We start from the raw sequence: 57671 nt of genomic DNA, 5'->3' as shown, positions 1-57671 counted from the left end.
GTGCTGCCCCAGGCCCCGCGCGCGCACGGCCATCACGTTGACGAAGTACCCAATCGCCGTCGCCAGTTCCGCCCGGGGCCGCCCCATGGTGGGGATGCCGACCACCACGTCGTCCTGGCGCGTGTGCCGATGAAGCAAGGCGTAGTAGAGCCCGAGCAGGACGGTCGGCAGGCTCACTTGCTGTGCCCGAGCGAACTCGCGCAGTCGCAATGCTTGCTCGGTGGGCACCCTCTGCGAGTGCGTTGCTCCCTCCGCGTCCAGCCCCGTGGCGGAGCGAGGCCGGTCCGTTGGAAGATTCAACGGCGGAGGAACGGGCGTGGCCAACACGTGCCGCCAGTAGTCGAGGTGGCGCCGTCCCTCATCGCCTCCAATGGCGAGCTGCTCCCACTCCACGGCGGCGCGGTAAGGAGCGACGATCGGAACCTCGAGCAGCCCCGCCTTCGCCTCGGTCCCGGCGTAACGCTCCCGGAGGGCGTCGAGCAAGGGCGCCACGGATGCCCCATCGAGCACCAGGTGGTGGAAGCACAGCAGCAGGACATGCTCGTGCTCCGACCGCGAGTACAGGTGCAGCCGAGCGAGCGGTCCACAGGCGAGATCGAATGGCACCTTCGCGGAGGCGCGCAGGGTCGCCACCAGTGCTGAATCGGAGACCGATGGAACCTCGTGGACCTCGGCGGAGACCTGCCCACTGGGGACGATGACCGGCTCCGTGCCTTCGACGCGAATCGCGCCAGCGAGCAGCGGATACCGTTCGAGCAGTCCTTCCCAGGCCCGGGTCAGCCTCGCCGGGTCGACCTTGCCGCGCAGGCGGTAGGCGAGCGGCACGTTGTAGGCCGGCGATTCGGGACGGGCCCGCTGCATCGCCCAGAGGCCTTTCTGGCCTTCGCTGAGCGGCAACCGGATGCTCGCCGCCCGCAGCGCGGCAAGCCGCCGCCGTGCCTCGACCTTGGACAGCCTGCCTTCCGCGAAGGCGGCCAGAACCTCACGCGTTGTCATGAGCGTCGTTCTCCAGCCGGGCCGCGACGTCCTCGATGGACAGAAGCCCTTCCTTGAGCATGTCCAGGGCGTCCTGCTCAGGCACCGCCACGGGCACCGTGTCTTCCACTCTCGGCTCGCGCCCGCGCACCAACGTCGCGACATGGGATGCAATCGCCGCGATGGTCGACCGGTCAACCAGGTCACGGAGCCGCACGTCGACGCCCAGGGTTCGTGCCAGCACCTGCGCCAGCCGCATCATCGTGATGGAGTCCGCCCCCAGGTCTCTCGCGTTGACGTGGTCGCCCAGCTGCGCCCGAGGCACGCTCAGCGCCAAGGAGAGCTGCTCGCGAATCGCCTCCGAGATGGCCTCCACGCCGCGGCCCTTCGGCGACAGCGGGACCTCATGGGCACTCGCCTGCGAATCGGCGCAGCCAGACGCGAGCCAATACCGCTCCCTGGCAAAGGGATACGTCGGCAGCGGGATGCGTTTGACGTCCGCTCCCTCATGCAGCCGCGCCCACGGGACGTGGCCCCCCAGCACCCAGTACTCAGCGAGCCGCTCCAGCCCCTGCTCAGCGAGCAGTGACTCCACCAGTGACGCTCCCGCGGCCTCCGACAGGAACTTCCCCAGTCGAGTCGAGCCATCCACCTCGCCCACATGGATGGGGGTACCGGCCCACGACGTCCGCTCCGGCGAGGCCAGGTACGTGCTCAGTGCGGCGGCCAACTCGTTCCGGTCGCGAGCGACCACGGCCAACCGGCAGTTGAAGGCGTGACGTCCGGTCTGCAGGGTGTAGGCGAGGTCTGCCATGACGATGTCGCTGTTGGACGCCAGGAAGGACGAGAGCCGCCGCGCCACCTCCTGCAATCGGTCCGCTGTCCGGGCCGAGAACACGAACAACCGCGGCCCCTCGCGGCCCCCCGCCAGCCGCGTGTCCGCAGCGAACGACTCCAAGAGGACGTGCGCATTCACCCCGCCGAACCCGAAGCTGTTGACGCCGGCGCGACGCGGGGACGGCTCAGCGCCTGCCGGCGTCCGCCACGGCTGGCTGTCCGACGACACCTTCAAGGGCGAGTCCGCCACTGAGATGTCCTCGTGCCACTGCGTGAAACCCGGCAGGCCCGGGAGCACTGCATGGCGGAGTGCCATGAGCGCTTTGATCAACGCCGCCATGCCCGAGACCAGCTCTCCATGACCGATGCAGGGCTTCAGGCTGCTCAAATGGCAGACGTGAGGCTCGCCGTCGCGCGCACGCTCATCCACCTCGCGAAACGCAGCCTTGATGGCTTCCACTTCCGCGCCATCCGCTAGAGGCGATCCGACGCCGTGCGCCTCCACGTAGGAGACAGTCCGCGCGCTCACGCCCGCGGCGCGGTACGCGGAGACAATCGCGTCCTTCATGCCCAGAGGGTTGACCGCCGTCAGCGAAAGTCCCCGGCCGCCATGCGCAACGCCACTGCCACGCACCAGGCCGTAGATGATGTCTCCGTCAGCCACCGCCCGCGACAGAGGCTTGAGGACGAGCGTCCCTACCCCTTCACTGCGAACGAAGCCGCGAGCCTCGGGCTGGAAGGGGCGGCATGAACCGTCGACGCTCAGGTACTCCATGGCCTCGAAGCCGGTGAAGGTCGTCGGCGACAGGAGCAGGTTGATGGCGCTCACCACGGCCTGCTCGCACTCACCGGAACGAATCGCCTGGCATGCCCGGTGGACCGCCGTCAGCGCCGACGAACAGGCGGTGTCGCAGTACTCGCTGGGCCCCTTGAAGTTGAAGACGTGGGAGATGCGGTTGGGAGCAATGGACGCCGTGACGGCGGTCGTGCCCAACGGATGGCTCACGGGAATGGAGACGACGCGCGGGTACTCCCCTGGCGCGGCGGCCACGAAGACACCCGTGGAGGTCCGGGCGAACTGCTCCGGGATGAGGCCCCCGTTCTCCAAGGCCGACCAGACAGAGGCCAGCAGCAGGCGCTGCTGGGGGTCCATCAGCTCGGCCTCTTGCGGCGAGATGGAGAAGAATCGTGGGTCGAACTCGTCGACCCCCTCGATGAAGCCTCCCCACCGAGGCCGCGTCACATCCGAGCCGTCTCCTGCCAGTGCCAGGAGCGCCTCCTGCCGCGACGCGGGTACCTCGGAGAGGCAGCGCTTGCCCTCGACGATGTTGCGCCAGAACGCATCGACATCCTCGGCGCCTGGGAAGCGCGCATGGATGCCCACGACCGCGATGGGCTCGGTGCGCTCGTGAGGGGCCGCACGGGTGCGTGACTCCGGCGCAGCGACTTGAGCGTGAGCAGGCGACGCACGCTTCGACAATTCCTGGGCGACGAAGTCCCGGAGTTGCGATGGCGTCGTGTACTGGAAGAAGCGCGCGGGCTGCACCCGGATGCCGTGCCGCCGATGGAGGGCCAGACCCAACTCCACGATGGCCAGGGAGGTCACGCCCAGGGCCGACAGCTCCGCCTCCATGTCCAGCGCATGCGCGGGCTGGCCCAGGTAGCTTCCCACGACGTCCCTGACCGTCTGCTCCGCCTTCGCCCGAGCGTCAGCATCGACCGCCTGGGCCGGAACAACCGCCTCCTTCCGAGGCTGCTCCGACAGGCGATACTGGATGGCGACATGGCGCATGCCACCGCGGACGACCTCGCGCAGTGCCGTGAACCCCACCTGGTTGGGCATGGGGATGAGGCCTTGCGAAGAGGCGAGCAACTCCGAGAGTTCGCGGGAGAGACGCATGCCGCCATCGCGCCACTGAGGCCAGCTCAGCGAGATCACGGACAGGGGCTCGCCCAGGCGATTCGTGAACCGCGGCGCCCCTTCCGCCCCGAAGCCGTCCGCCAGCCCGTTCAGGAAGCCATTCGCGGCGGCGTAGTCACTGTGCTGGTACTCCCCCCTGCTCGCCTGGGACGAGAACAGCGCGACGAACCGGCACGGGAGACGGTGACACTGTTCGAGCAGGTTGAGCGCGCCCAGGCACTTGGGTGCCAGCGTGCGGCGAAGCTCGCGGTCCGTCTTCGCCAGCGCGGGCCCTGGCTCGACATGCCCCACTGTGAAGAAGAGTCCTTCCAGCCGTGCTTCCCGCGCCCACTCCCCCACCGCCTGCTCGACGTCGCGAGGGTCCGTCACATCGAGCTTGCACCAGCGCAGCCGGGACGATGCCTGCGGGCCTGCACTGAGCGGCCGTCCAGAGCGGCTGGCGATGATGACGTCGGCATCACACTGCTCGACCAACCAGTGCGCCAGCGCGAGTCCCAGCGCGCCACCACCCACGACACCGTAGGTCTTCCGGCCCTGGGCCAGTAGCTCCTGCCGGGAAGCAGGCACGGGCCAGGGAACGCGAACCGCGGCACGGACGAACCGCTTCCGACCACGATAGGTCACGGCGGAATCGCCCCGGCCCTGCCGCCGCTCCCGCTCAACGACTTCCTCGACCCAGTGCCGCCCACCGACATCGTCGAGCCGCACCACCTGCCCCTCAACGTTGCGGTGCTCCAACTGCAGCGACTGGAGAAAGCTCCAGAGGCCTTCACAGACCGCGGCAGGACTCCCGCGGTCACACCAGATTTCGACCCGGCAAGGCGCCCGGGGTCCCGAGTGCTCCAGCGCACGCAGCCGCTGAAGGACGGCGTCCATGGCACTCAGCATGACCTCCGCCGGATTCAAGCCCTCGACGGGAAGCGTTTCGCTCCCTGGGATGTCGAGGTCACGACCGAGCCGCAGGGAGATGCGGTGAACCGGAGCCAGGGCGCCATTCGCAGTGGCATCCACTTCGCGTTCACGCCACACATACTGCTCGGCCTCAATGCGTCCGGCCTCTTTCGCGGCCTGGGGGCTGGGGCGGAAGCAAACTCCCTGGAGGGTCGCGAGGGCTTCGCCGTCATCAGTAAGCAGCACCGTGTCGAACGAGGGTGCCGACTCCGATCCGGCAGGAACGAACCGGCTATGGACGACCATCACGCGAGGAAGCGCGCGGTGGACCGTGACGCGGCTCAGTGAGAAGGGAACGATTGCTGGCGCGGAAGCGACCTCTGGCATGCGCTCATCACGCCGCCGGCGCGCGAGCTGCAACAGGACGCAGGTCTGCAGCGCGGAGTCCAGCAACGACGGATGCAGGACAGCGTCGTTCCCAGCGTCGGCGCCAGCCGGCAACACCACTGTCGCGACGACCTCTCCCTCTCCGAACCGGCAGTGCTGGATGCCCCGGAAGCCAGGGCCGTACTCCAGCCCTGCCTGTGTCAGCCACTGGTACGCGGCATCCCCGTCCAGGCGCTCCGGGCATCGCCCCTCCAGTTCGGGCAACCGTCGGGGCGCCTCGCGAGGATGGGATGAGGACGCCAGCTGACCACGGACATGGACCGTCTCCCCGCCCACGGTTCCGTGGCTTTGGGACACGACCTGGAAGCTGACCTGCCCCGTCCCTGCCTCGGAGAACACGACGCGCACGTCCCCGCGCGCGTCTTCGCGGAGCGGATGCTGCCAGACGACGTCCGTGAGTTCAGAAGGATGGGTGAAGTCGCACGCCACCGCCGCCGCGCGAGCCAGCTCCAGGTATGCAGCACCTGGAAGTATCGGTGTCGTCGCGACCTGGTGGTCCCGGAACAAGAACTCGCCACCGTCGAACGACACACGCACCTGGTGCCGATCGCCGTTCACGCGCTTCAGCTGGAACAGGACGCCCGTGGACGCATGGACCGGTGCCGCGGTATCGCGGCCTTCAACCCAGCAGCGCCGGAGCGCGAAGGGATAGCCGGGGAGACGCATCCGCTCGAACGCGTCTGCTCCGCCCGAACGGCTCCACCGCACCGCCCCGCCCTGCACCCATCGTTGCGCCGCGCTGCGCGGTTCGGTGTCGCCTTCCCCATTCGGACGGTCCTCTACCCCGGGCTCCGCGACACCTTCCAAGGCCGTGGAGGAGCGTCGGCCTTCTTCATATGCCTGGAGTTGAGCCTGGAGGTCCGCGACCGACTCAGCCACGAAGGCCACTCGGAATCGGAGGGCATCGCGTCCCTGCTGGAGAGTCCGAGCCACGGCGTGCACCGAGCCCGAAGGCTGCGCATCCAGCGCCTGTCGCAGGCTCCGGGCCATCCCGGGGAGCAGGTCCGGCGCTCCCGCCGACAGCGGCACCACCTGCGGTCCATGGCCATCTGGTGGTCGCGCGTCACGCCGAGGCAGATACTCCTCGATGAGCAGGTGGGCGTTGACGCCTCCGGACCCGTACGAATGCACACCAGCCAATCGAGGCTGACCCTTCCGTCGCCACGCGGAACTCTCACGCGCCAGGCGGCAGGGCTGCACATCCTGGTCAAGGAACCGATTCGGCTGATCGAACCCGATGATTCCGTGAACCGTGTCGGTCTCCAGGCTGCGGATGACCTTGAACAACGCCCCCAGCGCAGATGCCGAGTGCATGTGCCCCATCATCGGCTTGAGCGTGCTGATGCGACATTGCCCCGCCTCCAACGAGACACCCTGCCGCTGCGCGAGTTCCCGCAGCGCCCTGTTGCAGGCATCCCACTCGGCGATGTCCGCCACGGGGGTGCCCATCCCCTGCGCCTCGATGTACTCCACGGCGCGCGCGTCAACGCCCGCCGTCTGGTAGCACTCCTGGATCAGCGCCGCATGGCTGGCCGCGCTGGGAGACGCGATGGACGTGCCGCCCCGCCCGTTGAAAGCGACCGCGCTGTTCCGGATGACGGCGTAGATGGCGTCGCCATCCCGTTCGGCGCGGTCAAGCGGCTTGAGCAGGACGCTGGCCACGCCTTCCGCGCGCAGATAGCCGGAGGCACGCTCACCAAAGGACCAGACCTCCTTGCCTCGACTCAACTGTCCCAGCCGGGACAGCGACACGAAGAGCTCCGGACGCAAAAGCAGGTTCGCCGCACCGACCAACGCCTGCTCGACCTCGCCGTTGCGCAGCGCCACCACGGCGCGGTGGAGAGCCACCGCCGCGCCGGAGCACATCGTGTTGATGACCTCGCTCGGGCCTCGGAGATCGAAGAAGTACGACAGGCGGCTGGCGACCATGCTCGGGGAATGGCCGAAGGGGTCCGCCATCTCCACTCCAGCCGACTGGAGATGCGCCAGGTACTCGTTGTCCTCGACGGCGACGAAGACGCCGGTGCGGCTCTCCCGCAGCGTCTCCGGGGCGTACCCCGCGTTCTCGAAGGTGTTGTACGCCGACATCAGCAGCAGGCGCTGCCGGGGGTCCATGCGAGCGGCCTCGCCGTGCGAGACGCCGAAGAACTCCGGGTCGAAGTCCTCGATGCGCGGGATCAAGCCACCCCATCGGCTGTGGCTCTTGCTCGGGTCGCTGCCATCCGGGTCAAAGTGGGCGTCGATGTCGAACCGCGCGCGAGGAATCTCTTGAAGCAGCGGCTGGTCGCGGTCCAAGGCCCGCCAGAACGCCTCGACGGACATGCAGCCAGGCAGGTAGCCAGACAACCCCACGATGGCCACGGGCTGCACCCCCGTCGCGGGCTCCACGCGGACCGCGGGAGGCGCCTGCCGCCGATGTGCCTCCACTGCCGCGAGCAACTGTCGACGTTTCACGTCCATGGCTCAGCAGTAATCCGCCACGAGTTTTTCCAGGTACGGCAGCGACTCCATGACCAGCGGGTAGTCGACGCCGAAGTCCACGAGGCACGCGATGTCGTTCACGCCCGCGGCGATGGTCTTCTCCACCATCCGCCGCGCGTCGCCGACGTCACCGAACAAGGCCCCGGTGGAGAAGTAGCGCTCATAGGCGTACTCCAGGATTTTGTTCTTCTCCGCTTCGCCAATCTCCTTCAGGCTCACCTTCCCCGCCGAGCCCAGCCCCGCGGCGAGATGGGCATCCAAGGAGCTTCGGATGTACTCCTTGAATGGCGCCTCCACCGCCCGGCGGACCAACGCCATGTCGCGATGGACCAGCGTGTGGAGCATCAAGGAGACGATGCCGGTCTCCGGGTCATGGCCCGCTTCCTTCCGAGCCTGGCGGTAGAGGGCGATCCGGTCACGAAGGACGTCCAGGTCACAGCCATACAGCATGGTGAAGACGTTGAAGCCGAGCCGCCCCGCTTGCGCGAAGGCATCCGCGTTCTGGGTGATGAGCAACCAGACATTCAGTTCCTTCTGCACCGGCCGGGGATAGACGGTGATGGGGATGTCCACACCGCCCGGCCCTGGAAAGGGCACCGTCTCCCCGCGCCAGAGCCGCCGCACGATGTCGATGCGCTCCGCGCAGATGGCCCGCCGTTTCTCGTAGGCGTCGGGGGCATAGATGAAGTCCGGCTTGGCCCAACCGGAGCCGAAGCCCAGGTCCACGCGTCCACCGGACAGGTTGTCGTTCATGGCCCACCACTCGACGACCTCGGCCGGATGGTGCAGCGGCAGGCTGATGCCCGCCGTCCGGAACCGGATGCGCTTCGTCTGGGCAATCAGGTACGAGGCCATCACCGCCGAGTTCGCGTAGATGGAGCCGAACTCACTGAAATGCCGCTCGGGGATGTAGACGGCGGTGAAGCCCTTCGCGTCCCCGAACAAGGTGACGTCGCGCATGAAGCGGTACTTCTCCGCGCTGGAGATGTCCTTGCGCACGTCCGAGAAGAACAAGAAGCTGAAGCTCACCTGCGAGCGCCGCTGGCTGGGAGGCCGAACGCCCAGGAGCTCTTCGAGCGACATCGTCATGATTGCCTCTGGGGAGATTGAGCGGCCAGGTGGCGAATCAGCGCCCGGGCCGTGGAGAACTCCAGGAACCACCGAGGCAGGATGGGCATCGCCAGCTTCTTCTCCAGCCGCGTGGCCAACTGGGTCGCGGAGATGGAGTCCATCCCGAAGCTCTGGAACGTCTGGTCGTCCGAGTAGTCACCGCGCAGCTTCAGCACTTCCGTGAGCGCATCCCGGACCGCGCGTTCGAGCGCTTCGCCACCGGTCGCCAGGCGACGAGGAGCCCGCTCCACGGGCGCGGAGAACATCAGCCCGTGCGCTCGCTCAACCAACGCTGTCGGCACCTGCTCCAGGTCGTAGTCCGCCAGGAACGCCGCCACGGCCGCAGGCGCGGGAGCGCCACCCGCTTCGAAACGCCGCAGCCCCTCTTCCAGCCCGGCCCACGGGGATGAGGCGCTCGGTTGTGTGTCGTTGCTTCGCGCCAGGCCGAAGACACGTCGAGCCAGCTCCAACGAGGGAGTCCTGACCAGCGCCACCACCGGCTCGGAGAGCTGAAGGCTCTGGTCAATGGCCTCCAGCGCCTGCGACGGCTCAATCAGGCCCCAGCCCATGGCCGCGAACCGTTCATCGCGCCGCTCCGGCATGTAGCTGTCCACCGTCCAAGGCCCCCAACACTGGGAGACCGTCCGGCCAGAGCGCTCCCCACGCTTCACCTGCTCGTTCCGATGGCGCGCGAAGGCGTTCTGATAGGCCGTCGCGTAGCCATAGTCGGACGAGCCTCGGATGCCGAAGGCGGCCACGGACGAGAACAGCAGGAAGAGTTCCAGCGGTTCGTTCGCGGAGACTTCGTCGAGCAGCACCGTTCCCCGGGCCTTGGCTGCGACCACCCGTTCGAAGGACGCCCAGCGCTTGGAGTAGATGGGGCTGTCCTCGACCAGCCGAGCCAGGTGGAGGATGCCGTGGAAGACGCCCACCCGCGCCTTGGCCTCCGCCCACGCGCCTCGCAAGGCGGCCGGGTCGGTGATGTCGACCGGGAGGTACTCGACCTTCGCCCCAAGGGAGCGAAGCGTCTCCAGCTGCGCCTCCCGGACCGGGTCCAGGGAGCTTCGGGAGAAGAACACCAGCGTGGGCTGGTACCGGCGGGCCATCTGTCTGCAGACCTGCTCGCCCACCGGCCCCAGGCCTCCCGTCACCAGGTACGTGCCTCCCTGCCGCAGCTTCGGGAAGTCCGTCCGTGCCTGCTCGGGTGGCACCTCCACGAACGTCGCCAGGGCCCGCTGCGCCTGTGCATAGCGGACCTCGCACGGCGTGGCGCAGACGTGGCTGCCAACGATTTCTGGCGACGCTTCCGGGTCGGAGAGCCATTCCTGCAACAGCGCCTGACGAGGAGACAGTGCCGCTCCGTCCGCGCTGAAGCCCACCACCTTCCAGACATGGGCCGCGTTCTCCAGCATGGCGGACCGGATGAACCCTCCAAGCGCCTCGGCGTCGATGGCCGACTGCGACGGGCTCACTTCATGGAGGTGATAGAGGCGGACAGCACGCTCCCCCGCCGCGCGCATCAGCGTCTGGCTGATTCGAAACACGGTCTGCGCCGCGCGCAGGGCGCCCTGTCCCTCCGGCTTCGAGGCCCCCAGCGAGAACACCACGTCGGGAAGCACCGGGAACGGATTGCCGTCGAGCGCATCACCGAAGTCGCGGGCGTCCACGGAATGGACTCTTGGAGCACGGTCTCCCAGCCCCGCACACGCCGCTGACAGCAGGACCTTGAAGGACGCCAGGTCGTCCGCCTCCTGGTAGACGATGGCGATTTCCTTGCCCGCGTAGCGCGCCAGACGGACGCGCCAGTCGATGCCATCCTCCAGCGCCGTGGGCACCCACTTCTGGGCCACGCACAGCCAGGAACCGGCACCCGCCTGCGGTTCGCGGACAGGCGCCTTCACCACGGCGGGAATTCCGTCAGCAGCCTCCTTCGGGTGCAACCAGTACGAGTCACGCTCGAAGGGGTACGCCGGCAGCCGCAGCCGACGCGTCAGGAGCGCACTGAACATCGGCTGCCAGTCGAACTCGGAGCCCAGCAGGTAGAGGTCTGCGAGCGCGCAGAGGTCGTCATGGAACCCAGCCCCCTCGCGCGCGGCTCTCAGCAACACGTCGTGTGGGAAGACCTGCTGCAAGCGCTGGAGGAAGCGCTGCTTGCGCAGACTGTCGAACTTGGTCGCTCCCACGGTGGAGGCCCGGCGCCGCTCGGCCAAGGACAGTTGCTCACACAGGTCCCCATGGCTCGACACCACGTAGGCGGAGCGATGTCCCCAGTGCGCGCGCCCCATGGCCAGACTGGCGCTGACGTCGCCCAGGTCTTCCAGGGGATTCGCCTGGAGCCAGGTGAGCAGGTCCGCCTCACGCCGCTCCAGCGCCCGTTCGGTCCGAGCCGACAACAGGACGAGATACCGCCCCCCAGCCCCCACGCCATTGCTGACGGGCCTTGTCGCCACGTGCTCCCGCACCAGGACGTGCGCGTTCGTGCCACCCGACCCGAAGCTGCTCACGCCCGCCACGCGACGGGCCTGTCCCTCCGACAGCTCCCAGGGATGCTCCTCGTGGCTCACGTAGAACGGGGTGCCCGTGAAGCCAATCCGCGGGTTCATCTGTTCGAAGTGGAGGTTCGCGGGAATCCGCTTGTGGCCCAGGCACAGCAGCGCCTTGAGCAGGCCCGCCGCGCCCGCTGCCGCTTCGAGGTGCCCGATGTTCGTCTTCACCGAGCCCACCGCACACCGCCCGGTGGAACGCGTCCCCTTCGCCCGAGACATGCGGTCGAAAGCGGTGACCAGCCCCTTGGTCTCCACCGGGTCGCCGAGCGAAGTGCCCGTGCCGTGCGCTTCGATGTAGCCGACTTCCTCGGGCGCCACGTTCGCAGCCTGGAGCGCCTTGCACACCAACTCCGCCTGCTTCTGCGGGTTGGGCGCCGTGAGCCCCGCGGTCCGTCCACCATGGTTGACGGCCGAGCCCATCACGACGCCGTAGACCGGATCCTTGTCCGCCAGGGCCTTCTTCAGCGGCTTGAGAAGGAAGACCACCGCCCCTTCCCCACGGACGTAACCGTTGGCGCTCGCATCGAACGTCTTGCACCGCCCGTCCTCGGACAGCATGCCTGCGCGCTGGTAGCAGACCGTGTTGCTCGGCTCGCAGATGAGGCTGACGGCGCCGACCAGGGCCTGACCGCACTCACCGCTCCGCAGTGCTCGCAGCGCCTGGTCGAGTGCCACCAGCGAGCTGGAGCACGCAGTGTCCACCTGCACGCTGGGACCGCTGAAGTCGAAGAAGTAGGAGATGCGGTTGGGGATGACGGACGTGGACGTGGCCACCGCGTATTGCGGAGCGATGTCCCGCCCGTACTTGTCCTGGAGCGTCTTATAGTCGGAGCCACTCGCGCCGACGAAGACGCCGGTGTCGCTTCCCGCCAGACGCAAGGGATCGTGCCCCGCGTCCTCGATGCACTGCCAGCTGAGTTCGAGCAGCAGCCGCTGCTGCGGGTCCATCAACTCGGCTTCCGCCGGGGAGATGTTGAAGAAGGCCGCGTCGAACCGGTCCACGTCACTGGCATGCGCGACATGGCCCGAGGCGGCCGCATGTCCCAGGCCGGACCAGCGCCAGCGGATGTCCTCGAGCGTCCCGACGAGGGACTGACGAGCAATCAGCGTGTCCCACAGTTGCTGCGGCGTCTGGACACCGCCGGGCAGGCGGCAGGCCACGCCCACGATGGCAATCTCCTGGTCACTCACCTCGCCCGAGGGAGCCGGCACGGGCGCGGGACGCAAGGGCGCGGACACGGGCTGCGCCACCACCGGCTGATTCCGGCCGGCGAGGAACGCGCCAATCCGGTCCAGGGTGTTGTGCTCGAAGAAGAAGGTCTCCTCCAGCTTCAGCTCGAAGCGCCGGCCGATGTGCTCGGCGAGCTCCATCAGCCCCACCGAGTCGACGCCCAGTTCCATCAGCGGAAGGTCCAGCCGGACCGCCGCCGCGTCGCACTCGACAATCCGTGCGACCACCTGACGCAGGTAGTACTCGGTCTCCGTGGACGCCACGCCACGGGCCGTCACCGCTGGAGCAGGACTCGCGCTCTCGGCGTCTTCGACCGGGGCATCCCGGCGAACACGGTTGTGCACGTCATAGCGCACCATCACGCCATGGCCGTGGTTGTCCGCATCGCGAACCCGGTAGCCCACGACCAATTCGCCCAGCTCTGCGCCGTGAATCTGGTGGAAGCGGAGCACGGGGTCCACGGACAAGCCGTGCTCATCGCGCACGGCGACGTACTGTTCGAGGGACAGGTGCGCGTGGCGGCCATACGCCTTGCAGCGAGTCACCCCCACCACCGATGCCACGTCATTCGACAGTGCGCAGTACTGCAGCATGAACTCGAGCAGCCGGTCTCCCAGCCGCGAATGCTGCGCGCTCGGCGAGACGTTGACGCCCAGGAGCTGGACCACTGGCCCCGTGTCCGTGTGGAGCGTGTCGACCGTCTCAGCCGTGGAGCCCTGGAGCACGCCGTCATCACGGATGCGCTGGGAGTAGATGGCCCCGACGACCTGTCCCTCCAGCTCCAGCACCAGTTGGCCCTGAGGGTACTTCTCGACGCGGGCTTTCAGCACGGCGTCCGGCGCGCGCAGCTCCGCGTCCCAGCACTCGCGCTCCAGCCGCTCCAGTGCCGGCAGGTCTCCGAGTCGCGCCCACCGGATGCGATAGGATCGCTTCTCGAACTGCGTGAGCGTCATCCGGGTGAACGACAGCGTCCGCGGGAAACGGCGGATGACGTCATCCCTGGCGAACAGCCCCGCCTGCGCGGCCGCGAGCAGGAAGTGGTTCGCCTCCACCAGCATCTGATGCGAGAAGCGGTGGTAGGCGTCGAAGTGGAGGCTCTCGCTCTGACTGAGGTTGCCGCGAACCACCGGCGCCGGCAGGCAGTGAACCTCCAGGATGACCAGGGGATGCCGGTGCAGGATGGCGGCCCAGCGCTCGAGGTGCTCCACCAGGCTGTGGAACACCTCCGCCGGAACCACCTCCTGGCCCGCCTTGCCCACGAACACCGAATCGAACGGAATCCGGGCGTGGAGCCCCGCCCTGTCCGCGGGAGGCTGGTAGGGACGGTCGTGGTCGAGAAACGAGCGGATGTGCAGCGTATTCTCAGGCTCGGCTAGCCCGCGCGCCCGCAGGTCCTCGATGAGACGGTCCGGCCGCGCCACGTCCGCGCGCAAGGCAACGTGCTCCAACCCGGCCAGCGTCCGCCCAGCGGCTTCGAGCGCCTTCTCGTTGAAGTCCGCGGCGATGAGCGTGAGCGGAAACCGGTCGAGCGCCCTTCCCCGCCGCGTGTGCCGAAGCACCGTTTCATACACCCGCTTCAGGAGCGTGCCGTCACCGCACCCCATGTCCGCGATGTAGCGCGGCTGTGCCGACAGGTTCTCGGCATCGAAGACGGTGATGATGAGCTTCTCCAGCTCCGCGAAGTACTTCCGGTGCTGGTGGCCGCTCCCAATCACGTTGAGGGTTCGGTCCAGGTGCAGTTCGTGGCCCGCTTCGTCCCGCCCGAAGACCTGGTCGCAGTCACCGAAGAGCAGCTGCGGCATGCTGGCCAGCATCGGCCGGTACGAGCCGACGATGGCGAAGAGCAATGCCCGCTCGAAGATGAAGGCGCCCTTGGGCGTGAGCTCCGCGTCGACGGCGTCCTCACGCGTCCACTTCTGCGCGGAGAAGAACCCGGCCAGCTCGTGTTGGACGGCCTCGGGGACGCACGTGTCCCTTCCATCCCCCCCGGACCACAGGTCGGACAGACGCCTCGCCTCCTTGAGGCCCCCACGCTGCTCCAGCGCGAGCATCAGCGGCGTGATGATGGCGCCGTCGAGCAGCTCGCGCACCAGCGTGTCATCGGTATCCCACGACGCCCGAGAGCGCTCGAACCACGGCGCCAGGGACAGGCCGTCCTCCCCGCGCAGGTACCGGTCCATGGGCAGCGCGAAGAGCGACTGCGCCTCGCGGGGGAAGGACCGATGCGCGGCCGCCGCCGCCGTCACCGCGTACACGTCATCCGCGTCGCGGCGAACCCAGCCGAGCGATTCGAACATCCTCATCGCGACGCGCAGATGTCCCCGGTTGGCACGCAATGCCTCCGCCAACCGGTCGAAGTCCTTCGGTCCCTGCCGCAGGAGTTCGAACAGGCCAGCGTCGTTGCAGGCCAGGACCACGGGCGTGACCACATAACCGTGTGCGTGGTTGTTGATCAGGTTCAACATAGGGGCGCGCCTCAGAGGAACAGCTGCTCGATGCGCCTCCTCACGTCGTCGTGATGGAAGGTGATGCCGTGCATCTCCAGCTCACGCTCGATGACGTCCGGAAGCTCTCGGCGGATGTCGCGAACCAGGTGCCGCTTGAGCGTCACGAGCGACAGCCGAGGTTTCGCGGCCAGGTCCCTCGCAATCTCGTAGGCGTGGGGCAAGACTTCCTTGCGCGGCAACACCGGAAAAGGCACGCCCCGCTTCTCCAGGTCGGCGCCGCGGTAGTTCCTGGCGTTGAGCAGGAGCTCATGCCCGAGCGAGTACCCCAGCCGCTTCGGCACGATGTACGTGGCGCCCATCCCCGGCGTGAAGCCGTAGCGCATGAAGTTCGTCGTGTAGACGCTCTCCCGGCTCAGGACCACGAAGTCCGCGAACAGCCCCATCGCGAACCCGCCGCCTACGCCATGTCCCTGCATGGCGGAAATCACCGGGATGTCGCACTCCAGCGCGAGGCTGTAGAAGTTGGTGACGTTGAAGGAGCCGATGCCGTCGCAGATGGACAGCAGGCCGGCCTTGGTCCCGCCGAGCGCGAAGTAGGTGTCGTAGCCGGTGAGCACCACCGCGCGGTAGCGCTCGTTTCCATTCACCTTGCCGAACACGGTGATGAGCTCGCGCACGAGCTGCTCGCTGAACATGTTCTTGTTCTCGCGATCCACCAGGGTGATCTGCGCCACCCCCTCCTCCACCTCATGGAGCGTGACCACCGGCGCCATTGGCGTTCCTTCCGTCATGATTCCCATGGGAGTCGGCCTGTCTCCACGTAGCGATGGATGGCTTCCAGCGTGGCGCGGTCGGAGAACATCGCCTCATTGGCGGAGATGGCCCGGGGCATGGCCGCGAGCAGCTGGCCGCCCAGCTCGGAGGCGTACTTCTTGTACTGGGTCACCGCTGGCTTCGACAGGCACCGCAGCCTGCGCAAGTGGAGCCGCAACAGCTTCTCGCTATCGGCGTCCACCGCGTCCGCCAACCCCCAGCTCAGCGCCTGGGCCGCGTCGATGGGCCGCGTCATCAGCGTCAGGTAGTGCGCCCGCTGGATGCCGATTCGCCGGGCGAGGAACGGCATCACGCAGGCGGGGAACAGCCCGAACAGCAGCTCGGAGAGACTGAACTGGACCTCCGCCTTTGCCAGCACGATGTCGCACGCGGCGACGAAGCCCAGGCCGCCCGCGTTGGCCTTGCCCTGCACATGGGCGACCGTCACGTAGGGGCCTGTCGCCAGTTGCAGCCACAGCCGGTACAGCTGCTCCGCGTTGCCTTGCTCCCGGCGGCCGTCGTCGACCCGGTCGTGGATGGCTCGAAAATCCGCGCCCATGCAGAACACGTGTGGCAGGCCTTCGAGCACCACCGTGGTGGCGTGCTCCTCACATAACGTGAGCACCTGCTGGCACTCGTCAATCAGCGTGCGGCTGATGGTGTTGTCCGCATCCGGCCGGTGGAGCTGGAGAAAACAGGTCTGCGCCTCGAAGCGGACCCGGAGCGTCTGGTAGTCGCGGTGCGGAGGGGAAGCGGCTTGCATGGGCGTGTCAGCTCTCCGTGGCGCTCCGGCGCACGGCGACAGCGGTGTTGATGCCGCCGAAGCCGTAGGCGAGCACCAGCGCGTTCTGGAGGGACTGGGCCTCCGCGGTGGCCCCCACCCAGCGGAACGATGAATCAATCGGGTCCACCAGGTTCAAGGACGGGTGCAGCCGGCCCTGCTCCAACTGGACCAGCGTGGCGATGAGCCCCACGGCACCCGCCGAGGACAGGCCATGCCCGGTGATGGACTTCGTGGTGTTGACCCGGGCGTGCGTCAGGCCGCACGCCTTCAAGGCCCCCAGCTCGATGGCATCCCCCTGACGCGAACCGCTGCCGTGAGGATTCACGTAGTCCACCCGCTCCGGCGCGAGGTCCGCGTGCCGCAGCGCAGCCCCAATCACCTGCGACTCCCCTTCGATGGACGACAACGGGCCGCGGCTCGCGTCCAACTGCATGGCCCAGCCCGACAGGATGCCGCGAGGAGTCACCCCGCGTCGCCGAGCGTGCTCCGCAGACTCAACCACCACGGCGCCGCACGCCTCTCCAAAGATGAAGCCATCACTCTCCCGGTCGAAGGGCCGGCAGGCACGCTCCGGCTCCCGCGCGAACCGGTCGGTGCCCATCGCGCCCATGGCCCGCAGGCCCTGGCATTCCCAGTAGGAGACGTCCATCAGCGCCCCCACGGCGATGCAAACGTCCACCCTTCTTGAGAGCACCGCCTCCGCGGCCTGGATGACCGCCAGCAGGCCACTGGCCGATGCGCCTCCCACCGTGAAGGACATCCCGTGGATGGCGAACTGCTGCGTGCAGAGGCCCACGAGGTCGGTGTCCATGAAGGTCGACCCGTAGGCCGCCCGCAGAAAGGGCACCCGCTCGCGATAGGCGTCTTGCATCAGCACCAGGTCGCGCTGCTGCACGTTGGTGCCCCCCACCACCAATCCAATCCGGTGTCCGGGGACGGCCTGGAGGCGCGCCGCGTTCCAGGCCTCGTGGACGGTCACCAGTGCGGCCTGCCCCGAAAACGTGGCCGAGCGCCACAGTTGTGGGGTGACGCCTTCGGGCACGGCCAGCGAGGCGATTTCCGCCCCCAGGTGGGCCGTCGTCTGCCCGTTGGCCTGATGCTGACGGCCCGGCCGCTCCATCACCCGGAACCGTGCCGCGCCCTCCAGCAGCGCCGAGGTGAAGGACGCGGCCCCCTGGCCAATGGCGGAGGTGACCCCGAACCCCGAGACAACCAGCTCCTGCACAGGTGAGGTGGACATTCAGTGGTCTCAGCAGCCGGACGGCCCACCGGCCGAGGATTTCAACGACGCTCCGGAGGGCTCAGGCATTCGCCCACTTCGCGGGCGCGGCGGTGGCCGGTGCGGGGGCGCCCCGCTTGTTCGCGGTGATGAGGCGGGTCAGCACGCGGCCGGGGCCCAGCTCCTCGAAGTCCTCCACGCCCTGTTCCAGGAGGTAGCGGACGGTGGCCGTCCACTGCACCGGGCTGCGCAGTTGCAGAGCCAGCCCCTGCACCACGTTGTCATGAGCGTAAGGTCGGCCCGTGACGTTGGAGATGACCACGCACCGGAGCGGCGCGTACTGGAACTGAGACAGGAAGCGCTCGAACTCGCTGGCGGCCGGCTGCATGTAGCGCGAGTGAAACGGCGCTCGCACGTTGAGCGGAACGTACCGCGCGCCACGGTCCACGAAACACTGCCGTGCCCGCTCGATGTCCTGCGCCGGTCCGGAGACCACAATCTGGTCGGGCGAGTTGATGTTGGCGATATCCAGACTGGTCAGCTGACGGTCTCGAAGGACCTGTTCCACGGCCACGGCATCACAGCCCACCACCGCGGCCATGGTCCCTCCGGACGCGCCGCTCATGAGTTCGCCCCGCCGCTTCACCAGCCGCAGTCCCGTCTCGAAGTCGAAGGCCCCCGCGACCAGCAGCGCGTTGTACTCGCCCAGGCTGTGGCCCGCGACGAAGGCCGGCTGCTCCGCTCCTTCACGCAGCCGCTTCAGGTAGCTGAGCGCGTTCACCACGTACAACGCCGGCTGGGTGAACTGCGTCTGCGCCAGCTCCTTGCCTGGGTCCTCCAAACAGAGACGCTTGATGGAATACCCCAGGATGGCGTCGGCGATGTCCGTCAGGTCCGGGAACTCGTCGAAGAGCGCGGCCCCCATGCCGCGCTCCTGCGAGCCCTGCCCCGGGAAGAGCGCGGCCTTGCGGGCATTCACCGGCGCGCTCGCCGCTCCTCGGGTGTGCAGCGCCCAGGGCGAGCTCGGCGGCGGCGGCACCTGCGCAGGCGCCCTGGGTGCGGGCGCCTCCGTCATCGCGCAGCTCCGCGTCACCCCATCGAGCTCCCGGTCGATGCGGGAGAAGGGGCTGAGCAACGGGAAGAGCCGTGACGTGGAGTCCCGCGCGAGGATGCGCTTGATGATGGTCGCGAAGGACGCGGCGGGGCCGACGTCGATGAAGTCGCAGCCGCCCTGCCCCTCCAGTTGCAGGACGGTGTCGTACAGCTGGATGGGCGCGCGGACCACGTTCCAGAAGTGGTCGCTGCGCAGGTCGTGCACCCGGTTCGCGGTGGTGCACGAGTACATGGGGATTCGCGGCCACGTCAGCGAATCCGCGCGGACGCGGCTTCGGTACTCCTCCCTCAGCGGGTCCAGGTGCGAGGAATGAAAGGGGTAGCGCACCGGCAACCGGTGGAACGCCACCGAGCGTTGGGAGAGTTCCTGCTGAATCCGTCCCAGGCCCGCCTCATCCGCCGCAAGGACGAAGTTCGACGGGTAGTTGATGGCTGCAACCTCGCCATCCCGCGCGACGGACGTGAAGCCCCGGCAGGCTTCCAGTTCGTGAAGCACCGCGAGCATGCCGCCCCGCGGCGCCGTACGGGCAAAGAGCTGGGCCTGCGCCGCCACCAGGGCCACGGCCGCGTCCACTGAGATTGCGCCCGCAATCGCCGCCGCCGCCACCTCGCCCATGCTGGCGCCCACGACAGCGTCCGGCTGGATACCCCGGTCGATGAGCAGCCGCGCCAGCGCATGCTCAATCATGAAGATGGCGGGAAAGGACACCAGGACATCGTCGAGCGGATCCAACCGCGCGGCGCGCGCGTCATAGATTCGCTCGAGAATCGAGTGCCCCAGCCGCTGCTTGAATTGCTCGTCCAGCTCCAGCAGCTGCCGCTTGAACCCCGTCTGGGTGTCAAACAGCTCCTTGGCCATGAAGTACGACTGGGTGCCCTGGCCGGAAAAAAGAAACACCTTCCGCCGTGCCTGTTTCGACACTGAATCGACCATGATGTTCACCGCGCTGGAGATGGTGGGGCCAAGCGGTTCAGCTCGGCAGCCGCGACTCGACGATGATGGGCACGCCCTGAGACGGCGCCAGCGTGTTGCTCCGGCGCACCACCTTCGCGTGGTAGCCGGGCCTGGTATCGAAGCGCATGCGGCGCACCGTCTCCGAGACGAAGATCTTCATCTCGTAGTAGGCGAAGCTCGTCCCGATGCACTTCCGGATGCCCCCTCCGAAGGGGAAGTAGTGGAACGGATTCACCCGCTCCTCCAGGAAACGCTCTGGCCGAAAGACCTTCGGGTCTCCCCACAGGTCCGCGCGATGGTGCGTGCCGTAGATGTTGGGCGACAGCACCACGTTCGCCGGGTACGTCGTTCCGCCAATGGTCTGTGGCTCCTTGAGCACGCGAGCCACCAGGCTGAAGACGGGCGTGATGCGCATCGTCTCCTTGACCACGGCATCCAGGAACTTCAGCTCGTTGATCTTCGCCAGCGGCAGCACGCCGTCCACCGTGTGGGCCGCGATCTCCTCACGCAGCTTGCCCATCGCATCCGGGTGACGGCAGAGGTGGTAGACGCACCACGCGGCGATGGTCGCGCTCGTCTCGTGGCCCGCCATCAGCAGCGTCATCAGCTCGTCGCGCAGCTCCTGGGGCGTCATCACGGAGCCGTCGTCGTAGTGCGACTGCATCATCAGCGAGAGCACGTCCTGCCGCCCGCTGATGTCCTGGCTCCGGCGGTCCTGAATCTCCTGGTAGATGATGTCGTCAATCGCCTTCAGCGACGCGAACACGTCCAGGGAGGGAAACGCCTTGCCCACGGCCCGCGCGAAGCCCTCGGCGGCGGGCTTGCCCTCCCCGTTCGGGAACAGGAACAGGGCCAGCTTGAGCACCTGGTGCACGTGGTGCCGGAACTGGGCAATGGTCCGGGCGTCCTCCAGGCCGAAAATCACCCGGAGAATCACCTCCAGCATGATCTGCTGCGTCTCTTCATGGACCGCGAACGGCTTCCCGACGGGCCACCGGTCAAGCGCCGCATTGACGATGTCCCGGATGACCGAGCCATACGCATGCATCCGTTCACCCAGGAAGGTGGGCATGATGAGCTTGCGATCACGCCGGTGCCGCTTCCCGTCCAACACCAGCAGCGAGTTCTCACCCACCACCGGCTTCAACCCGTTGTTCGCCTTCCCTCCGAGGAAGAGGTCCGGGTCACCCTTGAAGATGACCTCGATCAAGGCGGGATCGCTGGTCTGGATGAACGGCGGCGTCCCCGGAATCTTGAGGGTGAAGGTGTCACCGTACCGGGCGGCGCAGCGGTCCAGGAACTCCGTGGGCCGCAGGAACAACATCATCAACTGCGCGATGCCGGGCATTGCCGGACCGCGAGGCAGTGCCTGGGCGCCGACGGGCGCGACAGGCGGTGGTTTTGACAAGGCGTGGTCCGGCTCAACTGGCTCTGAGGTCCCCATGAACTCCAGTCCTTGGCCCGGCGGCCGACCGCACACCCATGGCGGGGCCTATCCGGGAGACAACTGCTGACGCGGCTCGCGGAACGACTCCAGGATCATCAGGGCGGCCCCTACGACTACCGCTGTGTCCGCGATGTTGAAGGAGGGCCAATAGAAGCGGTCCCCCACGTGCCATGACACGAAATCCACCACGTAGCGCAGGCGCACCCGGTCCACGTAGTTGCCCAACGCGCCGCCAATCATCGTCGCCAGCGACCAGCGCTGGAGCTTCATCGTCGGCGGCGTGTAGAAGTAGTAGCCAATCAGCAACACGATGCAGATGGCGCCCACGACGTAGAAGAAAGGCATGCGCCACTCTTCGCCGAAGCTGGAGAACAGACCGAACGCACCCGCTCGGTTCTCCACGTAGTGGAAGTGCCACCAGCTATCGAAGACCGCGACGGGCCTTTTCGCCCCGTCGCGCGCCATCTGTTTGGTGACTTGATCGGCCGCGAACCATGCGCCGCCAACGGCAAGGAGATAGCCCAGGCGGGCAGGCCAGTTCGTCAAGGAAGGAGTGTTCATTCGTCGGAATTGGAGGTGGCGTATGAGCTACACCCACTCGTACTGACGATGATAGTCCACGACCCTTCGCAAGGCGAGCATGCGCGGGCGGCTCGCCGTCCGCGTCACCAGCGGGAGGTAGCGCTCCACGTCCACGTCCCGGTTCTTCGTTGGAACCAGACAGCGAAGGTTCTCTTTCAGCAATTCGACATATTGGTCGAACGTGAGCTGGCGGCGCCCCCGGAGGTGGCCACCGATGTCCAACCCAGCTAGCGCGGACACGGACTCCGGGCCGATGACGCCGCTGAAGAACTCCGACGAGCAACCCGACCCATAGGAGAACATTCCCACCCGAGCGGACCGCTCGGGCTTGATGGTGTCGATGATGCTGCACAGGCTCAGGTACACGGAGCCGGAGCACAGGTTCCCGACCAGACTCGGGTACTGCAGTGACGGCTTCACGCGCCGGCCGAAGTCCGCTTCGATTTCGTCCACGTCGCACGGGGTGAGCTCGCGCATCATCTTGCGGTGCCCGGCCTTCACCAGTCCGGCGAACGGCGTGTGCATCGCCAGGTAGTCGAACGTCGACACGAAGTCGACACCGTCCACCCGGCGGCCATACGCGGCGAAGCTGTGCTTGAGGCAGTCCAGGTACGTGAAGAGCGACCGGTCCACGTCGCCGATATCAATCTCCGGCGAGGGCCGCGCGGTGTCGAAGACGTCGTAGCTGTAGTTGCCGAACGCTCCCAGGTCCATCTTCATCACGCGCGGCTCGTCGCCCAGCAGCACGGCGACGCCGCCGGTGCCCATCGCCGGCTCGGAGTACAGACCGCTCTCGTCCACCAGCGTCACGTCCGTGGCAATCACCAGGGCCTTGGCCCCCGGTGACACGCCCGACGCGATGTAGCCCAGCGCTAGCTGGAGCGCTCCGGTGGCGGCGTAACACGCCTGCTTCACCTCCAGGAACCGGCAGTGGCGGCTCAGCCCCAGGTGCTCGTGCGCATACGAGGAGATGGACTTGCTGAAGTCCACGCCGGACTCGCTCGAGGTGACCAGGAGCTCGATGCGCTCCCGGGCCTCGGGCGACATCGCGTCCAGGATGGGCCGCGCCGCATTGACCGCGTTGGTGACGGGGTCCTCGAACGGCAGCGCGACGCCGCGCTCCTGCATCATCAGGTTGGAGAATCGCTCGGGGTCCAGCCGCCGGCCCCGGAACAAGTCCAACACCGGAATGGAGGCGGCGCCGCCGTAGGCGTTGATGGCCTCGATGCCGACTCCGCCGGGAACCCGCTCAGCCACCCGCGACCTCACCGGCCAGGAACGCCACCAGCGCGTCGATGTTGCGGATGTCGGCGAACTTCGCCAGTGGCGTCTTCTGCAGCCGCAGGCTGTCCAGGATGGACGTGAGAATCTCGACCCGGTCCACGGAGTCCGCGCCCAGCTCGCGGAGGTTCAAGTGGCCCGCAATCTCGTTGGAGCGCACGCGGGGCAGGACGCGCACGATGGACTGGTGCACGACTCCGCGGATTTGTTCGTCTGTCATCGGCTCACCCACGGCGGCCTCCTTCCGAAGCGGCGTCGAAGCGCACCTTGACCGTCGCCACGGCGATGTCCCGGCCCTGCGCGCCCTCGCGCATCTTCACGTTGAACAGCTCTTCCCCGCCGCCCACCCGCTCCCAGTGCTGCACGTCGATGTCGAAGGTGGTGTCCAGCGCCGCGTTGCCGAGGAAGCACAGTTGCTGGTCCAGCACCACGCGCGACAGGAAGGCCTGCTCGCTGCGTCCCTGGTGCCTCGCCAGCTGCCAGATGGCCCAGTCCACCATCGAGAAATACGACGCGAAGTAGATGAGCCCCACCCCATTGACGTCCCGGATGACGTCCACCGCGTAGCGCAGCGGGAAGCGGTCCACGGTCAGCCGGTACTCCGCGGAGTCCACATCGTGAAAGGTGCCCCGCGCCCGCGCGTCCCCATAGGCCCGCCGCGGCGAGTATTCGTCCGGCAAGAGCGGCAGGTGTGCGTACTGGAACCCCACGGGCGAGGACTTGATCAGGCTCTCGTTCGACTTGCCGTCCGAGCGCGTGATCCACCGGTTGAAGGTCTCCGCGTAGATGCGGCCTGGCTGGGGCTGCTCGTACAGCTCTTCATGGCCGAAGGCATCCGCCTCCGGAGCGCCGCCCTCCGCCGTCTTGCAGATGCGGTGCACCGTCAGGACGGATTCGCTGCCGAAGTTGTACGCCTTCGACGTGACGTCCAGCGTGTCGCCGAAGCGCAGCGCGCCGGGATGCAGCGCGGGCGTGCCCCGGATGCGGAAGTAATAGAAGGCCAGGTAGGTGGGCGCGCCTGAGGCGTTGGTCGCGGTCAGCACGTCCGTGCCACACAGGCGGCTGACGGTGTCCCATGCCCAGTCGCCAATCTGCCCGGCGAACAAGGACGTCTGGCCGCACATGCTGGGGGTGATTCGCAGCCGGCGGCTCACCGCGCTGTCACGGGCCGTCAGGGGGACGGCCGTCGCTACGCTGGACATGGCTTTGCTCGAAGCCCCGAGGCTAGGAAATCCATTGGTAGTCGCGATGGAAGTCACGAATCGCCGACAAGAAGAGCAAGGGCCTGCCCCACCCGCCCGGCCGGATGCTGCCGACGACACCGAAATCCAGCTCGGCGTTCCGGGTCCCGAAGCGCACCAGGCCGTTCCCCTTCAGCAGCGCGTCGTAATCCGGCATGGAGAGCTGCTGCCGGCGCCCCAGCGCTTCTCCCAGCCCCAGGGCGCGCTGCCGCTGCTGCCCTTCCTCCGTCACCACGCCGCTGAAGAACTCCGAGCTGCACCCCGAGCCATACGAGAAGCAGCCAATCCGCTTCGCGGTGGCGAAGTCGCCGTGGTCGATGGTCCCGAGGAGCGAGAGCGCCATCGTCGCGCCCATGATGTTCCCCACGCGCTGGCAGTAGGTCAGCCCGGGGGCCACTCGCCGCTGGAAGTCCGCTTCGATGTCCCCGCGGTTCTTGCCGGAGAACTTGCGCATCATCGTGCGGTGGGCGCCCTTCACCATGCCGCCAAACGGCGTGTGGAAGGCGAGGTAGCCGAAGCTCTCCGCGTAGTTCGCCGCGGGGACGCGGCGGGTGTACTCCCGGAAGGCGTTCTCACAGCAGTCCAGGTACGAGAGGAGCGACAGGTCCGCGTCTCCCGCTTCGCTGTCCGCCACCGGGCGGCAGGTATCCATCACCTCGTAGCCGTAGTAGCCGTTCGCCCCCACGTCGACGCGGAACACCCGGGGCGTGTCGCTCACCAGCATGGCCACCGCGCCCGCACCCGAGCTCGGCTCCGCGAAGGACCAGTCCTCCGTGGAGGCATCTCCCCCTTCGGCGATGGAGAAGCGCGACAGGTCGGAGGCCACCACCAGGGCCTTGGCCCCCGGCGACACGCCGGACAGGATGAAGTTGACGGCCATCTGCAGCCCGGCGACCCCGGAGTAGCAGGCGCTCTTGAGCTCGATGAGCCGGCAGTTGCGGCTCAGCCCCAGGTGCTGGTGCAGGTAGGTGCTCATGGCCTTGCCGAAGTCGAACGAGGACTCCGTGCAAGCCACCAGCAGCTCGATGCTGTCCCGTTCCGCCGCGGTCAACTGGTCCAGGATGGGCCGGGCGGCATTCACGCCGTAGGTGACAGGGTCCTCATAGGGGAGCGGGACGGTCTTCTCCTCCATGAGCAGGTTCGCGAAGCGGGAGGTGTCCAGGCCACGGTGGGTCGCCAGCTGCAACACATCCAACCTGGCGATGCCACAGTAGGCATTCATGGCTTCAATCCCGACCGGCCCCATGGCTTCGCCTCACAGCCTCGCGTGAAGGACGTCCACCAGCCCGCCAATGGTCTTCGCGTCAATCAGCTCGACCCGGGGGATGTTGAGCGCCAGCTTCTCCAGCGTGAGGTTGACGATTTCGGCGCGGTCGAGCGAGTTCGCGCCCAGTCCGACCAGGTCATCCTCCGGCTCGAACGGATGTGATTCGAGTTCGGGTACCACCTCCCGAACACTGCTGGTGACGATGTCGAAAATAATTCTCTTGTCCATGGAACGACTCACGGTCCCTGAAGCCTTGCTGCGGGTCGGGGTGATGAAGGAATGGAAGGGGATGTCCGCGGAATCAGTCGGTGATCGGTTCCAGTTGCTCGGCGCTCACCTCCACGGACACCGAGCGCTGTAGCAGCCCCACGGAGACAATGAACCGGAGTTGGCTCTTGCTCGTCACCAGACTTCCTTCCAGACCTGTCAGGGGCCCTTCGATGATGCGCACGCGCTGCCCCACCCGCAGATAGTCACAGGGATTGGAAGAGACACCCGAATCCGCGACCCGGCGGATGGCCTCCAATTCCTGTGCGGGCACGGCTTCCGGCCCCGCGTCACCTCCGAGCAGCCGGATGACCCCGGGCGCCCGGACGATGCGGTACGGATTGAGCGGCTGGTAACGACAGAAAAGGTACCCGGGGAAGAGCGGAAGCTTCGCCTTCACACCCGAGGACTTGGGAGGCGTGTACGTCGGCAGGAAGAACTCGTAGCCGTGTTTCCCCAACTGAGCGGCAGCCACTTTCTCGTGATTGACGCGGACGAGCAATGCAACCCAATCGTTCTCAGCACACCGCGGCCCAGGCATTGCAACTTCCCCCCAGCCTGCTATTTCTCAGAATCTGGCAATAACTGGCACACCAACCGAATTCTGGTCGGGCTGCCGCCACAACCCCCGCCGCATCCTTGCGTTCAAACCGCTGACAGCCCCGTCTCAAATTCCGGCTGCCTGGGTCCGCGAGGATGGCGTTCTGGAGGCCCTAAGGCTCGGCAACGACACCGTTTTCATTGTTTTGCATACGCTTCCATGAGGCAGCGTGTCAAGCAAACCGCCCTGAAGGATAAACACCGTTGAAGCTGGAAACACCCCAAGCGTGACGAGAGCGTGACTGCCTTCAACGGCGTGGTTACGGCCCGAGGATTGCTAAACCTGCACTCGAGAGCCATTGAATCACTCTGGAGTGAACGGAAGCCGGCGCATTCCCAGAACCCAGACGGTTGTGTCCGAGGCTCCGACAAGACTTGAAACACACAGCCCCGCTCGATGCCGGGTGCAACCTCCTGGACGCCTTCCCGCATCGGGAGAGATCTGAAGACAGGACTGCCGTGGGACGTTGGAAGACGTGCCCGCCGCCCCGTCCTGCGGGCGACCTGCACCGCTTTGGATCGCCCGCACCAGGCGAGCGCGATCCATTCTGGAGCACCGGTGGACGAGCCCGAGGCCCGCGCTCCTGATTCCGGGCATTTGGGAATGGCACACCCCGTGCTCTGAGGCTCCGGGCATGAGGGCGTCCCAGGCGGAGGCCCCCCATTCAAGGAGACTTACGATGGAAGTCCGGTTTCATGGCGTTCGGGGGAGCATCGCGGTGTCGGGCTCGCGCATTGGTGGCAACACGGCCTGCGTGGAGGTGACCAGCCAGGGCCACCGCCTCATCCTGGATGCGGGGACGGGCATCCGCGCACTGGGCGAAATCATGATGCGCGAGGGCGCGCCCCAGGAGGCCACGCTCTTCTTCTCGCATCTGCATTGGGACCACGTGCAGGGCTTCCCCTTCTTCACGCCGGCCTGGCTGCCCACGTCCGAGCTGACGCTCTACGGTCCGGGCGCGAATGGGGCCCAGGCGCTCCAGTCCGAGTTGGCCGCGCAGATGCAGCCGCCTCATTTTCCGGTGCCGCTGAGCACCATGCGCTCGCGGATGGACTTCCGCTCGGCGTTGCATGCCCGACCCGTGGAGGTGGGCCCCTTCCGCGTCACGCCCATCGACGTGCCGCACCCGCAGGGGTGCCTGGCGTACCGCCTGGAGGCGGATGGCCACTCGTTCGTCTACGCCACGGACGTGGAGGTGCGGGTGCAGGAGCTCGCGCCGGAGGTGGGCCGCCTCTTCGAGGGCGCGGACGTCCTGTGCCTGGATGCGCAGTACACGCCGGACGAATACGAGGGCCGCAAGGGCGTGGCGAAGAAGGGCTGGGGCCACTCCACCATGATGGATGCCGCGGGCGTGGCCGGGCTGGTGGGGGCGCGCCGGCTGTGCCTGTTCCACCATGACCCGGCGCACGGCGACGACATGCTCGAGGACATGGCGGAGCAGGCCCGCGCCCTCTTCCCCGTGTGCGAGCCCGCACGCGAAGGCCAGCGGCTGGTGCTGGGCCGCGCGGCCTGAGAGGGGGCAGTCCCATGCCCTCTGGATGTTATGGTGCGGCCTCCGCCTTCGTCCTGCCGCCGTTGCCCGCCATGCCCCAAGCCCCCTCGGACGTCTCCCAGGTCCTCCTCCCCTTCGGAGGACTCGTCGGCAGGGAGGTGGACCTCGACGCGTTCCTCCAGACGCTGATGGACCGCATCGCCATCACCCTGCAAGCGGACCGCGGCACGCTCTGGCTGCTGGACCCGGCCCGCCGCGAGCTGTTCAGCCGCGCCGCGCACCTGCCCGAGGTGTCCCAGATTCGCGTCAAGCTGGGCCAGGGCGTCGCCGGCACCGTCGCCAAGGCGGGGCACGCCATCAACGTGCCGGACCCGCGCGGCGAGCAGCGCTTCTTCGCGGACATCGACCGGATGACGGGCTACCGCACCACCAGCCTGCTCGCCGTGCCACTGCGCGACGGGGACGGCGCCCTCTACGGCGTGCTCCAGGTCCTCAACCGCCGCGGCGAGGACCGCTTCACCGACGAGGACACGCAGCGGCTCACCGCCATCGCCTCGCAGGTGAGCACCGCCCTCCAGAGCACCAGCCTCTATCAAGAGCTCCAGCGCGCGAAGGAGCAGCCCCAGGTACCGGTGGGCTACTTCTTCAACCGCATCATCGGCGAGTCCCCGCAGCTCCAGGCCATCTACCGACTGGTGCGCAAGGCCGCGCCCACCGATGCGACGGTGCTGCTGCGCGGCGAGAGTGGCAGCGGCAAGGAGCTGTTCGCCCGTGCCGTCCACGTGAATGGTCCCCGCAGGGACCAGCCCTTCATCAAGGTGGACTGCGCGGCGCTGCCCGCCACGCTCATCGAGAACGAGCTCTTCGGCCACGAACGCGGCGCCTTCACCGGCGCGGACCACCGCGTGCCCGGCAAGTTCGAGGCGGCCAGCGGCGGCACGGTGTTCATCGACGAGATTGGCGAGCTGCCCCTGCCGGTGCAGGGCAAGTTGCTGCGGGTCATCCAGGATCGCGAGTTCGAGCGCGTGGGAGGCACCCAGGCCGTGAAGGTGGACGTGCGCATCGTCGCGGCCACCCATCGGGACCTGGCCCGCATGGTGGCCGAGGGCCGCTTCCGCGAGGACCTCTACTACCGCATCAAGGTGGTCGAGGTGGTGCTGCCGCCGCTGCGGGAGCGCGGCGCGGAGGACATCGAGCGGCTCGCCCGCCACTTCGTCGCCGCCGTCGCCCGGAGGCACCGGCTGACGCCGCCCCGCCTCAGCGCCGCCGCGGTGGAGCGCCTCAAGCGCTACCGCTGGCCCGGAAACGTGCGGGAGCTGGAGAACTGTATCGAGAGCGCCGTGGTGCTCTGTGAAGGGGAGATTCTCGAAGAGCACCTGCCCCTGCCCGATGTGGACCGGGCCGCCCTGCCGCCTCCCGCAGCCGCTCAGGGTGTCAACGCGCCGACTGCGCCTGCGCCCCTGGATGCGGGCCTGCTGCCACTGGCGGAGGTCGAACGCCGCCACATCCTGCGCGTGCTGGACGCCGTGAAGGGCAACCGCACCGCCGCGGCCCGCGTGCTGGCGATTGGCCGCAACACGCTCGCGCGGAAACTCAAGGAGTACGGATTGGGCGACGAGCCCTGACGCACCGCGCGGGGGCGGCTCCCACCCCACCCTCCAGGGCATCTGTCCGCTGACCACCGGTCTTTTCTGGTATCCGCCTTGTTCCGAGCTGGGCAACGGCGTACGACGAAGAGACCTCCGGCCCACGTGCAGGAGGCTTCAGCCCAGGGGGACGCGCATGAAAGTGGTCAACAAGCTGCTGGAGAAGCTTCCCGACGTCGTGGCGGGCAAGGTGCCCGACGTGAAGCTGCAGGACCAGGACATCAAGGTGCCGCTGGCCCAGGGGACCTTCACGGAAGAGAAAATCCTTCCGCCCAAGCTCGCCATGCACGGCTTCACCCTCTCCTTCGAAGCCACCGGCGAAGCGTCCATCCGGAACTTCAACTCGCTGGGCGACGTGGACGAAAACGGCATCATCGGCGAGCCGAGCCCGGAGAGCGCCGAGCCAGGGCCCCGGCCCCAACTGCTGCTGGGCAGTGACATCGGGTGGATGCGCTACCAGGTGTCCGCGCGCGTGAAGGCCGCCGTGAGCGCCAGCCTGTCCTTCCTCGCCTCCGAGAACCAGACGGAGCTGTCCGTCACGCTCAGCGACTACCGCGCGCATCCGCTGGGCCAGAACATGCGTGAGGCCGTGCGCTCCGACCTGTCCGAGCTGCGGCTGATGCAGGCCACCGACCTGGCCAAGCTGACCACGGGGGACGCGGTGGCGTGGCAGGTCCGCGGCGCGCTCCACACACGGCTGGAGCTCAACTGGGCGGACATCTTCCCCACCAACCTCAACCGCCTGGGCTTCCTGCGCGGCAACGAGCTGCTCGCGTTGAAGACCAGCGCCAAGGCGGGCCTGTCCGCCCGGGTGTCCCTCACCGACGACTACCAGCTCAGCTTCTCCCGTCCCCGTGCCGGCCGCATCCAGGTCGCCGTGCGCAAGGTGAAGTCCCATGAGCAGGCGCTCTCCGCCGGCCTGGGCATCACCGTGGAGCTGCTGGACCCGGCGACGGTGAAGGCCCAACTGGGCCAGTTGCTGGAAGCGCTGCTGGGGCCCGTCCTTCGCGACCTCGTCAAGAAGGGCACCACCGCGGTGGAAATCATGGACGGCCTGGTGGACAAGGCCAGCAAGGCGAAGCTGGACGACAATCAGAAGAAGGTGCTGGGCCTGGTGCTGGAGCGCCTTGGCATCGACCCGCAGCTTGCGGACCCGGCCAACCTTCCGCAGGCCTGGGCCGACTTCAAGGCCCGCGTCGCAGAGTCGCTGGAGAACGCCGTCCGCACGCAGGTCGCCGAGGGCTTCGAGTACGAATACCTGCGCCTGTCGGAGACCTCCACGCTGCTGGAGGTCGTCGTGGAGGACGTCACCGCGATGCGCTTCCACGAGTCCCTGCTCAAGGGCAACCTGGTGGAGCTGCTGAAGTGGATGAAGAGCCTCCCCGCCCAGCAGAGCGAGTTCGAGCTGCGCAACTACCTGCACGCCACCACGCTCACGCGCCAGCAGGCCATCGGCTTCTCACTGGGGCTGGGCTCGTTCGAGCTGCTCAAGGCGAAGAACGTCAGCAAGCAGTCCTGGGTGACGCAGGAGAACTTCCAGGGCGCCCGGCGCATGGCGTTCCTCGGACGCCGGGGCTACGAGGACAAGCTGCTGGGCACCCGCGGCCAGTGGGTGGTGGACCTGAAGGCGGACATGACGCGCTTCTCTCCCACCCCCGTGGCCTCCGACTTCGGCTACGGCCTGCACCTGATGCTGTGGGGACGGCAGAAGAAGCTGTCGCGCAAGGACCTGCAGCAGGCGGTGGATGACGCCGTCGTCTGGGGCGTGCTGGACGCGAAGGACGCGGCCACCGTCATCAGCACCATGCAGGAGGACATGGGCAAGCACCCCATCGAAACGCGGCTCGAGCTGAAGATGGCGGATGACTCGTTCCGCGCCCTGGTGCCCCGCATCCAGACGCTCGAGCTGTCCCGCTTCTCACGCGCCCTGGCCCGCGCGCTGCCCTGGAGCGAGCAGCTTCCCCGCGCCTCCGCCGAGTTCCGGCGCGCGGTCTACGCCCCCATCTGGGAGGCCTACCTCCGCGAGGTGCAGGAGCAAGGCAGCCTCATGCTGAATGACTTGTCACCCAGCCGCGCCGCGCAGATCGCCAAGTGGTACTTCCAGAAGGACCCCACGGTGCGCGACCTTGGCAAGGACCTGCAGCTCATCGAAAGCGAGTGGCGCCCGGGTGGCGGCAACTTCAGCTTCGCGGAGGTCATCTCCAAGAACCCCAACACGCTCATGCGGTGCAGGAACTTCGTGAGCGGCATGGTGCGCCTGCGCCGCGCCATCGACGAACGCAAGGCCCCGGACGAGCTGCGCACCGTGTTCGGCGAGCTGGAGGGCATGTGGACCACCGGCTTCCACCTGCGCGCTGCGGGCTCCCTGCTCTCGGACCTGGCGCAGTCCACGCCGCTGGGCCTCGCCGGCGTGGAGCGGACCCTCACCGTGCGGGTGGCGGACAGCGAGGAACAGCTCGTGTTCTCCACCGCGCGAAGCACCGGAGCCGCCTGAGCGAGTCCCGAGCGGCCCGGGCGTCAGTGCCCGGACCGCGAGGCCTGGCGGCGCATCACGTTTCTGGCGCGGCGGTACGGCCCCCGCCGCGCGTCTCACAGCGCCCCTGACAGGACGACGGCCGCGGCCATGGACAGCACCCCGGCCGCCGCGAAGTGCCGCCAGGCCCGGCGCGCCAGCGTCCCACAGGTGGCCGGAGCCTGGGGTCCCAGCACCAACATCGCGGGGCCGCCCTCCCGACCGACCAGGGCGTAGCTGCCCTCGACAGGGCCCCTCCGGAGTTCACCCACCACGAGGCAGGATTCGCCCACCGCGCCCACGCGCTCCCAGGACAGGGCCTCCGGGTGCGCCGTCTGATACCAGGACGCGGGCACCGTGCCTGGCAGGGCCTTGCACCGGCGCACCTCCACCGGAGCCATCAGCGACGCGGGCGAAAAGGACACCGAAGCATGGAGGCGCTGGCCACGCAGCGCCAGTACCGGCGCATACGCGCGCTCACGCGACAACAGCGGCCCGCGCCGGCCGTCCGCCGCCACCTCGCGCACCTCCGCGTCGAAGAAGACACACGGCACGCCACCGGGCGACGTCAACGTCGACTCCGCGTCCAGGACGCCGTGGTAGACGCCCCAGCCCGGGGATGCACCGGCACGCAGGGCCTCCACCGCTTCATCCAGCGGCACCGGCGCCGAACCCCGCAGCACGTTGGCCCGGGTCCGGGCCCAGGCGCCCCGCAGCGCCAACCCCGCGGCCAGCATCAGCAGGACAGAGCCCATGGCCTTCACGGCCGTCTCCGAGGCCAACACCGCTCCGGTCCCCTGGACGTGCCGCAGCACGACGAGCGACACCCCCGCCAGAAGTCCGAACCACAACAGAGGCACGCGGTAGGGACGGGACGTCACGTCCTTGCGCCCGTAGGCGAAGGCCACCACCAACAGTCCCAACAGGCACGCCGCGTAGACCGGCGTCAGTGCCATGCGCCACAGCTCCATCCCCGTCCCCCTGAAGGCTCGGCACGGACGCCCGCGAGGCGGAACATGCCGAGAGCAAGGTGGGGATGGAGCGGCGTCCGCGCAAGCCTTCGCCTGCCGTGCGGGCTACTCGGGGCTGGCGGCGACGCGGCGGACGGGCCGGGGCATCAGGTGCCCCCGGACCTTCAAGTCATCGAACGAGCAGGACAGGTTGCGGCAGCCCAGGGCCACCTTGCCCACGCGGTCCTCCAGGCCCACCAGCAGCTTGCGGGCGTAGCGCTCGTTGTTGAGGAACGCCTCCACCAGCACGCCCGAGCTGTTCCGGCGCATCTGCAGCCGCACCTGGTAGGGGCCGTGGGCCGGCAGCGGCATCTCGTCCTCGACGAGCGCCTCCGTGTCCTGCGCGCTGTTCCCCACCACCTCGCGCCCGTCCGGCATGAAGTAGCGCCACGACAGCCGCATGCCCACGTCCGGAATGGCGAACGCGGAGACCTGCAAGTCCTTGATGCGGAACGCCAGCTCGCCGTAGTGCTGCGCATCCGCTTCCTGCGCGTACTCCGGTCCCAGCCGCGCCACGTCCATCAGCACTTCGGCCGTGAAATCGTTGGACGAGAAGTAGCGCTGCGCGATGTACGCGCGCGGAATCAACCGCCGCCCATTGGTCTCCTTGCCCGCCTGCAAGGCCTGGAGCTCCCCATCCACCAGCCGCCATTGGCCACTATGGACGTTGACCTCCTCGTTGCCCTCGTTGAAGCCCAGCTCCAGGCGCGAAGTGCCCCCGGCCTTGGCGGGCGCCGCGAAGGAAAGCGATGAGAAGACCTCGCCGTAGGTGTTCGGCGGCAGCACCCGGTTGCCGGGCTTCACCTGGATACCCTTCGTGCCGATGATGACGCGCTGGTCGTCGCCCAGGTGGAGGCTCACCGGCCCCACGAACCACCGGACCGCGAAGCCCAGCAGCGCCAGCCCGCCCACCACCGACAGGCCACCGCGCACGCGCCGCCAGCCCGAACGGAGCTGACGCGACAGCGCGGTCTGCCGCCCCGGCCGTACCGACCGCGCGGCCGCGGGCACCATGCGGCCGTCCAGGTCGCTCTGCGGGATGCCCGGCGCGGAGCTGGTGGAAATCATCGCCTCCAGCGCGGCGCACAGCTCGCTGGCCTTCTCGTAGCGCGCGGCCGGGTCCTGCTCCAACAGGCGGTCCACCACCGGGTCCACGCGCGGGTCCAGCCCCGGCACCTTCGAGGAGGGCAGCTTGAAGCGGCCCAGCGGAAGCTCCCCGGTGAGCACCTCGTAGAGGATGATGCCCAGCGAGAAGAGGTCCGCGCGCCCGTCCACGTTCTTCGCGTCGCGGCGCTGCTCGGGAGCCATGTAGTTCAGCGTGCCCATGGCCACCGACGTCGCGGTGAGCTGCAGGCGCGAGTCCGGCGCGCGGATGCCCGCGAGGCCGAAGTCCGCCACCTTCACGTGCCCCCGCCCGTCCAGCAGGATGTTCTCCGGCTTCAGGTCGCGGTGGATGATGCCCTTGTCGTGCGCGCACTCGATGGCGCGCGCCACCGCCAGGAGGAGCTTGATGCCCTTCTCCGGCGGGAGCCCGGCCGACATCGCCTCGCGCAGCGAGCGGCCTTCCACGTACTCCATGACGAAGTAGTAGTGCTCGCCCGCAACGCCCCGGTCGATGATCTGGATGATGTGCGGGTGGTTGAGCGCCGCCAGCGCCGTGGCTTCCTTCTCGAAGCGCGTGACGAACTCCGGGTCCTTCGCCAGCCGCGGCGGCAGCAGCTTCACCGCCACCGTGCGCCCCAGCGACTGCTGCCGCGCGAGCCACACCTCGCCCATGCCGCCGCGCCCGAGCAGCTCCAGCAGCTCCAAGCCCGGCAGGTCCACCTTGCCAGCGCCCACGAAGGTGCTGTTCTCTTGCGCGTTCAGCTCCGAGTGCGCGGTGTCCGAGCCCGTCTTCGCGGACGAGCGCACCAACGTCTGGTCCACTGACGCGTCCGAAGCGCCGTTGCTGGAAGGCATGGCCACACCGCTGGTCCCCGGCGCCGCCACGCCTGGCAGCCCGTTCACGCCACCGGGAGGCGCGGAGCGCACGGGCTCCGGAGCGCGAGAAAGGGAGATGTCGATGCCTGGCTCCGGCTCCGCGTGAGGAACCACCGTCACCACGCCGGAGGTCCCATTGGCCGGAGGGCGCTGCTCCTGGATGCCGCTGCCCGTGGGCACCATCGTGTTGCGCGCCACCTCGGCGGCCACGTCACCCCGGCGGGCCTCGAACCGGATGCCGCAGCGGCACTGGACACGCTGGCCGCTCACGTAGACGCGGATGTCGTGTAGATGGCCGCAGTTGGGGCAGGCCTGCGTCGTCGGACTCATGCGCGGCGTGAGGAGGAAGCGGCGGTGGTGTACTCCAGCCCGTGGACGCGGTAGGTCGGCACGGCCTTCTCCTTGCCCTTCACCTGGAGGGCCGGCAGCCCCTCCACGTCGAAGCCGGCGCCCGCCCTGCGCACCGTAGACTCGGAGGCCAGGACCTCACCGCTCTTCGCCATGCCACACAGGCGCGAGGCCGTGTTCACCGTGTCGCCAATGGCGGTGAACTCGTGGCGCTCGGCGCTGCCCATGTAGCCGACAACGGCCTGCCCGGTGTTCACCCCGATGCCGACCTCGATGGGCTGCTTGCCCGCGGCCACGCGGCGGCGGTTCAGCTCATGCACGGCGTCCTGCATCTCCAAGGCAGCCCGAAGCGCGCGGGCGGCATCGTCCGGGTGCGACAGCGGCGGCCCCCAGACGGCCATGACACAGTCCCCAATGAACTTGTCCAGGTTCCCCTCGTGGCGGAACACCACCCCGGCCATGGCGGTGAAGAATGCGTTGAGCATGTCTACCACCTCTTGCGGAGAATCGTTCTCCGAGATGGTGGTGAACCCGCGGATGTCCGCGAAGAGGCAGCTCACCTCCGCCAGCCGGCTCTGCGCCAGGTCTTCCGTCTCACCGGCGATCACCGCGTCGGCGACGGCCTTGGACAGGAAGCGGCTGAGCTCCGCGCGCGTCACGGCCTCGGCGCGAATCTGCTCGGCCAGCGCCGCGTTCTCCAGCGCGATGCTCGCCTGCGAGGCGATGCCGGAGAGGATGGTCAGGTCCTTCTCCGAGAAGGCGTTGATCTGCTGCCGGCTGTCCAGGAAGAGCACCGCCTGAATCTTCCCGTTCACCTTCAGCGGCACCGCCATGGCGGACCGGATGCCCTGTGCGACGATGCTCTCCGCCGCGGAGAAGCGCTCGTCGATGATGGCGTCCGCCGTCAGCACCGCCTTGCCCGTCTCCACCACGCGCTTGAGCACGGTGTCGGACAGCATGACGTTGACGGCCTTGTCGGAGCGGTGGTGCACCGCCGACGGGATGAACTCGCCGTCCGCGGCCACCTTCAGGATGACGCCGTGGTCCGCGGCCAGCAGTTGGAAGGCCACTTTGAGGATCTGCTCGAAGAGCCCCGTCTGGCTGCCCTGCAGGCTCACCTGGCGGTGGAACTCATGGGCGATGCGCAGCTTCTCGTAGTCGCGGCGCAGCGCCTCCACGTCCGACACCTGTTCGGCGGGCCGGAAGTTCTGCGGCACCTGGTCCATCTGCGCCAGGAAGGCCGGCATGGAGATGGACTGCGCCACCACCGTCACGCCCGGCGCGGTGGGCGCGTTGGCCGGCGCCACCGGCTCGCCGCTGTGGAAGATGAGCCGCGAGGCGCCCAGGGAGATTTCGTCCCCGTCGCGCAGCTTGAGCTCCTTCACCCGGCGGCCATTCACGAAGGTGCCGTTGGACGAGCCCAGGTCCTTGAGGATGAAGTCCTTGCCCACGCGCTCGATGACCGCGTGTTCCTTGGAAACCTCCCGGTCCACCAGCCGCAACGTGTTGGACGGATGCCGGCCCAGGGACGTCGCCGGCCCCAGGGGAAACTCTCCGAGCGTGCCATCCGCGAAGCGCCCTGTCAGTCGGGGGCCGCGAATCTGCCCGGGTTTGGGAGCGAACGGGACGGGGGACTGGCTCACGCGGAAATCCTCACCGGCCCGGACACTACCAGAGGCCATCGGCACCGGGGAACGCTCGGAAATCACCACTGCACTTCCGAGCAGCGTCCGCCTGGCGGGACGGCTCCTCAGCGACCGGCCGTCGGCTTCCTGTCCGAACCGCCCGCCCGGATGGCCAGGCCCACTGAAGGCATCACGGTAACGCCCCCCAGGTTCCGCTCCATCCCGAAGAGCTGCGGCCTGCTCCGGAAGTAGCCCCCCGTCACCTCGGCGAAGAGGTGGACGTACCGGTAGCCCACGGCGATTCCCAGCGTGGAGCCCACGAAGTGGCTGCCCACCGTCGCGGGAAGCCTCGCGTCGAAGCCTGACACCGGCTTCCCCTGCTGGGAGTAGTCCACCAGCCGCGCGTCCAGCCGGGTGCGACTGTAGATGTACTTGGGCGCCGCGTAGAGCTTGAAGACGTCCCCCCAGTCCGCGCTGAGGTACAGGGGCACCTCCACGTCGTAGCGGCTGAAGTCGTTCATCTCCACCACCTCCAGCACGTCCAGGACCGGACTGCTGAAGAAGTGCTTGGACACCCCCACCCCCAGGGCCATGTCGAAGGAGCGCTGGCCCAGCTCCAGATAGCGACCCACCTCATCTCCGCCGTGGGCCAGTTGGAACTTCAGGTCCCCGCGCAGGGAGATGCCGCTGTAGCGCAGGCCCACGTCCAGCCGGTCCACCACTCCCACCCGGACCATCAGCTCCGGATTGACGCCCGGCGGGGCCACCATCAGCGCCACGCCCGCCGTCAGCAGCTCCTGCTGGTCCTCCTCGCTCAGCGTGTAGGGGCGGTCATTCACCACCGCGTCCCGGGCCGCCTCCCCCTGCTCGATGCCGGCGTCCACCACCCGGACCAGGGCCCCCACCGGGACGAAGGCCCCCACTCCGCCCGTCACCTGGACCTGCCCCGGCGCCAGCGTTCGGGCCGTCTGCTGCGTGGACAGCGTGGAGGCACACCCCGGAGTCAGGGCCAGGAGCAACAGGGGAAGAACTCGCATGGGAGGTCACGTTATCCCCTTTCTGGCGCAGGTGCTTCATTCCGGGGCGCCGCGCTGGTAAGGGGGGCGCCGTGCGAATCAAACAAAAGCCCGAGGACTTCTCCGTCAAGGAGTCATACCGTTTCGACGAAGTCGACTCGGGACGTCACCGCGTCTACCTGATGGACAAGCAAAAGCTGTCCACGTTCGACGCCGTGACCCGGCTGCGGGATGCGTTCGGGCTCAAGCCCGGCGCCATCAGCTACTGCGGCCTCAAGGACAAGCAGGGCCGGACCGAGCAGATCATCGCGGTGGACGGCGCCGACGTGGACATGCAGGAGCCTGACCTGCGGCTGAAGTACCTGGGCCGCACGGACAAGCCGCTGTCCGCCGCCAACATCACCTCCAACCGCTTCTCCGTCACGGTGCGCGCGCTCCAGCCGGAGTCGCTGGGGCCCCTCAACGTGGCCGCCGCCGAGGTCAACCGCCTGGGCGTCATCAACTACTTCGACAGCCAGCGCTTCGGCTCGCTGAAGCACGGCCAGGGCTTCATCGCCAAGGACCTCATCCGGGGCGACTTCGAGGCCGCGCTGCACAACTACATGGCCAAGCCGTCCGAGCTGGACCGGACGGAGGACGCCAAGATCAAGGCCTTCTGGAAGGAGAACTGGGGCCGCTGGGACGCCCGCGTCCCCTACGAGGGCACGCGCAAGTACCACCGCGTCCTCAAGTCCCTGCGCGATCAGCCGGGTGACTACCTGCGCGCCTTCATGCAGATCGACGCGGACTACCGCGCGATGCTGATCTTCACGTACCAGAGCTTCCTCTGGAACGAGGGTGTGCGGCGCTACCTCCAGCTGATGCTGCCGCGCGAGCACCTCTTCCCCATGCGCTACCAGGCCGGCACGCTGCTGTTCCACCGCGACGCCAGCCCGGAGGTGCTCCGCACGCTGCGCGACGCCTCCTTCCCCCTGCTCGCGCCGAACTCGACGTTCAGCGACCCGAAGGTGGAGGAGGCCGTGCGCTGGGTGCTGGGCCGCGAGAAGCTCCAACTGTCGGACCTGCAAGTCCCCGGCGCCGAGCGCAGGCTCTACTTCAAGCACGAGGAGCGGCCCCTGCTGTCGTTCCCGCACAAGCTCGTCGTGGGCCGCACGCAGGCGGACGAGCTCAACCGCGACGACATCAAGGTCAACATCGCCTTCACCCTGCCGCCTGGCGCCTACGCCACCCTGGTCATCAAGCGGCTGTTCCACTTCGATTACGCCGAGGACAGCGCGGAGACCATCCGCGCCTCGCAGCGGCCGAAGCTGGCGGAGGCCGAAGCCGCCGCCGCGCACGAGCCCTCCAGCCGCCGGGGCCCGCCCCGCCGTGACGCGGACGGCGCGCGCGCCTCGAGCCGTAGCGCTCCGGGCACGGAGACCCGCCGCCGTTCGTCCGGAGACCGCGACACGCGCGCGCCCGCCGGCAACCGCGATGCCCGGGGCGCAGGCGCTCCGGGCCGCCGCCGCACCGGTCCGCGCGAGGTGGAGCTCCTGGAGCCCGCCTCGGGCCGCGCCCGCACCCTGGCCGCCAAGGCCCCCGCGCCCGCCAAGGCCGCGGAGCCCGCCGCGCCGCTGGGCTTCCGTGAGCGGCAGCGCCAGCGCAAGGACGCCCGCTCGGCCGCGCGCGCGGAGACCGAGGCCAAACGTGCAGCCAAGGCCAAGCCCGCGAAATCACGGAAGAAATAGAGATGTATCTCCCGGATGCAATGGGCGGACGGGCGCGCCGTAGACCCAGGCGTGAACGCTCTTGCCCTCGACGACGCTCCCGGGACGCTTGCCCATGCCATCGGGATGCTGATGGCTGAGGAAGCTCCTCCGCTTCCCTGGAAAGCGGACGTGCAGGCCGCCCGCCGGGGTGACCCGTCCGCTTTCGAGGCCTTGGTTCGCAGCGTGCAGCGCCCTGTCTACGGCCTGGCGCTGCGGCTGCTCCAGAGCGAGGCCGAGGCCGCGGAGGTGGCGCAGGAAGCGCTGCTTCGCGCCTACCAGAACCTCCACCGCTACGACGACGCGCGCCCGTTCGACCTGTGGGTGCTCGCCATCACCCGCAACCTCTGCCTGGACCTGCTCCGCCGCCGCACCAAGGTGCGCACCGAGGAGCTGGAGCCCATGAAGGAGGTGCTCCCCAGCGGCGAGGCGTCGCAGGAGGAAGGCGCCATCGCCCGCGAGGAGCGGCAGTCGCTGGAGGAGGCCATGGCCACCCTGTCCGTCGAGGACCGGGAGGTGCTCGCCCTCTATTACGTCCAGAAGCGCACGACGAAGGAGATCGCCCAGATCATGGGCTGTGCGCCTGGCACCATCATGGCCCGGCTCTTCCGGGCCCGTGAGAAGCTGCGCAAGAAGATGACGGCCGAGGAGGCTCCACGATGAATCCCCACCTGTGCCCGGACCTCGAAGTCCTCTTCACGGAGCTGGAAGCCGGTGAAGGGCCCGCGCTGGACCACGCCGCCGAGTGTGCCGCCTGCGCCGCCGTCCTGGAAGAGCACCGGCTGATGGAGCAGGACCTGTACCGGCTGGCGGATCCCCTCCCCCCGCCCACCCTGGTGGCCAGCGTCATGGCGCGCGTGTCCGCCGAACCCGTGCCCCGGCGCCGCGAGGTCTGGTCCGGGCTGGCCATCCTGCTGACGTCGATGCTGGGCGGGCTGGGCTACCTGGTGATGAGCGACCAGGCGCTCGGCCGGCTGGGAACCGGGCTGGCCTCCGTCCTGGTGCAGGGGCGCCCCTTTGTTGAAGGCGTCCTCAGTGGCGCCCACGCGCTGTGGTCCACCGCAGGCCTGACGGTGGCCTGCTCTCTCGCCTTCCTCCTGCTGACATCTCTGTACGGTCTCAAGCGGCTTGTCGGCACCGGGCCCACTCCTTCCGAAGCGTGAGCGAACCATGAAGCTCCTTCCTCGAATCCTCTTCCCCGCTCTGCTGCTCGGCGCCCCCCTGGCGCTTGCCCAGGACACGGCGCCCCATGCCGGCGTGACGGCGCCCGCCGCGAGCACCATCGACATCAGCTTCCGCGGCACCCTGCGCGACGCACTCAAGACAATCGCCGACAAGGGGGGCCTCAACCTGGTCGTCACCGGCGACCTGGACTCGCCCGCCGAGGTCCACCTGCGCGGCGTCACGGCGAACCAGGCCCTGCGCACCGTGGCCCGGGCGTACTCGCTGCGCCTGGACCAGGACGGCACCATCTTCACGTTGCGGCCCATGACGGCGCAGGAGAAGCACGCCGCCGAATCGGGTGAGTCCGAAGCCAACGCCGACGCCGCATCGGTCGCGCCGCCCGTGGCCAGCGATCCTCCGGAGATGGCGATTCCCGACCTCCCGAACGCGTTCTCCGAGGAGACGCGGAACGAGATGAAGCGCGCCCGGGACGAGATGAAGCGGGCCCGCGACGAGGTGCGGCGCAACATGCGTCGCAACGGCAGCCGCAACGTGGTGGCGCGCGGACAGAACCTGGAGGTGAAAGACGGCCAGACGGTGGAGAGCGCCGTGGTGTACGGCGGCAACCTGGTGGTCCACGGCCACGTGAAGGATGACGCGGTCGCCTTCGGCGGCAACCTAGAGGTCCACGGCCGCGTGGACGGGGACGCGCATGCCTTCGGCGGCAACGTCATCCTGGGGCCGGACGCACACGTGGAGGGCGACGTGTCTGCCTTTGGCGGCTCGGTGGAGCGCGACGACGACGCCCAGGTGGAAGGCAGCATCGAGTCCTTCGGCGGCGCGGGCATTGGCCGCATGGTGGCCAGTGAAATCAAGAAGGGCGTGAAGGAAGCCAAGGACCCCTCCGAGAGCCGGAGGGACCGCGACGATGACGGCGTGGGCCTGGCGGGCTTCATCCTCACCTTCGCGATGCTCTTCGGGCTCGGCTTCCTGGGACAGATGTTCTTCCCCGCGCGCATGAAGCAGTTGGGCGAGGAAGTGCGCCGCAAGCCGGTGCAGGCGGGGCTCACCGGCTTCGTGGGACTGCTGGCGATGATTCCCCTCACGGTGGTGCTGTGCATCACCATCATCGGCATCCCGGTGGCGCTGGTGCTGTGGATGGCGGCCCCCGTCGCGGCGGCGCTCGGCTACGCGGCGGTGGCGAGCGAGCTGGGCACGCGGTTGCCCATCTTCCGCGGCCGGAAGACGCAGGCGGTGGTGCTGGCCCTGGGGCTGCTGGTGCTGATGGTGGTGGGCTCGCTCCCCATCGTCGGCCCCCTCATCACCACGCTGGTCGGTTTGATGGCCCTGGGTGCGGTGGTCCGCACCCGCTTCGGGCAGCGGCCACAGGGCATGCCCGAGCCCGTCATTCCCTCGAGCGAGCAGCCTGTCTGACAGGGATTGCCGGGTGCTTTGCCCGGCGCGTCATGCACGGACGTAAGTCTTCAGGGGGACTGTCCCGGGCGCAACACGGCCCGAGACGGTCCCCTCTCGTTTTACGGTGTGCGCCTTAGCCAAGGTCGGGCGCGCCATCACCGCGCCTATCAGCCAGGCGTGTTGGGCATGGCGCGTCATGCCGTCAGAGGCTTTGACCGCCCGGTCCGCGTGGGCCATTTTGGCACACCCTATGCGACGCCTTCCCGACGTACCGCCGCGCGGCCGGGCCATCACCGTGGACCTCGAGGGCGAGAGCCTCCCCGCCATCGAAGGTGAGCCGGTGGCGTGCTCGCTGATTGCCGCGGGTGAGCCCATGCTCGCCCGCTCCATCAAGTACCACCGGCCGCGAGGCCCCTACTGCTTCGCCGGGGCCTGCTCGCATTGCCTGATGCGGGTGGACGGCGTGCCCAATGTCTACGCGTGCCGCACGCCCGCGCGGGACGGCATGAAGCTGGAGCGGCAGAACGCCTATCCCTCCGCGAAGGTGGACATCTTCGAGAGCATCGACTGGTTCTTCCCCAAGGGCATGGACCACCACGAGATGTTCGCCGGCGTCCCGGTGGCTGAGCAGGTGATGGCCAAGGTGGCGCGGCAGCTCGCGGGGCTGGGCCTGCTGCCCAAGACGCCCGCACCCGCGACGGCGCCCGCGCGCACGGTGCGCACCCGCGTGGCCGTGGTGGGCGGCGGCGCGGCAGGACTGGCGGCGGCGCGCGTGTTGACCGAGCGGGACGTGGGCTTCCTCCTCATCGAGCGGGACGACGCGCTCGGCGGCCGGCTCGCGAACGGCGCGCCGGAAGCCGGCGGCCCCAGCCTGGACGACATCCACCGCATCTCCCCCAGCAGCGTGCTCACGCGGGCCACCGCGCTGGGCCTGTATGACGACGAGGCGGGGCGCTTCCTCGCGGTGGGCACCTGGGAGGCGGACGCGCCACGTCTGGTGAAGGTGTACTCGGAGCGCTTCCTGCTCACGCCCGGCGGCCATCCGCCCACGCTCCCCTTCGAGAACAATGACTTGCCCGGCGTCTACGCGGGACGCGCGGCCAGCCTGCTGCTGCGCCGCTACGACGTGGCGCCGGAGACAGCGGCGCTGGTGGGCTGGGGCGCGGAGTTGCACGCGCTGGCGAACCTGCTCCAGGAGCGCGGCACGAAGGTGGTGGCGGTGGTGGACCTGCGGGACACGCCGCCGGCGGGCACCCATGCCACGGCGGTGCGAGGCAGCGAGCCCAAGGCCCATGGCCTGCGCGGCGTGAGCGCCTTCAGCTACACGCGCGAGGGCGGCGGACGCGAAAAGGTGTCGTGTGACGCGGTGCTGGTGTCCGTCCCCGTCAGCCCCAGCTTCGAGCTGGCGCGGCAGGGCGGCGCGAAGGTGCCGTTCGACGAGAAGCGCGGGCTCTTCGTGGTGGAGACGGACGCGGACGGGCGCACCCAGGCGCCGGACGTGTACGCCGCGGGTGACGTCACGGGCGGAGGCACCGCGAAGGACGCGGCGGCGGCCGGACGGCGCGCGGCCCAGGCGCTGGTGGGAGGGCTGTCATGAGCAAGGCGATGATCTGCTCCTGTGAGGACGTCACCGTCGACGACATCCGTCACGCGGTGTCCCGGGGCTTCTGCGACGTGGAGTCGGTGAAGCGCTACACCGGCTTCGGCACCGGCATCTGCCAGGGCAAGAGCTGCACGGCGGCGGTGGCCGCGCTGCTGGAGAAGGAGAAGGCGCTCAAGCCCGCGGCCGTGGTGCCCTTCACGCCGCGCCCGCCGCTCTACCCCACCGAGCTGCGGATGATGGCCTCCGCGCCCGTGGACGAGTCCCAGCCGCCTGTGGGCGGGCTGCCGCAGGAAGTGGACGCCTTCCCCGCCGCGCTGCGCCCGGAGGGCCCGGTGCCCGCGAAGGCGAAGGTGGTCATCATCGGCGGCGGCATCATGGGCCTGGCGCTGGCGTACAACCTGGCGCGCGCCGGTGAGACGGACGTGGTGGTGCTGGAGCGCGGCTACCTGTGCGCGGGCGCGTCCGGCCGCAACGGCGGCGGCGTGCGCATGCAGTGGGGCACGCCCTCGCTGGTGGAGCTGGCCAAGCGCTCCATCGAGCTGATGAAGGGCTTCGCGCGCGAGCTGGGCATCAACGTCTGGCTGCGCCAGGGAGGCTACATCTTCCTGGCGAAGACAGCGCCGGTGGCCCAGCGGCTGGAGCGCAACGTCTCGCTGCACAACCGCTTCGGCGTCCCTACCCGGCTCATCACCCCCGACGAGGCACGCGGCATCGTCCCCGGGCTCACGATGAAGGACTGCCTCATCGCGTCCTACAATCCCGAGGACGGCGTCATCTTCCCCTGGCCCTTCCTGTGGGGCTACGCGCAGGGCTGCCAGAAGCGCGGCGTCCGCGTGGAGACGTACACGGACGTCACCGGCTTCGAGACCAGCGGCGGCCAGGTGCGCAAGGTGAAGACGACGCGCGGGGACATCGCCTGCGACACCGTGGTGCTGGCCGCCGGCGCCTGGAGTCCGCAGGTGGCGAAGCTGGCGGACGTGAAGCTGCCCAACGAGCCGCACCGCCACGAAATCCTCAGCACCGAGCCGCTGAAGCCCTTCCTGGGGCCGCTGGTGTCCGTGCTCGACAGCGGGCTGTACTTCAGCCAGTCCATGCGCGGCGAAATCGTGGGCGGCATGGGCGACGCCAAGGAGCCCGCGGGCCTCAACATGGGCAGCACCCTGCGCTTCGTGTCGCGCTTCGCGCAGGCGCTGATGGAGCAGTTGCCCGAGGTGGGCCATGTGAAGGTGCTGCGTCAGTGGGCCGGCTGCTACGACGTGACGCCGGACAACAACCCGATTCTGGGACGCACCCCGGGACTGGACAACCTGCTCCAGATGTCCGGCTTCGTGGGCCACGGCTTCATGATGGCCCCCGCCGTCGCGGAGCGGATGGCGAAATGGATGGCCACCGGCGAGTCCGACGAGCTCTTCACCCGCTTCAACCTCCGACGCTACTCTGACGCGGCGGGCCATTCGCGTGACTTCGGCACCGGAACGCTGGAGCGCGAGGACATGGTCATCGGCTGAGCCCCTGGCCACGCCGTTCCCGGGCCGCGCCTGGACCCCGCCTCCACCGGGTCCGGACGCGGCCCTTGTATTTTTCCGGAGCCTGTCCTGGCCGGAGACAACGGCTGGGGAGCGAATTGACCCGGAACACACCAGCTCCGGACAGTCTCGCAAATCACGAAAACCACTGGCGACCCCCAGCAGGACTGTGAAGCGCCTTTACATCAACAACTGGGTTACCTGGACAGGGACGCACCAGTCGCGTGTGCCGGCGCGGCGCCCACTCCGAGGAGAGACGCTCGGAGTGGAGACATGGCACGGCGCGTGCCTTGGCGCCTCGCCGCGCAATCCAGCGCGAGGAGGTGTTCCGATGTTCCCGAAGAGCGTTCGTGCGCTGTTCCTGGTGGGAGCCCTGTCTGCCTGCGGCACCGAAGCACCTCCCGACGTTCCCAACGCGGACGGCCAGGAGCCGCTGCAGTCGCAGGAGTCCAACGTCATCGTGGGCTCGGTGAACTGGGTGAGCGCCACGACGCTGTCCGGCACGCAGCGCACGCGCTCGCGCGCGGTGGGATACCTGTCCATTCCGGCGGTGGGCTCGCGCTGCACGGCGTGGCTGGTGTCGCGGGATGTGATCATCACCAACAACCACTGCGTCGGCAGCAGCTCCGAGGCCTCCGGTGCGCGTGTGTCCTTCAACTATGAGGACGGCGTCAGCTCCACCGCTCGCGTCTGGTACAACTGCGGCACGCTGATCCGCACCTGGGCCGGCGACGACATGACGGCGCTGCGCTGCACGGCCACCAACGGCCAGCTCCCGGGTGACGTGTACGGCTGGCTGACGGTGGCCAGCGCCAACGCCGCCACCAACGCCAGCATCTACGTGCTCCACCAGAACTGCGACTACTACACGACGAGCGGCTGCACGCCGACGAAGAAGTCCTCGCCGGGCGTGGTGCGCAATGCCAACTACAGCACCACGGACCTGTCCTACGACGCGGACACGCTGGGCGGCTCGTCCGGCTCGCCCGTGCTGTCCTCGTCCTCGCACCAGGTGGTGGGCCTGCACCACATCGGCCTGGGCGGCAACTCGCAGGGCCGCGGCACGGCCAACACCGGCGTGAAGGCCACGCGCGTGAAGGCGCGCCTGGCCGAGATTGGCCTCTAGAGCCGAGCCCCCGCGTCACGCGGGTGATGGCTCGCCCGAAAGTGGCAGCGCCTGGGGGGCCTGCCGTGGTGGGAGCAGCAACTCCTCCCGCCGCAGGCCCCGCAGCGCCATCCGCCCCAGGCTCCGCTTGAGCCCGCGTGGCAGCAGTGGCAGCAGCCGCATCACCCACCGGTGCCCCAAGCCCGGGTACACCAGGGCCGCGCCGCGCTCGAAGCCGGCGAGCGCCTCGCGGGCACAGCGCTCCAGTGACAGATGGAAGAAAGGCGCCAGTGACTCCGCGCCCTCCACACCCGCTTCCCACAGCGGCCCCGGAGCTACGCGCGTCACCGTGACGCCCTGCCCCTCCACCTCCAGGCGCAGCGCCTCCGTGAAGCCGTCCAGGAAGCGCTGGGTGGCGGAGAAGGTGGCCGAGCCCGGCAGGATGAGCTGCGCCGCGCCGGAGCCGATGTTGAGGATGCCGCCCCGTCCACGCTCCAACATGGGCTTGAGCAGCCGGTGCGTCAGCAGCGCGGGCACCCAGACGTTGGCGCGCAACATGGCTTCCACACGCCCCCAGCCCTCCTGGGCATACAGCGCCTGGTCGCCTTCCGCGGCGTTGTTCACCAACACGTCCACGCGGACGAACTGCGACTCCAGCGAAGCGAGCAGCGCGTCCACCTGCTGGGGATCGCACACGTCGCAGGATTCGACGAGCACGCCCAGCGTCGGGTAGTTCAGCAGGAGTTCCTCGCGCAGGGGCTCCAGGACCTGGGCCTGATGGTCCACGAGCACCAGGGTCCGAACGCGACGTGCAAGCAGCCGGGCAAGCTCCCGGCCAATCCCCCGGGCCGCGCCGATGATCAGCACGGTTCCTTGGTCGATGGGGAGAGGACGCATGACAAAATCCTCCGTTCGTTGAGGTGCCCATCGTGCGCATGCCTTGCGCGGTCTGCCGCTCCCCCCGCAGGGTTTGCACGCCTGGACAGCAGACGACCGGCGCGGCGCTGGCACGGCTCTTCCATCTGGGGCGTGCCATGCCCAGAAAAGAAGACATGGCGACTGTTTCCCGAATCCTCGTTCCCGTGGACCTGTCGGACGGCTCCCGGGAGGTCATCGACTACGCGGTGAAGCTCGCTCGGCCTTTCAAGGCATCGGTCGAGGTGGTCCACGCCTGGGAGCCACCCCAGTACGTGGCGCCCGACCTGCTGGTGGCCGCGCCGGGGTGGAACTCCCAATCCCTGGAGCACGTCGCCGTGGAGGCCGCGACGAAGGAGCTGACGGCCCAGATGAACCAGGGGGAGCCCCCGGGCGTCCCGGTGAGCCAGAAAATCGTCGTGGGTGAGGCGGCGTCCACCATCCTCGACCTCGCCGAGCAGGACAAATGCGACCTCATCGTCATGGGCACCCACGGCCGGCGCGGCCTTCCCCGCCTGCTCCTGGGAAGCGTGGCGCAGAAGGTCGTCGCCCGCGCGTCCTGCCCGGTGCTCACCATCCACCTGTCCGAGCGGAAGTAGCGCGGACGCGCCTCACGGCCCCGGGGAGGGAGCCACCGGGGGTGCGGCCGGCTCCCCCGCCTTCCGCCGCGCGGCCAGCACCGTGGGCACGGCCAGCACCGCCATGGCGGCGACGACGAGCGCGGCGCCCACCAACTCCAAGGCCCCCGCGCCCGGCTGGCCCAGCGTGACGGACATCACCACGGTCGCGACCACTCCGGCGAGCACGCTGGACGCGCGATTCACCGGCACGCAGAAGGCATTCTCCCGCCCGTCCAGGAGGATGAGGCCGCCGAAGATGCCGGTGGCCTGCGACAGCAGTCCCACGGCGAGCTCGGAGGCCAGGTGGCCTCGCGACAAGGCCCCGGTGAAGCCGTCGCGGATGTCACCGAGCACGCCATCGCCGCCGATAAGGGCCAGCACCGCCAGGGTGCCCACCAGCACGGGCGTGGCCACCATCTGCTCCTCCACGAAGTAGCGGATGGAGACCTCACGCTCGCCGGACTTGGCCAGTTGGCTCATTGCGCGCAGCCGGAAGAAATAGGCCGCCAGGTACACGCCCACGTCCACCGTGGCCAGGAGCGTCAGCGTGGGGCTGACCGACGAGCCCGCGGCCACCGCCACCGCCGAGAAGCTCAAGCCCAAGGCCACCCATGAGGGCCAGCGCACCCGCCGTCCACTGAGGACGTCCACCAGCGGCGCCAGGACGAGCACGCCGCCGCGCATCAACAGCATCATGAAGACGATGGACGCCCCCGGCAGGGTGTACGCCAGCGTCGTGGTGCCGATGATGGCCGCCGAGCAGAGCCCCGACAGCAGCGTCCACCGCCCTGGCGCTGGCACCTGGAAGCCCCACACCTGGCGGTGCCCCGCGTAACGCCACCAGCGCATCCACGTGAGGAAGACGAACATTCCCACCAGCGAGGCCGAGGTGCTCACCGGCAGGAGCGTGAAGCCGGAGATACCCTCCCGCATGCCGGGCAAGGCGCCTCCGGACAGCGCCTTCGTCAGCGCGCTGTAGGGGGCATAGGCCACGAAGTAGCCCAGGGCGTACCCCCAGATGCTCAGGTCACGGACGTCATCATTTCGAAGGGGCGTGGCGGACAGGACGTGTTCCCGGTTGGGGGTGGAGACAGGGTTGTGCAAGCCACACGCCGGGCAGGTGACGGATGTGGGCACGCAATCGTTTCCGTGCGGGCGCGTATCCCGCGGTGTCACGGCTTTTACAGGAGCCTCGCATGCGCTCGTCCCCCATTGCCACTTTGGCCCTCGGGCTCGCCCTCGCCACCCCTGCCTTCGCCGAGGACGACGCGAAGCCGCCCCAGAAGTGGAAGGTGGTGTGCGCCACGCAGTCGAAGGACGGAAGCCGCGCCGTCCAGGGCACGGACCTCATCATCGAGGCCGGTGAGAAGGTGAAGGACGGCGTCGCCGTGGAGGGCAACGTCATCATTCGCAAGGGCGCGGTGGTGGAGGACGTCGTCGCCATCCGGGGCCGCGTCATCGTCGAATCCGGTGCCCGGGTGACGGGCAGCGCGGTGTCCCTGGGCGGAGAGGTCCGCGTCCACAAGGGCGCCGCTGTCGACGGGGACGCCATCGCCCTGGGAGGAAAGCTGAAGGTGGATCAGGACGAAGCGGTGAAGGGCGACAAGGTCAGCCTGTCCTTCGAGATTGGCGGCCGGGACATCGTGCGCGGCTTCATTGAAGACGCGCTCGACGAGGAGACTGGCTGCCACATCGTCGACGAGAGCGACAAGGACGTCTGAGTCACGCGGCGCTGGCCGGCCCCGGCGGCACGGCCGGCTCGGTGCGCGTCAGCGGCATCAGCGAAGCCCGCAGTGACAGGATCTGCTCGCGGGCCAGGTTCTTCAGCGTCTCCACGTCCGCCAGCGTCATCCCCTTGGTGGAGATGGGCGTGCCCACCGTCACCAAACCGCGCGAGGTGGCGAAGCGCCAGGAGTGCTTCGGCAGCGCCCGCCGCGTCCCGCTCACCGCCAGGGGCAGCACGTCCGCCTGCGCCTCGATGGCCAGCCGGAACGCGCCGTCCTTGAAGGGCAGCAGGTCATCCGTCTTCGAGCGCGTCCCTTCCGGGAAGATCATCACCGGCATGCCCTTGGCCAGCCACTGGCGGCACTTCGCCATGGCGCCCGTCGCCGAGTCGCGGTCGCCGCGGTGCACGGGGACGTCCCCCGCCATCCACATGCTCCAGCCCACCACGGGAATCTTGAAGAGGCTGGCCTTGCCCAGCCACTTCATCTCCCACGGCAGGTGCGAGATGAGGAACGGGTCCGCGTTGGACTCGTGGTTGCTTACGACCACCGTGTTCGGCGCGACCTTGTCCGGCACCTGGCCGTGCACGCCGAAGCGCCAGAACGGCGTCAGCTTCGCCGCGGTGACGCCGATGAGCCGGAAGCAGCGTCCCGTCACGTGGCGCTTGTGGTCGAAGGCCCAGGTCAGGATGGCCAGCGACAGCTGCACACAGAAGCCGACCAGCGCCACCAGGCCAATCTCGATCCACGTCCAGATGGAGAGCAGTGCGTTCATGAGAGCCTCGAACAAGCGTCAGCGAACCGCGGGGTCCAGGTCCACGCTCACCGGACAGTGGTCCGAGCCGAGCACGTCCGGGTGGATGCCAGCCTTGCGCACGTAGGCCATGGCCGCTGGCGAGGCCAGGACATAGTCGATTCTCCAGCCGATATTCTTCTCCCGAACGCCGGCCCGCTGACTCCACCACGAATAGTTCCCCCCACCCTTGTTGAAGTGGCGGAAGGTGTCCACCCAGCCGGCACGAATCCACCGGTCGAACTCCTCGCGCTCCTCGGGCCGGAAGCCGCTCGTCTCCCGGTTCTCCTTGGGCCGCGCCAGGTCGATTTCTTGATGCGCTGTGTTGAAGTCCCCCATCACCAGCACCCGGCCACCATCGCGCAGGGGCTTCTCCAGCCGCTCGAAGAGGCGCCGGTAGAAGGTCAGCTTGTAGGGGATGCGGCTCAGGTCCCGGTCCTTCCCGTTGCCGTTGGGAAAGTAGCCGTTCACCACGGTGAGCTTGCCGAAGCGGGCAATCTGCAGGCGCCCTTCGACGTCCAGCTCCCCCACGCCGAGCACCGTCACGACTTCATCGGGCTCCAGGCGGCTGTACAGTCCGACGCCGCTGTAGCCCGGCCGCTCCGCCGCCACGAAGTGCGTCTTCCACCGGGACGGTGAGCGCACATCGTCGGGAAGCTGGTCGGCGCGCGCGCGGACCTCCTGCAGACCAACGACTTGCGCCCGGCACCCCGCGAGCCAGGGCAGGAAGCCCTTGCGGTGCACCGAGCGAAGTCCGTTCACGTTCCACGAAACGACTCGCACGGGGAAGGCTTATGGCCCGCCCCGTGCGGCATTACCAGCCCCTACCGCACACACAGGCGGTAGGGGCGAACAGGCAGCTGGCTACGGCTCCGTGGCGCTCGCGCGGTTCTGCGGCTGGCGCGTCGGACGGAGGATGAAGTCCGCCGAGTTGTCGTTCGAGTCGTGGCCGTTGCCCAGCAGCGCGTCCGCGCCGTCGACCATGGACGCCGCGGTCGACACGGCCGAGGCCTTGCGCTCGAAGCTGCCGGCGGTGGGCGGGTACGCCGGCAAGGGGCTGCCCTCAGCGGCGTTCGCGTTGAGGTAGCCCACCGTATCCACCACCAGCGGCGAGGAGATGCCGTCGGTCAGCGCCAGCTCCGGATAGCCGACGCGCACATGGCCACCATTGCTGTTGGCGGCCAGGTTCAGGGCCGTTCCCCAGTTCGCGTCACCCGACACGGTGTTGCCGCTCGTCGAGGCATAACCACTGGCGACCACCAGGAAGTAGCCACGGGGCTGGATGACCGAGTTCGCGGGCAGCGTGAACGAGTTGTTGTAGTTCGTGCTGCTGTAGGCCTTGTACTGGACCTTCCAGCCGGAGATGTCCACCGCGCTCGAGGTCGGGTTGTAGAGCTCGATGAACTCGTCGCTGGCGCCACCGGGGCCCGCGACCGCGAACTCGCTGATGACGACGTGGCCCGTGCTGCTGCCCGCGGTCACCTGCACCGCCGCCGCGATGGACTGACCGTTCAGCGCGGCCACCAGCTGACCCTCACCGCCCGTGCTGCCCGCGGTGAAGTCGAACTTGGCGGACAGGCTGTTGGCCGGCACCGTCACCGTCACCGGCACCGTGCCGAGCGACGCGGGCTCCAGCGCGAGCTGGATGACCGTGTCCTGCGCCGGGGGAACGTCCAGCTCCACCGTGTAGCCCTGCGTCTGGCCAGCGCTCACCGAGATGACCTCGGGCGACAGCGTGGCCAGCTCAGCGGCCTGATTCGCCGCCAGCACCCGGACCGTGGCCGCACGCGTGTCGTTGCCCAGCGTGGCCGTCAGCGTCGCCTTGTCCGTCTCCGGATCCGCGGCCAGGTTCGCCGTCACCTGCACCGTGGCGGAGCGCTCACCCGGGGCGATGCGCACCAGACCACCCTGCACGTTCAGCACGGCGCTGGACGAAGTAACCTCCACCCAGACCTCCGCCGGAGCTTCCTCACGCAGACGCACCGTCAGCGCCTCGGGGAACGTCGCCCCCGTGGTGCCAGTGCGCGCGAAGGTGCCCGTCGGACCGAAGCTGTCCAGCGAGACCTGGACCGTGCCCGCGTCGGTGCCGGCGTCGTCCTCGCCCGTGCCCGCGTCGGTGCCGGAATCCGGCTCACCCGAACCACCGTCTTCATCCGAACCCGCGTCCTGCTCGCCTGAACCACCATCCTCGGTGGTGCCAGCGTCGTCCTCACCGGTGCCCGCGTCCTCGGTGGTGCCAGCGTCGTCCTCACCGGTGCCAGCGTCCTCGGTGGTGCCGGCGTCGTCCTCACCGGTGCCCGCATCCTCTTCACCGGTGCCAGCGTCCACTTCACCGGTGCCGGCGTCGTCCTCGGTGCCGGCATCCTCCTCGGTGCCCGCGTCCGGCGTGGGACGACGGCAGCTGTTGTCACAGCTGTCGTTGTTGTTTCGGTTGCCGTCGTCGCACGTCTCGCCAGCCTCGACGATGCCATTTCCGCAAACGGGCCTGACTTCAGGGTCGTCGCCACATGCGGACATGAAAAGGAGCAGTGCGGACAGCGGCGCCAGCATCTGCCGGAAGGACCAGGGCATGGGTAAAGAGTCTCCGTTGAAACTTGAAGAGCCCCCTGCATCCCATATCTGTCACCCACGACGCAATCCGGGCGGCAGTTTCCGATTTCACTGGACTCAAGCCCGGGTTTTGATCCTCCCGGCCTCCCCTCTCAGGACGGAGGCACTGGAGCGTGCTCCCCGACCTCATGGGGCGGCTCCAAGCCGTGGTCCACGAGGAAGACACGCACGGCCTCGGCGATCTCCGACCCGGCCTCCAGCAGGCCGGCGTGCCCCGCGTCATCCACCCGCATCCAATGTGCGTGCGGCATTGCGTCACGCATTCGCTCCATCTCCCCCAGCGGAACGAGCAGATCGTTGCTGGCGGCGACGATGAGCGTGGGCACCTGCACCGTCCTGGCCACGTCCCAGGCATGGCCCTCCACCATGCCCCGGAGGGTGTACCAGTAGGCCCTGGGGCTCATCCGGCGCAGGGCGAGCATGAACTCGTCGATGTCCGCCCGAGGCGCCCGGGCCCGGAGCGCCCCCACCATCCGCGCCAGGGGATAGGCGAAGCGGCTGGCCATCACCGCGTGCGCCACGGGCGCCGCCAGCGGCAGCGTGGGCGTGGCCAGCTTGAGCATGCCCCGGGTGGCGGACAGGAACGCGCGGGCCCCCGCCGAGTCCACCCCCGAGCCGAACGCCCCCGGCGCCCCGGCGATGAGCGTCATGGACGGAACCAGGTCCGGCCGCCGCCGGTACAGGTCCAGCAGGACGCGCACGCCCATGGAGAACGCCACATGGTGCGGCGGCCGCCCATCCCCCCGGGCCATCACCGCCGCGGTGATGCGCTCCAGGTCATCCACGTGCACGCGAATCTGGTACCCATCCCCCAGGGATTCATCGCTGCTGCCGTGGCCCCGGTAGTTCCAGTGCACCACCCGGTGGTCCTGCTCCAGGTTTCCCACCAGGTAGCGCCAGAAGTTCTCCGAGGAGCCAATCCCGTTCGTCAGCAGCACCGTGGGGCGGGCCGCCAGCTCTGCGTCGGCGGAGGCCTCCCGGAGGTTGCCGAAGTGGGTATGCCAGGCGACCCGGGTACCATCCGGGGCTGTCACAAAGCGCGTGGTGCGACGGTAGGGCATGCCACCTCCCACGATGAGGCGCCCGGGCCGGGGGCGCAAGCATCAACCTGCCCCGACGGGCACGTCCCGGGGTATGAGGGGGCGCCATGCTTTGCGTCGACGTGGAACGGTTCGATATCCGCCCTGCCCTGGCCCACTACGCCGAGCACGGCTACGCGAAGCTGGGCCGTGTGCTGGGTGACGAGGGCCTGGACGCGCTCCGCGAGCGGGCCGACGACCTGATGCTGGGCCGGGTCGTCCACCCGGGCCTCTTCTTCCAACCGGACGCCACCACCGGTCGCTACGAGGACGCCCCCCTGGGACTGGGCTGGCAGGGCCCCTCCCTGGACTACCGCAAGCTGGAGAAGCTGGAGAAGGACCCGCGCTTCCTGGCGTGGATGGAGAACCCGCTGTTCGAACGCATCGCCCGGGCGCTCATCCCCGGCGACATCGTCCTCTACCGCGCCATCCTCTTCCACAAGGGGAAGGCCGGCGGCAGCAACCTGCCCTGGCACCAGGATGGCGGCCGGCTGTGGGGACTCACCCACGAACCGGAGCTGCAGATCTGGACCGCGCTGGATGACGCCCCCGAGGACGGCGGCTGTCTGGAAGTCGTCCCGGGCAGCCACCGCGGCGGCCTGGTGACGCCTCTGGGCGGGGTGATTCCTCCGGACGCGGTGGCGGCGGCCGACGCTGAATCCCGCGTCCTGTCCCTGCCGGCGCGCGCCGGCGAGGCCATCCTGGTCCACAACCACCTCTGGCACCGCTCCGGACGCGGGCGCCCCGGCTTGCGCCGCCGCGCCTTCTCCGCCTGCTACATGGACGCGGTCGTGCGCTGCCTGCGCAAGAAGAAGGCCCCCCGCGTCTTCCCGCCCATGTTCCGCCGCTGACCTCAGCCCACCAGGGGCATGCGCAGCGGCGGATCCACCGGCTCCTTCGCGCGCCGTGCCACCGGCAGGGAGACGCGGAAGGTGCTGCCCCGTCCCTCCTCGCTCTCCACGGAGATGTCTCCACCGAAGCCGGTGACGATGCCGTGGCAGATGGACAGGCCCAGCCCCGTGCCCTCGCCCACCGGCTTGGTGGTGAAGAAGGGGTCGAAGATGCGGGCGCGCACCTCCGGAGGCATGCCCACGCCCGTGTCGCGCACCTCGATGATGACGCGGTCCCCTGCGCTTCGCAGGCTCAGCCGGACCTCGTGCTGCTCCGTCTGGCCCATCGGAATGGCCTGCGCGGCGTTGATGAGCAGGTTGAGGAACACCTGTCCGAAGCGGCCCTCGTTGCCCTCCACCAGCGGCACCTCGCAGTAGTCGCGGACCAACTGCGCGCGCAGCTTCAGCTCGCTGCGCGCCAGGGTGATGGCCGACTCGAGCACCGCCTGCACGTTGACGGCGGTGGCCACCTCGTCGTCGCCCCGGGAGAAGGTCCTCAAGTCCCGGACGATCTGCCGCACGCGGTGCGCGCCGTCGGTGGCCTCGCGCAGCACCTCCTCCAGCTCCGCCATGCGGCCCGACGGCAACTCCGGCGCCAGGGCGTGCAGTTCGCCCGCGAGGAACGACAGGTTGGAGAGGACGAAGGCCAGCGGGTTGTTGATTTCGTGTGCCACGCCCGCCGCCAGCGTCCCCACCGCCGCCAGCCGGTCCGACACCACGAGCTGCGCCTGCATGGCCTTGCGGTCGGTGATGTCCACCGCCACGCCCGCCAGCAGCCGCCGCCCCGAGCGCTCCCGCACGATGAAGCGGTAGGTGAGCCAGTGGCGCTCGGTGCCGTCGCGCGCGGGAACCATCATCTCGGTGATGCTCTGCTTGCCGGAGGTCAGCACCGCGTCGTCATCCCGGCGCGACTGCTCGGCGGAGGCCGCGGGCATCAAATCCACGTCGGACACGTTGGACATGTCCGCGCCCACCGGGAAGCCGAAGAACCGGCTGTAGCGCGCGTTCACCCAGATGCGGCGGCCCCGCTCGTCCTTCATGAAGGCCACCGCGGGGATGTTGTCCATGAAGGACGCGAACAGCTCCTGCGACTCCTCCAGCGCGCCCATCGCCAGCGTGTTCTGCACCATCAACTCCTGACGCGCCTGGGCCTCGGCCGCGTTGCCCATGGCCGCGCCGAGCAGACCCGCCATCAGCTCCAGCGTGCGCACGTCCCGGTCCTCGAACGTGTTCGGCCGCCGGCTGGTGACGTTGAGCACGCCCACCGGGCGGCCCTCGCGCCACAGCGGCACGCAAATCATCGACCGCGCGCCCACCTGGCGCAGCGCCGTCACGTTGACCCGGACGTCCGTCTCCGAGTCATCCGTGCGCATCACCTCGCCCTGCAGCAGGCTGGCGCCCGTGAGACTGCCCTCCACCTTCAGCCGGAAGCCGATGAAGGGCATCAGGCTGCCGCTGGCCACCAGGTAGGTCACCTCCTCGTCGGTGTCCGCCCCCAGCAGCGCCACCGCCGCGCCGTCCGCGCCGCACAACACCCGCGAGCGCTCGCACAGCAACCGCATCAGCTCGTCGAGCCCGTAGCCCGCCATCGCCACGTCCGACTGCATCTGGATGATGGAGGCCAGCCGCGCCACCTCGCCCCGCGCCTCCGCCTCGGACGTCCGCCGCTGGCGCCGCGCCGCCACCCGCCGCTCCAGCAACAACCGCCGTGAGCGCACCTGCACCGGGGTGAAGGGCTCCACCAGGAACTCGTCCACGCCCGCGGCCAGCAGCGGCTCGAGCGCCGCGTCGGTGCCTTCCCGCGCCAACCCCAGCACCAGCGGCTCCTCGGGACGGGCCCGCGTCCGCAGCGCGTCCAGCCAGCGCGCGTCCTCCACCAGGTCCGCCGCGTCCACCACCAGCACGTCCACGGGCCCGTGCCCCAGCGCCGCGCCGGCTTCCACCACGTCGGCGGTGATGAACACGGCCTGGCCCTGGCGCCGCAGCTCCTCCGCCACGGGATGCCGGTCATCAGAGGTGAGACACAGGAACTTCATCCAGTCGCTCTGCTCCGTGGCCCCAAACACACGGGGTGAAAAATACTATGATTCTGTAGCACGGCATTTCCAGCCAGGAGCGTCCTGACTGGCGGGGGTCAGGCGCACCCCATGCCCGGTGGAAACATACCGGCCGGAGGGTAAACGGGTGGCCACCGGGTGGCGCCAGGACGCTATCCTCCGCGCGTGCCGGGCATCCCTGGAGTCGTGGTCGCCGAGCAGCCGCACTACCTGCCGTGGGTGGATTTCCACGAGCAGTTGGCCCGCGCGGGGACCTTCGTCGTGCTGGACAACGTGCAGTGGCTGCGGCGCGGCTGGCAGCGGCGCACCCGGGTGGCCCTGCCCCACAACGTCCCCCAG

At 68.8% G+C, this 57671-nt stretch carries 41 protein-coding genes (1 of these 41 running past the window's edge); 14 read left to right on the top strand and 27 right to left on the bottom strand.

Annotated elements, in window-relative coordinates; translation table 11 throughout:
* From FMQ63_RS09875 to FMQ63_RS09800, 16 genes are all read right to left on the bottom strand, one after another.
* Positions 1 to 996: the start of a non-ribosomal peptide synthetase gene (locus FMQ63_RS09875; protein ID WP_011553945.1), read on the bottom strand. It extends 25953 nt beyond the left edge of the window; the window shows 996 of its 26949 coding nt (coding positions 1–996); it begins with the start codon at positions 994 to 996; the stop codon falls past the left edge of the window.
* Entirely contained in the window at positions 983 to 7531 is a 6549-nt protein-coding gene (locus FMQ63_RS09870) for a beta-ketoacyl synthase N-terminal-like domain-containing protein (RefSeq protein WP_011553946.1), read from the bottom strand. The genes FMQ63_RS09875 and FMQ63_RS09870 overlap by 14 nt, the downstream gene beginning before the upstream one ends.
* A gap of 3 nt (positions 7532 to 7534) precedes the next feature.
* Positions 7535 to 8641 (bottom strand): LLM class flavin-dependent oxidoreductase, encoded by a 1107-nt coding sequence (locus FMQ63_RS09865; protein WP_020478106.1) that lies wholly within the window; start codon positions 8639 to 8641, stop codon positions 7535 to 7537.
* Positions 8638 to 14904: a beta-ketoacyl synthase N-terminal-like domain-containing protein gene (locus tag FMQ63_RS09860; RefSeq protein WP_011553948.1), complete on the bottom strand. Its 6267-nt coding sequence runs from the start codon at positions 14902 to 14904 to the stop codon at positions 8638 to 8640. Before FMQ63_RS09860 ends, FMQ63_RS09865 begins: the two co-directional genes overlap by 4 nt.
* 11 nt (positions 14905 to 14915) lie before the next feature.
* Positions 14916 to 15659 carry a polyketide synthase gene (locus FMQ63_RS09855; RefSeq protein ID WP_011553949.1) on the bottom strand — a complete coding sequence of 248 codons (744 nt, stop codon included), beginning with the start codon at positions 15657 to 15659 and terminating at the stop codon, positions 14916 to 14918.
* A 14-nt stretch (positions 15660 to 15673) separates the two neighbouring features.
* Positions 15674 to 16462, bottom strand: coding sequence for an enoyl-CoA hydratase/isomerase (locus tag FMQ63_RS09850; protein WP_011553950.1), 789 nt, complete (start codon positions 16460 to 16462; stop codon positions 15674 to 15676).
* Between the two features lie 7 nt (positions 16463 to 16469).
* Positions 16470 to 17723, bottom strand: coding sequence for a beta-ketoacyl synthase N-terminal-like domain-containing protein (locus FMQ63_RS09845; protein WP_011553951.1), 1254 nt, complete (start codon positions 17721 to 17723; stop codon positions 16470 to 16472).
* Between the two features lie 61 nt (positions 17724 to 17784).
* Positions 17785 to 19749 (bottom strand): ACP S-malonyltransferase, encoded by a 1965-nt coding sequence (gene fabD / locus FMQ63_RS09840; RefSeq protein WP_216608643.1) that lies wholly within the window; start codon positions 19747 to 19749, stop codon positions 17785 to 17787.
* A 37-nt stretch (positions 19750 to 19786) separates the two neighbouring features.
* Positions 19787 to 21118, bottom strand: coding sequence for a cytochrome P450 (locus FMQ63_RS09835; RefSeq protein ID WP_020478107.1), 1332 nt, complete (start codon positions 21116 to 21118; stop codon positions 19787 to 19789).
* 144 nt (positions 21119 to 21262) lie between these two features.
* Entirely contained in the window at positions 21263 to 21763 is a 501-nt protein-coding gene (gene lspA / locus FMQ63_RS09830; RefSeq protein WP_225909289.1) for a signal peptidase II, read from the bottom strand.
* A gap of 42 nt (positions 21764 to 21805) precedes the next feature.
* Positions 21806 to 23056 (bottom strand): hydroxymethylglutaryl-CoA synthase family protein, encoded by a 1251-nt coding sequence (locus tag FMQ63_RS09825; RefSeq protein WP_011553955.1) that lies wholly within the window; start codon positions 23054 to 23056, stop codon positions 21806 to 21808.
* Positions 23049 to 23312, bottom strand: coding sequence for a phosphopantetheine-binding protein (locus tag FMQ63_RS09820; RefSeq protein WP_228556399.1), 264 nt, complete (start codon positions 23310 to 23312; stop codon positions 23049 to 23051). Before FMQ63_RS09820 ends, FMQ63_RS09825 begins: the two co-directional genes overlap by 8 nt.
* Positions 23305 to 24282: an LnmK family bifunctional acyltransferase/decarboxylase gene (locus FMQ63_RS09815; RefSeq protein ID WP_011553957.1), complete on the bottom strand. Its 978-nt coding sequence runs from the start codon at positions 24280 to 24282 to the stop codon at positions 23305 to 23307. Before FMQ63_RS09815 ends, FMQ63_RS09820 begins: the two co-directional genes overlap by 8 nt.
* Before the next feature lie 22 nt (positions 24283 to 24304).
* Positions 24305 to 25567 (bottom strand): hydroxymethylglutaryl-CoA synthase family protein, encoded by a 1263-nt coding sequence (locus FMQ63_RS09810; protein WP_011553958.1) that lies wholly within the window; start codon positions 25565 to 25567, stop codon positions 24305 to 24307.
* 9 nt (positions 25568 to 25576) lie between these two features.
* A complete protein-coding gene (locus FMQ63_RS09805; RefSeq protein ID WP_011553959.1) occupies positions 25577 to 25816 on the bottom strand; it encodes an acyl carrier protein in 240 nt (79 codons plus the stop codon).
* Positions 25817 to 25889: 73 nt separating this feature from the next.
* On the bottom strand, positions 25890 to 26396 hold the full coding sequence (locus tag FMQ63_RS09800; RefSeq protein WP_011553960.1) for a transcription termination/antitermination NusG family protein: 507 nt from the start codon (positions 26394 to 26396) through the stop codon (positions 25890 to 25892).
* 739 nt (positions 26397 to 27135) lie between these two features.
* On the opposite strand from FMQ63_RS09800, the gene FMQ63_RS09795 reads away from it, so the two are divergent.
* From FMQ63_RS09795 to FMQ63_RS09785, 3 genes are all read left to right on the top strand, one after another.
* Positions 27136 to 27969, top strand: a complete 834-nt coding sequence (locus FMQ63_RS09795) for an MBL fold metallo-hydrolase (RefSeq protein WP_026114111.1) — start codon at positions 27136 to 27138, stop codon at positions 27967 to 27969.
* Between the two features lie 14 nt (positions 27970 to 27983).
* Positions 27984 to 29573: a sigma-54-dependent Fis family transcriptional regulator gene (locus tag FMQ63_RS09790; protein WP_011553962.1), complete on the top strand. Its 1590-nt coding sequence runs from the start codon at positions 27984 to 27986 to the stop codon at positions 29571 to 29573.
* A gap of 157 nt (positions 29574 to 29730) precedes the next feature.
* Positions 29731 to 32088 (top strand): hypothetical protein, encoded by a 2358-nt coding sequence (locus FMQ63_RS09785; RefSeq protein ID WP_225909290.1) that lies wholly within the window; start codon positions 29731 to 29733, stop codon positions 32086 to 32088.
* Positions 32089 to 32183: 95 nt separating this feature from the next.
* On the opposite strand, the gene FMQ63_RS09780 is transcribed toward FMQ63_RS09785, so the two are convergent.
* The 4 genes from FMQ63_RS09780 to FMQ63_RS09765 all read right to left on the bottom strand — a co-directional run bounded on the left by FMQ63_RS09780 (position 32184) and on the right by FMQ63_RS09765 (position 38106).
* Positions 32184 to 33077 (bottom strand): hypothetical protein, encoded by an 894-nt coding sequence (locus FMQ63_RS09780; RefSeq protein ID WP_011553964.1) that lies wholly within the window; start codon positions 33075 to 33077, stop codon positions 32184 to 32186.
* Positions 33078 to 33182: 105 nt separating this feature from the next.
* Positions 33183 to 35426 (bottom strand): serine/threonine-protein kinase, encoded by a 2244-nt coding sequence (locus tag FMQ63_RS09775; RefSeq protein ID WP_020478110.1) that lies wholly within the window; start codon positions 35424 to 35426, stop codon positions 33183 to 33185.
* Positions 35423 to 37087 carry an adenylate/guanylate cyclase domain-containing protein gene (locus tag FMQ63_RS09770; RefSeq protein WP_026114112.1) on the bottom strand — a complete coding sequence of 555 codons (1665 nt, stop codon included), beginning with the start codon at positions 37085 to 37087 and terminating at the stop codon, positions 35423 to 35425. Before FMQ63_RS09770 ends, FMQ63_RS09775 begins: the two co-directional genes overlap by 4 nt.
* Positions 37088 to 37194: 107 nt before the next feature.
* Complete coding sequence (locus FMQ63_RS09765; protein ID WP_011553967.1) at positions 37195 to 38106, bottom strand: hypothetical protein; 912 nt, start codon at positions 38104 to 38106, stop codon at positions 37195 to 37197.
* Between the two features lie 71 nt (positions 38107 to 38177).
* On the opposite strand from FMQ63_RS09765, the gene truD reads away from it, so the two are divergent.
* From truD to FMQ63_RS09730, 7 genes are all read left to right on the top strand, one after another.
* Positions 38178 to 39812, top strand: a complete 1635-nt coding sequence (gene truD / locus FMQ63_RS09760; protein ID WP_011553968.1) for a tRNA pseudouridine(13) synthase TruD — start codon at positions 38178 to 38180, stop codon at positions 39810 to 39812.
* A 111-nt stretch (positions 39813 to 39923) separates the two neighbouring features.
* Complete coding sequence (locus tag FMQ63_RS09755; protein ID WP_225909977.1) at positions 39924 to 40493, top strand: RNA polymerase sigma factor; 570 nt, start codon at positions 39924 to 39926, stop codon at positions 40491 to 40493.
* Positions 40490 to 40993, top strand: a complete 504-nt coding sequence (locus tag FMQ63_RS09750) for a hypothetical protein (protein ID WP_011553970.1) — start codon at positions 40490 to 40492, stop codon at positions 40991 to 40993. Before FMQ63_RS09755 ends, FMQ63_RS09750 begins: the two co-directional genes overlap by 4 nt.
* Before the next feature lie 7 nt (positions 40994 to 41000).
* Positions 41001 to 42428, top strand: coding sequence for a hypothetical protein (locus FMQ63_RS09745; RefSeq protein WP_194866438.1), 1428 nt, complete (start codon positions 41001 to 41003; stop codon positions 42426 to 42428).
* Between the two features lie 232 nt (positions 42429 to 42660).
* On the top strand, positions 42661 to 44007 hold the full coding sequence (locus FMQ63_RS09740) for a 2Fe-2S iron-sulfur cluster-binding protein (protein WP_026114114.1): 1347 nt from the start codon (positions 42661 to 42663) through the stop codon (positions 44005 to 44007).
* Positions 44004 to 45521: an FAD-dependent oxidoreductase gene (locus FMQ63_RS09735; protein WP_011553973.1), complete on the top strand. Its 1518-nt coding sequence runs from the start codon at positions 44004 to 44006 to the stop codon at positions 45519 to 45521. The genes FMQ63_RS09740 and FMQ63_RS09735 overlap by 4 nt, the downstream gene beginning before the upstream one ends.
* A 349-nt stretch (positions 45522 to 45870) precedes the next feature.
* Complete coding sequence (locus FMQ63_RS09730) at positions 45871 to 46665, top strand: serine protease (protein WP_026114115.1); 795 nt, start codon at positions 45871 to 45873, stop codon at positions 46663 to 46665.
* 15 nt (positions 46666 to 46680) lie between these two features.
* On the opposite strand, the gene FMQ63_RS09725 is transcribed toward FMQ63_RS09730, so the two are convergent.
* Positions 46681 to 47541: an SDR family oxidoreductase gene (locus FMQ63_RS09725; RefSeq protein WP_011553975.1), complete on the bottom strand. Its 861-nt coding sequence runs from the start codon at positions 47539 to 47541 to the stop codon at positions 46681 to 46683.
* A gap of 155 nt (positions 47542 to 47696) precedes the next feature.
* Here FMQ63_RS09725 and FMQ63_RS09720 point away from each other — a divergent pair, with 155 nt between their 5' ends.
* A complete protein-coding gene (locus FMQ63_RS09720) occupies positions 47697 to 48158 on the top strand; it encodes a universal stress protein (RefSeq protein WP_011553976.1) in 462 nt (153 codons plus the stop codon).
* Between the two features lie 12 nt (positions 48159 to 48170).
* On the opposite strand, the gene FMQ63_RS09715 is transcribed toward FMQ63_RS09720, so the two are convergent.
* Positions 48171 to 49316, bottom strand: a complete 1146-nt coding sequence (locus FMQ63_RS09715) for a hypothetical protein (RefSeq protein WP_225909292.1) — start codon at positions 49314 to 49316, stop codon at positions 48171 to 48173.
* 59 nt (positions 49317 to 49375) lie between these two features.
* Between FMQ63_RS09715 and FMQ63_RS09710 the strand changes: the two genes are divergently transcribed.
* Positions 49376 to 49900: a hypothetical protein gene (locus FMQ63_RS09710; RefSeq protein WP_020478112.1), complete on the top strand. Its 525-nt coding sequence runs from the start codon at positions 49376 to 49378 to the stop codon at positions 49898 to 49900.
* 1 nt (position 49901) lies between these two features.
* On the opposite strand, the gene FMQ63_RS09705 is transcribed toward FMQ63_RS09710, so the two are convergent.
* The 4 genes from FMQ63_RS09705 to FMQ63_RS09690 all read right to left on the bottom strand — a co-directional run bounded on the left by FMQ63_RS09705 (position 49902) and on the right by FMQ63_RS09690 (position 54367).
* Positions 49902 to 50678 (bottom strand): 1-acyl-sn-glycerol-3-phosphate acyltransferase, encoded by a 777-nt coding sequence (locus tag FMQ63_RS09705; RefSeq protein WP_171452220.1) that lies wholly within the window; start codon positions 50676 to 50678, stop codon positions 49902 to 49904.
* Positions 50679 to 50696: 18 nt separating this feature from the next.
* On the bottom strand, positions 50697 to 51479 hold the full coding sequence (locus FMQ63_RS09700) for an exodeoxyribonuclease III (protein WP_011553980.1): 783 nt from the start codon (positions 51477 to 51479) through the stop codon (positions 50697 to 50699).
* 81 nt (positions 51480 to 51560) lie between these two features.
* Positions 51561 to 53267, bottom strand: a complete 1707-nt coding sequence (locus FMQ63_RS09695; RefSeq protein WP_011553981.1) for a lamin tail domain-containing protein — start codon at positions 53265 to 53267, stop codon at positions 51561 to 51563.
* A gap of 131 nt (positions 53268 to 53398) precedes the next feature.
* A complete protein-coding gene (locus tag FMQ63_RS09690) occupies positions 53399 to 54367 on the bottom strand; it encodes an alpha/beta fold hydrolase (RefSeq protein ID WP_011553982.1) in 969 nt (322 codons plus the stop codon).
* An 86-nt stretch (positions 54368 to 54453) separates the two neighbouring features.
* On the opposite strand from FMQ63_RS09690, the gene FMQ63_RS09685 reads away from it, so the two are divergent.
* Entirely contained in the window at positions 54454 to 55236 is a 783-nt protein-coding gene (locus tag FMQ63_RS09685) for a phytanoyl-CoA dioxygenase family protein (RefSeq protein ID WP_011553983.1), read from the top strand.
* 2 nt (positions 55237 to 55238) lie between these two features.
* On the opposite strand, the gene FMQ63_RS09680 is transcribed toward FMQ63_RS09685, so the two are convergent.
* On the bottom strand, positions 55239 to 57311 hold the full coding sequence (locus tag FMQ63_RS09680; protein WP_216608642.1) for an ATP-binding protein: 2073 nt from the start codon (positions 57309 to 57311) through the stop codon (positions 55239 to 55241).
* 186 nt (positions 57312 to 57497) lie between these two features.
* Between FMQ63_RS09680 and FMQ63_RS09675 the strand changes: the two genes are divergently transcribed.
* Positions 57498 to 57671, top strand: a 174-nt coding sequence (locus FMQ63_RS09675) for a WbqC family protein (RefSeq protein ID WP_194866437.1), incomplete at its 3' end; no start/stop codon positions are given.

It is taken from the genome of Myxococcus sp. CA005, from assembly GCF_006518205.1.
GTDB lineage: Bacteria > Myxococcota > Myxococcia > Myxococcales > Myxococcaceae > Myxococcus > Myxococcus xanthus.
The sequence above is the reverse complement of the archived record's forward strand: the minus strand, read 5'-3'. Positions and strand labels throughout refer to the sequence as shown.

What these genes read in the sequence shown, in the direction of transcription:
- FMQ63_RS09870 (WP_011553946.1), bottom strand. Translation starts at nt 7,531, where the DNA reads ATGGACGTGAAACGTCGACAGTTGCTCGCGGCAGTGGAGGCACATCGG.
- FMQ63_RS09865 (WP_020478106.1), bottom strand. Translation starts at nt 8,641, where the DNA reads ATGACGATGTCGCTCGAAGAGCTCCTGGGCGTTCGGCCTCCCAGCCAG.
- FMQ63_RS09860 (WP_011553948.1), bottom strand. Translation starts at nt 14,904, where the DNA reads ATGTTGAACCTGATCAACAACCACGCACACGGTTATGTGGTCACGCCC.
- FMQ63_RS09855 (WP_011553949.1), bottom strand. Translation starts at nt 15,659, where the DNA reads ATGGCGCCGGTGGTCACGCTCCATGAGGTGGAGGAGGGGGTGGCGCAG.
- FMQ63_RS09850 (WP_011553950.1), bottom strand. Translation starts at nt 16,462, where the DNA reads ATGCAAGCCGCTTCCCCTCCGCACCGCGACTACCAGACGCTCCGGGTC.
- FMQ63_RS09845 (WP_011553951.1), bottom strand. Translation starts at nt 17,723, where the DNA reads ATGTCCACCTCACCTGTGCAGGAGCTGGTTGTCTCGGGGTTCGGGGTC.
- fabD (WP_216608643.1), bottom strand. Translation starts at nt 19,749, where the DNA reads ATGGTCGATTCAGTGTCGAAACAGGCACGGCGGAAGGTGTTTCTTTTT.
- FMQ63_RS09835 (WP_020478107.1), bottom strand. Translation starts at nt 21,118, where the DNA reads ATGCCCGGCATCGCGCAGTTGATGATGTTGTTCCTGCGGCCCACGGAG.
- FMQ63_RS09815 (WP_011553957.1), bottom strand. Translation starts at nt 24,282, where the DNA reads ATGTCCAGCGTAGCGACGGCCGTCCCCCTGACGGCCCGTGACAGCGCG.
- FMQ63_RS09810 (WP_011553958.1), bottom strand. Translation starts at nt 25,567, where the DNA reads ATGGGGCCGGTCGGGATTGAAGCCATGAATGCCTACTGTGGCATCGCC.
- FMQ63_RS09805 (WP_011553959.1), bottom strand. Translation starts at nt 25,816, where the DNA reads ATGGACAAGAGAATTATTTTCGACATCGTCACCAGCAGTGTTCGGGAG.
- FMQ63_RS09800 (WP_011553960.1), bottom strand. Translation starts at nt 26,396, where the DNA reads ATGCCTGGGCCGCGGTGTGCTGAGAACGATTGGGTTGCATTGCTCGTC.
- FMQ63_RS09795 (WP_026114111.1), top strand. Translation starts at nt 27,136, where the DNA reads ATGGAAGTCCGGTTTCATGGCGTTCGGGGGAGCATCGCGGTGTCGGGC.
- FMQ63_RS09790 (WP_011553962.1), top strand. Translation starts at nt 27,984, where the DNA reads ATGCCCTCTGGATGTTATGGTGCGGCCTCCGCCTTCGTCCTGCCGCCG.
- FMQ63_RS09785 (WP_225909290.1), top strand. Translation starts at nt 29,731, where the DNA reads ATGAAAGTGGTCAACAAGCTGCTGGAGAAGCTTCCCGACGTCGTGGCG.
- FMQ63_RS09780 (WP_011553964.1), bottom strand. Translation starts at nt 33,077, where the DNA reads ATGGAGCTGTGGCGCATGGCACTGACGCCGGTCTACGCGGCGTGCCTG.
- FMQ63_RS09775 (WP_020478110.1), bottom strand. Translation starts at nt 35,426, where the DNA reads ATGAGTCCGACGACGCAGGCCTGCCCCAACTGCGGCCATCTACACGAC.
- FMQ63_RS09765 (WP_011553967.1), bottom strand. Translation starts at nt 38,106, where the DNA reads ATGCGAGTTCTTCCCCTGTTGCTCCTGGCCCTGACTCCGGGGTGTGCC.
- FMQ63_RS09755 (WP_225909977.1), top strand. Translation starts at nt 39,924, where the DNA reads ATGGCTGAGGAAGCTCCTCCGCTTCCCTGGAAAGCGGACGTGCAGGCC.
- FMQ63_RS09750 (WP_011553970.1), top strand. Translation starts at nt 40,490, where the DNA reads ATGAATCCCCACCTGTGCCCGGACCTCGAAGTCCTCTTCACGGAGCTG.
- FMQ63_RS09745 (WP_194866438.1), top strand. Translation starts at nt 41,001, where the DNA reads ATGAAGCTCCTTCCTCGAATCCTCTTCCCCGCTCTGCTGCTCGGCGCC.
- FMQ63_RS09740 (WP_026114114.1), top strand. Translation starts at nt 42,661, where the DNA reads ATGCGACGCCTTCCCGACGTACCGCCGCGCGGCCGGGCCATCACCGTG.
- FMQ63_RS09735 (WP_011553973.1), top strand. Translation starts at nt 44,004, where the DNA reads ATGAGCAAGGCGATGATCTGCTCCTGTGAGGACGTCACCGTCGACGAC.
- FMQ63_RS09730 (WP_026114115.1), top strand. Translation starts at nt 45,871, where the DNA reads ATGTTCCCGAAGAGCGTTCGTGCGCTGTTCCTGGTGGGAGCCCTGTCT.
- FMQ63_RS09725 (WP_011553975.1), bottom strand. Translation starts at nt 47,541, where the DNA reads ATGCGTCCTCTCCCCATCGACCAAGGAACCGTGCTGATCATCGGCGCG.
- FMQ63_RS09720 (WP_011553976.1), top strand. Translation starts at nt 47,697, where the DNA reads ATGGCGACTGTTTCCCGAATCCTCGTTCCCGTGGACCTGTCGGACGGC.
- FMQ63_RS09710 (WP_020478112.1), top strand. Translation starts at nt 49,376, where the DNA reads ATGCGCTCGTCCCCCATTGCCACTTTGGCCCTCGGGCTCGCCCTCGCC.
- FMQ63_RS09705 (WP_171452220.1), bottom strand. Translation starts at nt 50,678, where the DNA reads ATGAACGCACTGCTCTCCATCTGGACGTGGATCGAGATTGGCCTGGTG.
- FMQ63_RS09695 (WP_011553981.1), bottom strand. Translation starts at nt 53,267, where the DNA reads ATGCCCTGGTCCTTCCGGCAGATGCTGGCGCCGCTGTCCGCACTGCTC.
- FMQ63_RS09690 (WP_011553982.1), bottom strand. Translation starts at nt 54,367, where the DNA reads ATGCCCTACCGTCGCACCACGCGCTTTGTGACAGCCCCGGATGGTACC.
- FMQ63_RS09685 (WP_011553983.1), top strand. Translation starts at nt 54,454, where the DNA reads ATGCTTTGCGTCGACGTGGAACGGTTCGATATCCGCCCTGCCCTGGCC.
- FMQ63_RS09680 (WP_216608642.1), bottom strand. Translation starts at nt 57,311, where the DNA reads ATGAAGTTCCTGTGTCTCACCTCTGATGACCGGCATCCCGTGGCGGAG.